General features: G+C 73.9%; 55 protein-coding genes and 1 pseudogene (1 of these 56 only partly in view). 24 read left to right on the top strand and 32 right to left on the bottom strand.

The features are described from left to right. Positions 1-616 carry the 3' end of a D-alanyl-D-alanine carboxypeptidase family protein gene (locus AOM07_RS10535; RefSeq protein WP_062313586.1) on the top strand. Its footprint begins 1,277 nt before the window's first position, so the window shows 616 of its 1,893 coding nt (coding positions 1,278-1,893); its start codon lies off the left edge, out of view; its stop codon occupies positions 614-616. A gap of 19 nt (positions 617-635) precedes the next feature. Here the strand turns inward: AOM07_RS10535 and AOM07_RS10530 are convergent, their stop codons facing one another. From AOM07_RS10530 to AOM07_RS10520, 3 genes are read right to left on the bottom strand one after another with little or no spacing between them, the layout of a single operon-like run. After that, positions 636-1,472 carry a transglutaminase family protein gene (locus AOM07_RS10530; protein ID WP_062313584.1) on the bottom strand — a complete coding sequence of 279 codons (837 nt, stop codon included), beginning with the start codon at positions 1,470-1,472 and terminating at the stop codon, positions 636-638. Further along, on the bottom strand, positions 1,469-2,392 hold the full coding sequence (locus AOM07_RS10525; RefSeq protein ID WP_062313582.1) for an alpha-E domain-containing protein: 924 nt from the start codon (positions 2,390-2,392) through the stop codon (positions 1,469-1,471). Before AOM07_RS10525 ends, AOM07_RS10530 begins: the two co-directional genes overlap by 4 nt. After that, on the bottom strand, positions 2,386-3,930 hold the full coding sequence (locus tag AOM07_RS10520; protein WP_228374443.1) for a circularly permuted type 2 ATP-grasp protein: 1,545 nt from the start codon (positions 3,928-3,930) through the stop codon (positions 2,386-2,388). The genes AOM07_RS10525 and AOM07_RS10520 overlap by 7 nt, the downstream gene beginning before the upstream one ends. A gap of 166 nt (positions 3,931-4,096) precedes the next feature. Between AOM07_RS10520 and AOM07_RS10515 the strand changes: the two genes are divergently transcribed. The 8 genes from AOM07_RS10515 to moaA all read left to right on the top strand — a co-directional run bounded on the left by AOM07_RS10515 (position 4,097) and on the right by moaA (position 9,667). Then, positions 4,097-4,663, top strand: a complete 567-nt coding sequence (locus AOM07_RS10515) for a PH domain-containing protein (RefSeq protein ID WP_062313578.1) — start codon at positions 4,097-4,099, stop codon at positions 4,661-4,663. Positions 4,664-4,768: 105 nt separating this feature from the next. Beyond that, entirely contained in the window at positions 4,769-5,170 is a 402-nt protein-coding gene (locus AOM07_RS10510; RefSeq protein WP_062299198.1) for a TOBE domain-containing protein, read from the top strand. Next, entirely contained in the window at positions 5,167-5,937 is a 771-nt protein-coding gene (gene modA, locus AOM07_RS10505; protein WP_062313576.1) for a molybdate ABC transporter substrate-binding protein, read from the top strand. The genes AOM07_RS10510 and modA overlap by 4 nt, the downstream gene beginning before the upstream one ends. Then, positions 5,934-6,713, top strand: coding sequence for an ABC transporter permease (locus tag AOM07_RS10500; RefSeq protein ID WP_062313573.1), 780 nt, complete (start codon positions 5,934-5,936; stop codon positions 6,711-6,713). Before modA ends, AOM07_RS10500 begins: the two co-directional genes overlap by 4 nt. Then, positions 6,710-7,726 carry a sulfate/molybdate ABC transporter ATP-binding protein gene (locus AOM07_RS10495; protein WP_062313571.1) on the top strand — a complete coding sequence of 339 codons (1,017 nt, stop codon included), beginning with the start codon at positions 6,710-6,712 and terminating at the stop codon, positions 7,724-7,726. Before AOM07_RS10500 ends, AOM07_RS10495 begins: the two co-directional genes overlap by 4 nt. Positions 7,727-7,770: 44 nt before the next feature. After that, positions 7,771-8,262, top strand: a complete 492-nt coding sequence (locus tag AOM07_RS10490; RefSeq protein ID WP_062313569.1) for a MogA/MoaB family molybdenum cofactor biosynthesis protein — start codon at positions 7,771-7,773, stop codon at positions 8,260-8,262. Then, positions 8,259-8,672 carry a molybdenum cofactor biosynthesis protein MoaE gene (locus AOM07_RS10485; protein WP_062313567.1) on the top strand — a complete coding sequence of 138 codons (414 nt, stop codon included), beginning with the start codon at positions 8,259-8,261 and terminating at the stop codon, positions 8,670-8,672. Before AOM07_RS10490 ends, AOM07_RS10485 begins: the two co-directional genes overlap by 4 nt. Continuing rightward, a complete protein-coding gene (gene moaA, locus AOM07_RS10480; RefSeq protein ID WP_062313565.1) occupies positions 8,657-9,667 on the top strand; it encodes a GTP 3',8-cyclase MoaA in 1,011 nt (336 codons plus the stop codon). Before AOM07_RS10485 ends, moaA begins: the two co-directional genes overlap by 16 nt. A gap of 84 nt (positions 9,668-9,751) precedes the next feature. On the opposite strand, the gene AOM07_RS10475 is transcribed toward moaA, so the two are convergent. Together AOM07_RS10475 and AOM07_RS10470 are read right to left on the bottom strand one after the other, a co-directional pair. Beyond that, positions 9,752-10,372 (bottom strand): GyrI-like domain-containing protein, encoded by a 621-nt coding sequence (locus AOM07_RS10475; protein ID WP_062313563.1) that lies wholly within the window; start codon positions 10,370-10,372, stop codon positions 9,752-9,754. A 70-nt stretch (positions 10,373-10,442) separates the two neighbouring features. Further along, positions 10,443-11,381 (bottom strand): NAD(P)H-binding protein, encoded by a 939-nt coding sequence (locus tag AOM07_RS10470; protein WP_062313819.1) that lies wholly within the window; start codon positions 11,379-11,381, stop codon positions 10,443-10,445. A gap of 240 nt (positions 11,382-11,621) precedes the next feature. Between AOM07_RS10470 and AOM07_RS10465 the strand changes: the two genes are divergently transcribed. Then, complete coding sequence (locus tag AOM07_RS10465; protein WP_062313561.1) at positions 11,622-13,034, top strand: HNH endonuclease signature motif containing protein; 1,413 nt, start codon at positions 11,622-11,624, stop codon at positions 13,032-13,034. 76 nt (positions 13,035-13,110) lie between these two features. Here AOM07_RS10465 and AOM07_RS15115 read toward each other — a convergent pair whose 3' ends face one another. From AOM07_RS15115 to AOM07_RS10400, 13 genes are all read right to left on the bottom strand, one after another. Next, positions 13,111-13,473: a MoaD/ThiS family protein gene (locus AOM07_RS15115; RefSeq protein ID WP_228374436.1), complete on the bottom strand. Its 363-nt coding sequence runs from the start codon at positions 13,471-13,473 to the stop codon at positions 13,111-13,113. Then, positions 13,470-13,943 carry a cyclic pyranopterin monophosphate synthase MoaC gene (gene moaC / locus AOM07_RS10455; protein WP_062313559.1) on the bottom strand — a complete coding sequence of 158 codons (474 nt, stop codon included), beginning with the start codon at positions 13,941-13,943 and terminating at the stop codon, positions 13,470-13,472. Before moaC ends, AOM07_RS15115 begins: the two co-directional genes overlap by 4 nt. After that, complete coding sequence (locus tag AOM07_RS10450; RefSeq protein ID WP_062313557.1) at positions 13,940-15,136, bottom strand: molybdopterin molybdotransferase MoeA; 1,197 nt, start codon at positions 15,134-15,136, stop codon at positions 13,940-13,942. The genes moaC and AOM07_RS10450 overlap by 4 nt, the downstream gene beginning before the upstream one ends. Beyond that, on the bottom strand, positions 15,129-15,839 hold the full coding sequence (locus tag AOM07_RS10445) for a HesA/MoeB/ThiF family protein (RefSeq protein WP_062313555.1): 711 nt from the start codon (positions 15,837-15,839) through the stop codon (positions 15,129-15,131). Before AOM07_RS10445 ends, AOM07_RS10450 begins: the two co-directional genes overlap by 8 nt. Beyond that, positions 15,829-16,515: a sirohydrochlorin chelatase gene (locus tag AOM07_RS10440; protein ID WP_062313553.1), complete on the bottom strand. Its 687-nt coding sequence runs from the start codon at positions 16,513-16,515 to the stop codon at positions 15,829-15,831. The genes AOM07_RS10445 and AOM07_RS10440 overlap by 11 nt, the downstream gene beginning before the upstream one ends. Before the next feature lie 60 nt (positions 16,516-16,575). Continuing rightward, positions 16,576-17,793: a uroporphyrinogen-III C-methyltransferase gene (gene cobA / locus AOM07_RS10435; protein ID WP_062313551.1), complete on the bottom strand. Its 1,218-nt coding sequence runs from the start codon at positions 17,791-17,793 to the stop codon at positions 16,576-16,578. A gap of 101 nt (positions 17,794-17,894) precedes the next feature. Beyond that, entirely contained in the window at positions 17,895-19,208 is a 1,314-nt protein-coding gene (gene hemL / locus AOM07_RS10430; RefSeq protein WP_062313549.1) for a glutamate-1-semialdehyde 2,1-aminomutase, read from the bottom strand. After that, complete coding sequence (gene hemB, locus AOM07_RS10425) at positions 19,209-20,183, bottom strand: porphobilinogen synthase (RefSeq protein ID WP_062313546.1); 975 nt, start codon at positions 20,181-20,183, stop codon at positions 19,209-19,211. Beyond that, on the bottom strand, positions 20,180-21,022 hold the full coding sequence (locus AOM07_RS10420; RefSeq protein ID WP_062313544.1) for a uroporphyrinogen-III synthase: 843 nt from the start codon (positions 21,020-21,022) through the stop codon (positions 20,180-20,182). The genes hemB and AOM07_RS10420 overlap by 4 nt, the downstream gene beginning before the upstream one ends. Next, positions 21,019-21,936 carry a hydroxymethylbilane synthase gene (gene hemC / locus AOM07_RS10415; protein WP_062313542.1) on the bottom strand — a complete coding sequence of 306 codons (918 nt, stop codon included), beginning with the start codon at positions 21,934-21,936 and terminating at the stop codon, positions 21,019-21,021. The genes AOM07_RS10420 and hemC overlap by 4 nt, the downstream gene beginning before the upstream one ends. Before the next feature lie 40 nt (positions 21,937-21,976). Next, positions 21,977-23,191, bottom strand: a complete 1,215-nt coding sequence (locus AOM07_RS10410; protein WP_062313540.1) for an MFS transporter — start codon at positions 23,189-23,191, stop codon at positions 21,977-21,979. Further along, a complete protein-coding gene (locus tag AOM07_RS10405; protein WP_062313538.1) occupies positions 23,191-23,862 on the bottom strand; it encodes a metal-dependent transcriptional regulator in 672 nt (223 codons plus the stop codon). Before AOM07_RS10405 ends, AOM07_RS10410 begins: the two co-directional genes overlap by 1 nt. 73 nt (positions 23,863-23,935) lie before the next feature. Continuing rightward, complete coding sequence (locus AOM07_RS10400) at positions 23,936-24,559, bottom strand: copper resistance CopC family protein (RefSeq protein ID WP_062313536.1); 624 nt, start codon at positions 24,557-24,559, stop codon at positions 23,936-23,938. 126 nt (positions 24,560-24,685) lie between these two features. Here AOM07_RS10400 and AOM07_RS10395 point away from each other — a divergent pair, with 126 nt between their 5' ends. Genes AOM07_RS10395 through AOM07_RS10385 form a run of 3 tightly spaced genes read left to right on the top strand, consistent with a single transcriptional unit; the run spans position 24,686 to position 27,758 of the window. Beyond that, positions 24,686-25,807: a glycosyltransferase family 4 protein gene (locus tag AOM07_RS10395; protein ID WP_062313534.1), complete on the top strand. Its 1,122-nt coding sequence runs from the start codon at positions 24,686-24,688 to the stop codon at positions 25,805-25,807. Then, positions 25,804-26,928, top strand: coding sequence for a glycosyltransferase (locus tag AOM07_RS10390; RefSeq protein ID WP_062313531.1), 1,125 nt, complete (start codon positions 25,804-25,806; stop codon positions 26,926-26,928). Before AOM07_RS10395 ends, AOM07_RS10390 begins: the two co-directional genes overlap by 4 nt. Further along, positions 26,925-27,758, top strand: coding sequence for a GDSL-type esterase/lipase family protein (locus AOM07_RS10385; RefSeq protein ID WP_062313529.1), 834 nt, complete (start codon positions 26,925-26,927; stop codon positions 27,756-27,758). The genes AOM07_RS10390 and AOM07_RS10385 overlap by 4 nt, the downstream gene beginning before the upstream one ends. Positions 27,759-27,816: 58 nt before the next feature. Here AOM07_RS10385 and AOM07_RS10380 read toward each other — a convergent pair whose 3' ends face one another. From AOM07_RS10380 to AOM07_RS10370, 3 genes are all read right to left on the bottom strand, one after another. Next, entirely contained in the window at positions 27,817-28,389 is a 573-nt protein-coding gene (locus tag AOM07_RS10380; protein ID WP_062313527.1) for a hypothetical protein, read from the bottom strand. A 187-nt stretch (positions 28,390-28,576) separates the two neighbouring features. Then, positions 28,577-29,158, bottom strand: a complete 582-nt coding sequence (locus tag AOM07_RS10375; protein WP_062313525.1) for a hypothetical protein — start codon at positions 29,156-29,158, stop codon at positions 28,577-28,579. Positions 29,159-29,277: 119 nt separating this feature from the next. After that, positions 29,278-29,859, bottom strand: coding sequence for a TetR family transcriptional regulator (locus AOM07_RS10370; RefSeq protein WP_062313523.1), 582 nt, complete (start codon positions 29,857-29,859; stop codon positions 29,278-29,280). Positions 29,860-30,068: 209 nt separating this feature from the next. On the opposite strand from AOM07_RS10370, the gene AOM07_RS10365 reads away from it, so the two are divergent. The 8 genes from AOM07_RS10365 to AOM07_RS10330 all read left to right on the top strand — a co-directional run bounded on the left by AOM07_RS10365 (position 30,069) and on the right by AOM07_RS10330 (position 37,714). Continuing rightward, positions 30,069-32,306 (top strand): exo-beta-d-1,3/1,6-glucosidase, encoded by a 2,238-nt coding sequence (locus AOM07_RS10365; protein ID WP_062313521.1) that lies wholly within the window; start codon positions 30,069-30,071, stop codon positions 32,304-32,306. A 4-nt stretch (positions 32,307-32,310) separates the two neighbouring features. Continuing rightward, a complete protein-coding gene (locus AOM07_RS10360) occupies positions 32,311-33,576 on the top strand; it encodes an MFS transporter (RefSeq protein ID WP_062313518.1) in 1,266 nt (421 codons plus the stop codon). A gap of 84 nt (positions 33,577-33,660) precedes the next feature. Next, positions 33,661-34,440, top strand: coding sequence for a fructosamine kinase family protein (locus AOM07_RS10355; protein WP_062313516.1), 780 nt, complete (start codon positions 33,661-33,663; stop codon positions 34,438-34,440). A gap of 168 nt (positions 34,441-34,608) precedes the next feature. Beyond that, entirely contained in the window at positions 34,609-35,796 is a 1,188-nt protein-coding gene (locus tag AOM07_RS10350; protein WP_062313514.1) for a CE1758 family FMN-dependent luciferase-like monooxygenase, read from the top strand. Positions 35,797-35,804: 8 nt separating this feature from the next. Continuing rightward, complete coding sequence (locus AOM07_RS10345; protein ID WP_062313511.1) at positions 35,805-36,305, top strand: MarR family winged helix-turn-helix transcriptional regulator; 501 nt, start codon at positions 35,805-35,807, stop codon at positions 36,303-36,305. Further along, a complete protein-coding gene (locus tag AOM07_RS10340) occupies positions 36,302-37,006 on the top strand; it encodes a CE1759 family FMN reductase (protein ID WP_062313510.1) in 705 nt (234 codons plus the stop codon). Before AOM07_RS10345 ends, AOM07_RS10340 begins: the two co-directional genes overlap by 4 nt. Further along, positions 37,003-37,293 (top strand): GNAT family N-acetyltransferase, encoded by a 291-nt coding sequence (locus AOM07_RS10335; RefSeq protein ID WP_062313507.1) that lies wholly within the window; start codon positions 37,003-37,005, stop codon positions 37,291-37,293. Before AOM07_RS10340 ends, AOM07_RS10335 begins: the two co-directional genes overlap by 4 nt. Before the next feature lie 43 nt (positions 37,294-37,336). Continuing rightward, positions 37,337-37,714 carry a SpoIIAA family protein gene (locus AOM07_RS10330; RefSeq protein ID WP_062313504.1) on the top strand — a complete coding sequence of 126 codons (378 nt, stop codon included), beginning with the start codon at positions 37,337-37,339 and terminating at the stop codon, positions 37,712-37,714. Between the two features lie 19 nt (positions 37,715-37,733). Here the strand turns inward: AOM07_RS10330 and AOM07_RS10325 are convergent, their stop codons facing one another. The 5 genes from AOM07_RS10325 to AOM07_RS10305 form a co-directional block, all read right to left on the bottom strand. Further along, the gene (locus AOM07_RS10325; protein ID WP_156171907.1) at positions 37,734-39,014 is read right to left on the bottom strand and encodes a glycoside hydrolase family 43 protein; all 1,281 of its coding nucleotides are present in this window, start codon (positions 39,012-39,014) and stop codon (positions 37,734-37,736) included. Continuing rightward, a complete protein-coding gene (locus AOM07_RS10320; RefSeq protein ID WP_062313502.1) occupies positions 39,011-40,894 on the bottom strand; it encodes a family 43 glycosylhydrolase in 1,884 nt (627 codons plus the stop codon). The genes AOM07_RS10325 and AOM07_RS10320 overlap by 4 nt, the downstream gene beginning before the upstream one ends. Positions 40,895-40,977: 83 nt before the next feature. Beyond that, complete coding sequence (locus tag AOM07_RS10315; protein WP_062313499.1) at positions 40,978-41,994, bottom strand: glycerate kinase; 1,017 nt, start codon at positions 41,992-41,994, stop codon at positions 40,978-40,980. 2 nt (positions 41,995-41,996) lie between these two features. Further along, positions 41,997-42,638, bottom strand: coding sequence for an NADPH-dependent F420 reductase (locus AOM07_RS10310; protein WP_062313496.1), 642 nt, complete (start codon positions 42,636-42,638; stop codon positions 41,997-41,999). A gap of 40 nt (positions 42,639-42,678) precedes the next feature. Continuing rightward, a complete protein-coding gene (locus tag AOM07_RS10305) occupies positions 42,679-43,614 on the bottom strand; it encodes a hypothetical protein (protein ID WP_156165301.1) in 936 nt (311 codons plus the stop codon). Positions 43,615-43,807: 193 nt separating this feature from the next. Here AOM07_RS10305 and AOM07_RS10300 point away from each other — a divergent pair, with 193 nt between their 5' ends. Next, a complete protein-coding gene (locus tag AOM07_RS10300; RefSeq protein WP_062313492.1) occupies positions 43,808-45,316 on the top strand; it encodes a DHA2 family efflux MFS transporter permease subunit in 1,509 nt (502 codons plus the stop codon). 162 nt (positions 45,317-45,478) lie between these two features. Here the strand turns inward: AOM07_RS10300 and AOM07_RS10295 are convergent, their stop codons facing one another. From AOM07_RS10295 to AOM07_RS10275, 5 genes are all read right to left on the bottom strand, one after another. Then, complete coding sequence (locus AOM07_RS10295; protein WP_062313489.1) at positions 45,479-45,967, bottom strand: NUDIX hydrolase; 489 nt, start codon at positions 45,965-45,967, stop codon at positions 45,479-45,481. A gap of 57 nt (positions 45,968-46,024) precedes the next feature. Beyond that, positions 46,025-46,513, bottom strand: coding sequence for an NUDIX hydrolase (locus AOM07_RS10290; protein WP_062313487.1), 489 nt, complete (start codon positions 46,511-46,513; stop codon positions 46,025-46,027). Between the two features lie 142 nt (positions 46,514-46,655). After that, positions 46,656-47,414, bottom strand: coding sequence for an SGNH/GDSL hydrolase family protein (locus AOM07_RS10285; RefSeq protein ID WP_062313815.1), 759 nt, complete (start codon positions 47,412-47,414; stop codon positions 46,656-46,658). Between the two features lie 90 nt (positions 47,415-47,504). Beyond that, positions 47,505-49,229, bottom strand: a complete 1,725-nt coding sequence (locus AOM07_RS10280) for an FAD-binding protein (protein ID WP_084830249.1) — start codon at positions 49,227-49,229, stop codon at positions 47,505-47,507. A 163-nt stretch (positions 49,230-49,392) separates the two neighbouring features. After that, positions 49,393-50,376, bottom strand: coding sequence for a zinc-dependent alcohol dehydrogenase family protein (locus AOM07_RS10275; protein ID WP_062313478.1), 984 nt, complete (start codon positions 50,374-50,376; stop codon positions 49,393-49,395). Positions 50,377-50,589: 213 nt separating this feature from the next. Here AOM07_RS10275 and AOM07_RS10270 point away from each other — a divergent pair, with 213 nt between their 5' ends. Together AOM07_RS10270 and AOM07_RS10265 are read left to right on the top strand one after the other, a co-directional pair. Next, positions 50,590-52,959: a LamG-like jellyroll fold domain-containing protein gene (locus tag AOM07_RS10270; RefSeq protein ID WP_062313476.1), complete on the top strand. Its 2,370-nt coding sequence runs from the start codon at positions 50,590-50,592 to the stop codon at positions 52,957-52,959. 244 nt (positions 52,960-53,203) lie between these two features. After that, entirely contained in the window at positions 53,204-54,664 is a 1,461-nt protein-coding gene (locus AOM07_RS10265) for a glycoside hydrolase family 43 protein (RefSeq protein ID WP_062313474.1), read from the top strand. Between the two features lie 70 nt (positions 54,665-54,734). On the opposite strand, the pseudogene AOM07_RS10260 reads toward AOM07_RS10265, so the two are convergent. Then, positions 54,735-55,530: pseudogene (locus AOM07_RS10260) on the bottom strand (IS30 family transposase); the annotation flags it as partial.

Below are 55,530 nucleotides of genomic sequence, written 5' to 3'. Positions count from 1 at the left end.
GACGCAGCGCGAGGACGGCGCCGAGCTCGACACCACCGGCGCCGTCACCGCCGACGGCTGGGTCGAGGTGCGGGTCGGCGACCGGCTGCTGTGGGCCTCGCCCGGCTACCTCGCGGTCGACGGCGAGGGCGCCGCGTCGGGCGGCGGGGGCGACACCTCCCAGGCCGCCCCGGGGGACGATGCGGCGGGCACGACCTCCCCGACCCTCGCCTCGTCCTACGAGAACGGGCAGATCCCGGACTCGGCCCTGTGCGCGCTGCCGTGGGGCGCCGGCCTCAAGCTCGCGTGCGACGCGGCGGACGACCTCGAGCGGCTCGACGCGACGTTCCACGACCTGTTCGGACTCCACATCCCGATCTCGAGCGCGTACCGCGACTATGCCGGCCAGCTCGCCGCGACCGCGCGCTACGGCGGCATGGCCGCGGTCCCGGGCACGTCGAACCACGGGTGGGGCGAGGCGATCGACCTGTCGGAGCCCGGGCTGCCCGGCGGCTACGACGGCGAGGCCTACGCGTGGCTCGTCTCCGCGGCGCCGGCCTACGGGTGGACGCTGCCGGGGTGGGCGCGGCCCGACGGCTCGAAGCCCGAGCCGTGGCACCTCGAGCACATCGGCTGAGGCGACCGCCGCATCGTCCCTACTCGACCTGGGTGATGTGCACCTGGACGTCGAGCTCCGTGGTGCTGCCCGCGACGACGCCGGTGAGCGGCGGCACGTCCGTGTACTCGCGGGCGCGGGCCACGATGACGTGGTGGTCGCCCACCTCGCGGTCGTTGGTCGGGTCGAAGCCGAACCAGTCGCCCGTCCACCACTCGACCCACGCGTGGGACTCCCCCGACACGGTCTCGCCGATCGCGGCGTCGCGCTTGGGGTGGAGGTAGCCGGACACGTAGCGGGCCGGGATGCCGACGGTGCGCAGCGCGCCGATGGCGAGGTGCGCGAAGTCCTGGCACACACCCGAGCGGGCGTCCCACGCGTCGCGGGCCGGCGTGTGGACGGACGTCGAGCCGGGCACGTAGTTGATCTGGTCGTGCAGGTGGTCGCAGATGGCGCGGGCCGTGTCATCGGGGCCGAGGCGCGACGCGGCGTCGCGCGCGAAGGCTGCGAGCTCCTCGGTGGGCTCGGTCGTGTCGCTCAGCCCGAGGTACTCGCTCAGCAGGTCCTGGAAGCGCGGGCCCGTGAGGGTCTCCCACGCGACGCGCTCCTCGCGCGCCGGCACGCTGGTGACCTCGACGAGGCTCGAGCCGACCACGGAGAGGCTCTCGTGCGGCTGGAGCACCTCGAAGACGACGACGTCGGCCTCCCAGTAGTCGCGGTACGACGAGCGCCACGTCACGGGCGAGATCTCGACCTTCGAGTCGAGCACGCGCTGGCGCGGCAGCCACGCCGGGATGAGGCGCGCCTCGTTGTACGAGGACACGATCGAGCCCTCGTACGCGAAGCTGGTCCGGTGCTCGATGCGGAGCGTGGTCATAGGGCCTCCTGGCTCCACAGCACGGTCGACGCCGGCAGGAAGTAGCGGTCGCGGATGAGGTCCGAGGCCGCGCCGCACGCGCTCTGCACCTCGCGCATCTGGCCGGGCAGGTCGTCGAGGACGTCGCGCACGTCGCGGTACTCGAGGTTGGTGCGCGCGCGGCCCAGGGCGAGGCGCGCGCGGTCCGACAGCGCGCGGCTGTTCGAGGCGCCCTCGATGAGCCCGAGCGTGTCCTCGGCCTTCTGCAGGTTGTAGGCGATCGAGCGCGGGAACAGGCGGTCCACCAGGAGGAACTCCGCCGCGCGCTCCTCGGTGACGAGGGCGCGGACGGTGCGCAGGTACGCCTCGTGCGCGGAGCACGAGCGCAGCAGCGTGGTCCAGTTGGGGCCCGTCGTGCCCTCGAAGTGACGCGTCATGAGCAGGCGCGCGATCATGTCCGCGCGCTCGAGCGAGCGCCCGAGCTCCATGAAGTGCCACGCATCGTCACGGGACGTCGTGGCGGAGTGCAGGCCCCACACGACAGCGGCACGCTCACGCACCCACACGAAGTACTCGTGCGGGCGTGCCGAGGCGGTCCACCGCGGCAGCTGGTTGCGCGTGGTGTTGAGCGACTCCCACACCTCCGTGCTGATGACCTCGCGGGCGCGGCGGGCGTTCTCGCGGGCCGCGCCGAGCGTCCACGCGATCGACGACGAGCGCTCCGCGTCGAAGGCGAGCGTCGCGAGCACGTCGCGGCGGCTCACCGGCGCCTCGAACTCGCAGTTCATCACCGACAGCAGCGAGCCGTTCGCGCTCGGCTCATCGACCCAAGGGTCCTCGAGCAGCACGTTGAGGTGCACGTCGAGGAGGCGGGCGGTGTTGTCCGCGCGCTCGACGTAGCGGCCGATCCAGAACAGGGACTCCGCGATGCGGCTCAGCATGTCGGCTCTCCCTGCTTCGGCTCACCCTGCTGCTGCTGTTGCTGCTGCTGCTGCTGTCCGTGCTCGATGTCGTCGGGGTGCGCCGCCTGCGGGACGGCGCCGATGCCCGAGAGCTCGACCCGCGACTCCGGTGGCGGGGTGACCCGGCCGCGCTGGCGCTCGCCGCCGAGCACCCACGTGTCCTTCGAACCGCCGCCCTGCGACGAGTTGACGATGAGCTGGCCGCGGGCCAGGGCGACGCGGGTGAGGCCGCCGGGGAGGACCCACACGTCGTCGCCGTCGTTGATCGCGAAGGGGCGCAGGTCGACGTGGCGCGGCTCGAGGCCGTCGTCGGTGAGCGTCGGGACGGTGCTGAGCTGGATGACCGGCTGGCCGATCCACCCGCGCGGGTCCTCGAGGATCTGCTTGCGGACCTTGTCGAGCTCCTCGCGCGAGGCCTTGGGGCCGATGAGGACGCCCTTGCCGCCCGCGCCGTCCACCGGCTTGACGACCAGCTCGGCGAGGCGGTCCATGACCTCCTCGCGGGCCTCGGTCTCCTCGAGCCGCCACGTGTCGACGTTGGGCAGGATCGGCTCCTCGCCCAGGTAGTAGCGGGTGAGGTCCGGCATGTACGTGTAGATGAGCTTGTCGTCCGCGACGCCGTTGCCGACCGCGTTGGCGATGGTGACGTTGCCCAGGCGGGCCGCGTGGACGATGCCGGGCGCGCCGAGCGCGGAGTCCGGACGGAACGCGACGGGGTCGAGGTAGTCGTCGTCGACGCGGCGGTAGATGACGTCGACACGGCGGCGGCCCGCGGTGGTGCGCATGTACACGCGCCCGTTGTGCGTCTCAAGGTCGCGACCCTCGACGAGCTCGACGCCCATGGTGCGGGCGAGCAGCGAGTGCTCGTAGTAGGCGCTGTTGAAGACGCCCGGGGTAAGGACCACGATCGTGGGGTCGTCGATGTCGCCCGGCGCGCAGCGGGTGAGCGCGGCGCGCAGGCGCTGCGAGTACTCGAGCACCGGGCGGACGCCCATCGCGCCGAACATGTCGGGGAACATCTGCGACATCGCGCGCCGGTTGGACAGCACGTAGCTGACGCCCGAGGGGACGCGGACGTTGTCCTCGAGCACGCGCCAGATTCCGTGCTGGTCGCGCACCAGGTCGATGCCAGACACGTGGACGCGCACGCCGTTCGCGGGGTCGATGCCCGCGGCTTCGCGGTAGAAGTACTGGGACGTCGCGATGAGGCGGCGCGGCACGATGCCGTCGTTGACGCAGTGCTGCGAGCCGTAGACGTCCGCGAGGAACGCCTCGAGGGTGCGCACGCGCTGGGCGACGCCCGGCGAGATGATGTCCCACTCCTCGGAGCCGACCACGCGGGGCACGATGTCGAGCGGGAACGGCCGCTCCTCGCCCGCATGGTCGAAGGTCACGCCCTGCGCGAGGTACGTGGACGCCAGGGCCTCGGCCCGCGAGTAGAGGTCCTCGCCGGACATGCGATCGATCTCGTGGTAGACGCGACGGTACGGGTCCCTCACGCGACCCTCGAGGTCCATGGCCTCGTCCCAGGCTTGAACCGGCTGGTATCCAGTCCACGGTGTCTGCTGGTCGGCGGTCATGCGCCCACGATAGCCACGTCATGTTTCGGAGCGGTCACGATCGCGTCTCCGGCGCGTCATGCTGGCCCTATCCGCGCGACGTCCGCGCTGCTACGTTCCCCGTATGGCCTACCCCCGCAACCTGCTCGCCCCCGACGAGGACGTCGTCGTCGACAGCCACCCCCACTGGAAGGCGCTCGTGGGGCCGGTGATCGTGTCGGTGCTCGCGATCGCGCTCGTCGCGTTCGTGCTGTGGTGGCTCGGGACGGTCGAGCTGGACGGCATCGCGGAGACGATCCTCGCGGTGACGGTCGGCGTGGTGGGGCTCGTGCTCATCGTGTGGCTCGCGATCGCGCCGTTCATCCGGTGGGCGACCACCCACTTCGTCATCACGGACCGTCGCGTGATCTACCGCACCGGCGTGCTCACCAAGAGCGGGATCGACATCCCGCTCGCGCGCGTCAACACCGTCCAGTTCCGCCACGGCCTCATCGACCGGATGTTCCGGACGGGCACGCTCATCATCGAGTCCGCGTCGGACGACCCGCTGTCGTTCGACGACATCCCCAACGTCGAGAAGGTCCACGCGGTGCTCTACCACGAGGTCTTCGAGGCGCTCGAGGGCGACGAGGACGAGCCGCCCCGCACAGGCCCGCCCGCGCCGCCGGCACCGCCCGCGCCCACGGCGTAGACCCCCGGGCGGCGCGGCGCTCCCCCACCGCCGCATCGTCCCGGCGCCCTCGAGGCTCCGCGCCCACCCTTGTCGCGCCGCATCTGCGGCGCTAGCGTCGCCACCATGCCGCACCTGCGTATCTCGGAGGCCGCCGCGCTTGTCGGCGTGAGCGACGACACCATCCGCCGCTGGATCGACGCCGAGGGGATCGCGACCGTGCGCGACGGCGCGGGCCGGATCCTCGTCGACGGCGTCGACGTCGCCGGCTACGCCGCGCGGGCGCAGGCGCCGGAGGACCCGACGGACGTGCGGCGGTCCGCGCGCAACCGCTTCACGGGGATCGTGACCCGGGTGGTCGCGGACGGCGTGATGGCGCAGGTGGACCTCCAGTGCGGACCGCACCGCGTGGTGTCGCTCATGAGCGCCGAGGCGGCGCGCGAGCTCGCGCTCGAGCCGGGCTCGGTCGCGACCGCGGTGGTCAAGGCCACCACCGTCATCGTCGAGACGCCGGCCGGGTCCCGGTGAGGTCGTCGGCCCGGGTGGTGGCGGCCGGCGTCGTCGCGCTCGCGCTCGGCGGTTGCGCCGCCTTCTCGCCGGACTCGGAGGGCGCCCCCTCGACGGCGGTCACGCACGTCCTGGACGTGTACGCGGCCGCGTCGCTGTCCGAGGTCATGGAGACCCTGGCGACGGGCTTCGAGGAGGTGCTGCCCTGGGTCGACGTGCGCGTCACGTACGGCGGAAGCAGCGACCTCGCCGCGCAGATCCTCGAGGGCGCCCCGGCGGCCGTCTTCGCCTCGGCGGACGAGGCGCAGATGGCCGCGGTCGCCGACGAGGTCGCGGGCGAGCCGGTCGTCTTCGCGACCAACACGCTCACCATCGCGGTGCCCGAGGGCAACCCCGCCGGCGTGACCGGGCTCGGGTCCCTCGCGGACGATGCGGTGGCCACGGTGGTCTGCGCGCCGCAGGTGCCGTGCGGGGCCGCGACCGCGACGCTCGCCGAGCTCCAGGGCGTGGACATCGCCGCGGTCTCCGAGGAGACCAGCGTCACCGGCGTGCTGGGCAAGGTCGCCGCCGGGCAGTCCGACGCCGGCGTCGTCTACGTCACCGACGTCGCGCGCGCCGCGGGCGTCGAGGCGGTCGCGATCGGCGGCGCCGACGCCGTGGTCAACCGCTACCCCATCGCCCGGCTCAAGAGGTCCGACTTCGCGGAGATCGCCGACGACTTCGTCGCCTACGTCGCCGGCGCCGAGGGCCGCGCGGTGCTGGCCGACGCGGGCTTCGGGGCGCCGTGACGGGCCCGCGCTGGCTCGTGCCGCTGGCCGTGGCGGGCGCGTTGCTCGTCGCCCTGCCGCTCGTGGGGCTGCTCGCGCGCGCGAGCTGGGGCGAGATGTGGTCGCTCATCACCGCGACCGCCTCGCTCGAGGCCCTCGCGCTGAGCCTGCGGACCTCGCTCGTCGCCACCGCACTGGTCCTCGTGTTGGGCGTGCCGCTCGGCTTCGCGCTGCACGCGCTTCAGGGACGCGTCCGCGCGGTCGCGCGCGCGGTGCTGCTCGCGCCGCTCGTGCTGCCGCCCGTGGTCGGTGGCCTCGCGCTGCTGTACGCATTCGGCCGCCGCGGGCTGCTCGGCGGGCCGCTCGAGGACGCGGGCGTGTCGATCGCGTACACGACCGTCGCCGTGGTGCTCGCGCAGGCCTTCGTCGCGATGCCGTTCATGGTCGTGTCGGTCGAGTCCGCGCTGGCGACGCACGGCTCGCGGCGCGAGGCGATCGCGGCGACCCTGGGCGCCTCGCGCACCCGCATCCTCGCGCGCGTCACCCTGCCCGCCCTCGGGCCCGCGCTCGCCACGGGCACCGTCCTCGCCTTCGCCCGCGCCCTCGGCGAGTTCGGCGCGACGCTGACGTTCGCCGGGTCGCTCGCCGGCGTCACGCGCACCACGCCGCTGGAGATCTACCTCGCGCGCGAGACCGACCCCGACGCCGCCGTGGCCCTGTCGATCGTGCTGCTCGTCGTCGCCGTGACGGTGGTCGCGGTCGCGTACCGCCCCGTCGCGGGGAGGGCGGTGCGATGAGGCTCGAGGCGCAGGTCACGGTCGAGGGGCGCGACGTCGACGCGACGCTCACGGTCGGCGCGGGTCGCACGCTCGCGCTGCTGGGCCCCAACGGGTCCGGGAAGTCCACGGCGCTCGAGGCGATCGCCGGCGTCGTGCGACCCACCCGTGCGCGCATCGTGCTCGACGGGCGTGAGCTTGTCGGGGCCGGGCGGCCGGTGCCGCCCCGCGAGCGCGGCATCGTGCTGCTCGCGCAGGACGATGCGCTGTTCCCCATGAGCGTGCTCGACAACGTCGCGTTCGGGCCGCGCGCGGCCGGGCGCCGGGACGAGCGCGAGGTCGCGGGCACGTGGCTCGCGCGGGTGGGCTGCGCCGATCTCGCGGCACGCCGGCCGGGCGAGCTGTCGGGCGGGCAGGCACGCCGCGTCGCCATCGCGCGGGCCCTCGCCGCCGAGCCCCGGGTCCTCCTGCTGGACGAGCCGTTCGCCGGCCTGGACGTGGAGGCCGCCTCGTCGATCAGGACGATGCTGCGGGCCCTCCTCGCGGACGTCACCGCGATCGTCACGACGCACGACGCGCTCGACGCGCACACGCTCGCCGACGACGTCGCCGTGATGGACCGCGGCCGCGTCGTGGAGGCGGGGGCGGCGGCCGAGGTGCTGACCCGGCCCCGCACCCCGTTCGCGGCGCGGATGGCCGCGCGCGTGCTGGTCGCCGGGACGATGCGCGGGGGTGCGCTCGAGCTGCGGGGCGGCGCCCGCGTGCCCGTGAGCGGGGGGCCGGGCGGCGGCGCCGCGGGGGCCGTCGCGCTGCCACCCTCGGCCGTCACGCTCGTGGTCGGCGACGCCCCGCGCGACCGGGCGCTGGCGTGGATCCCCGACGCCGTCACGGCGCTCGAGCCCCGCGGGGACGAGGTGCGGGTGGTCGGCTCCGCGGTCACCGCGGACGTCGACGCGACCGTCGCGGCGCGCCTCGACGCGGGTGCGGCCGTGTGGTTCGGCGTGCCGCGCGGACTGCCCGCCTACGCGCTGTGAGGCCGCAACACCCTGGCAATACGGTCGTTCGTACACTGGCCTGCATGGCCCCGGACCTGTCGGGCGTGCGCGTCCACGTCCTCACCGCGTCGAACCGATCCGCGCGCGGCGAGCGCGAGGACGCGTCGGGCCCCGTGCTCGCGGAGGCGATGGCGGCGCTGGGGGCGGAGGTCGGGACGCGCATCGTCCCCGACGGCGTCGACTCGGTGCGCGGCGCGATCCGTGCCGCGATCGCGGGCGGCGCCCGGGTGGTGCTCACCACGGGCGGCACCGGCGTGACCCCCCAGGACCTCACCCCCGAGGCGACGGCGCCCCTGCTTGCGCGGCCGCTGCCCGGGATCGCCGAGCGGCTGCGCGCGGTCGACGCCGAGGCCGTGCCCACCGCGGTGCTCTCGCGCGGCCTCGCCGGGGTCACCGAGGACGGCGCGATCGTCGTGAACGTCGCCGGCTCGCCGGGCGCCGCGCGGTCCGCCGCGACCGTACTGGCGGCGGTGCTGCCGCACGCGCTGTCCCAGCTGGACGGAGGGGATCATTGATCGCGCTCGCCTCGATCTCCGAGGAGACGTTGTCGCTCGACGCGCACGTCGCCGCCGTCGCGGGGCCGCGCGCGGGCGCGATCGCGACCTTCATCGGCACGGTGCGTGACCACGACCCGTCCGTCGAGGGCGAGGTCGTCGGACTCGACTACTCGGCGCACCCGTCCGCCGCGGAGGTGCTGGGCGCGCTCGCGGCGCGCCACGACGCGGCCGACCTCGTCATCGCCGTCACCCACCGCATCGGCTCGCTGTCGGTCGGCGAGGCGGCGATCGTCGCCGCGGTGTCCGCGCCGCATCGTCGCGAGGCGCTCGACACAGTATCCGCCCTGGTGGAGGCCGTGAAGGCCGAGCTGCCCGTGTGGAAGCGCGAGGTCCTCGCGGACGGCTCGCACGTATGGGTGGGGCTGTGACGGGCGGGCTCGTCGACCGGTTCGGGCGCGTCCACCGCGACCTGCGCATCTCGCTCACCGACCGTTGCTCGCTGCGCTGCACGTACTGCATGCCGGCGGACGGGGTGCCGTGGCTCGCGTCCGCGACGCTGCTGTCGACGGACGAGCTGGTGAGGCTCGCGCGCGTCGCCGTGGGCCTGGGCGTGCGGTCGGTGCGGCTCACCGGCGGCGAGCCGCTGCTGCGCCCCGACGTGGTCGACGTGGTGCGCGCCCTCGCGGGGCTGCGCACGCCGGACGCGCCGCTCGAGCTGTCGCTCACCACGAACGCGCTGCGCCTGCCCGAGCTCGCCGCGCCGCTGCGCGAGGCGGGGCTCGCGCGCGTCAACATCTCGCTCGACACGCTCCGCGCGGACCGGTTCGTCGAGCTCACCCGGCGGGACCGGCTCGCGGACACGCTCGCGGGCATCGAGGCCGCGAAGGCGGCCGGGCTGGCACCGGTCAAGCTCAACGCGCTCGTGATGCGGGGGGTCAACGACGACGAGATCGCGGACCTCGTGGAGTTTGCGATCGACCGCGGCCTCGAGATGCGGTTCATCGAGCACATGCCGCTCGACGCGGGCCACACCTGGCGTCGGGAATCCATGGTCACCGGCGAGGAGATCCTGGGGGCCGTGTCGGAGCGCTTCGCGCTCGAGCCGCTCGGTCACGACGGCTCTGCGCCCGCCACGCTCTTCCGCATCGTCGGGACCGCGGCCACCGTCGGGGTCATCGCGTCCGTCACGGGCGCGTTCTGCGAGCGCTGCGACCGCGTGCGGCTCACCGCCGACGGCCAGTTCCGCAACTGCCTCTTCGCGCACGAGGAGTCCGACCTCCGCACCCTCATGAGGGACGGGGCGGACGATGCGCGGCTCGCCGACGCGATGCGGGCGTGCGTCGCGTCGAAGCGGCGCGGCCACGGGATCGACGACCCGACGTTCGTCCAGCCCGCGCGCCCGATGAGCGCGATCGGGGGCTGACGCCCCCCTGTCCGGACGACGGGCCGCTGCGATGCCGGCTCTACGCCGGCTCTGCGCCCGCCTTACACCCGCCCCACGTCTGCTCTACGCCGGCGCGACCGGCTGCCGGAGGATCGTGCGGAGCCTCTCGGGCGGCACCTTGCGGAAGTCGCTGAGGTAGATCTCGTGGTGGCGGCCGGTCATGCGGAGGCCGTGCGCCGGGATGAACTCGTCGTGGATGCGTGCGAGGACCGGACCCTCGTCGTCGAACGACCCGACGTGGAGCGTCTGGACGCATCGTCCCTCCGCGAGGGTCTCGAGCCGGACGTCGGCGAGCCGCGCCGGGGCGTCCTTCGCCCCGGCGGCCTCCCGCGCCCGCTCGACCAGCGCATCGTCCACCCAGTCGGGCGTCATGATCATGAGGGTCCACGCCCACGCGGACTTGTCGCGGCGCGTGGTGAAGGAGGCGGGGTCGTCGGCGGTCCAGAGCCCCTCGAGGGGCATGACGACGTAGTCGCGGCCGAGCTCGCGCTTGGAGGCGAACTTGGTCTTGTACGCGACCGGGTAGAGGGCCTCGACGGCGGCCGCAAAGTCGGGGCTGGTGTTGGGGTCGCCGCGACCGTCGACCATGAGGTACCGCGTGGGCGGGACGTCGACGAGGCGGATCTCGCCCTTCTTGGCGGCGTACGCGTCGAGGGTCCTCTTCAGGTCGACCTTGTCGGGCATGGCGGCACCTCCCGAGGCCGAGTCTGGCACGGCCTGGGGAGGTGCTGCGGGTGCGTAGTCGGGCGGGCGGCTACGCGTCGACCGAGTGGCGGGCTCCGACCTGGTACTCGTCGGCGCGCGCGAACATCTCCGCGACGGTGAGCGGCGTGCGGCCGGTGACGATCTGGAAGTCGCGCGAGCAGGTGGCCATCTTGCCCAGGCGGATCGCCTCGCCGAAGGTGACCATGCCCTCGGAGGAGAAGGGCGCCTCGGAGTCCTCGAGGAAGTCGCCGTCGGTGGTGCGCGGCACGCCCATGGCGTCGAAGACCTCGTACTGCTCGTCGTCGGTCAGCGCGCGCCAGCCGAGCGAGTTGCCGGTCGCGGCGTTACCGGCCTGGCAGAACTGCTCCATCGTCATCGCCTCGGCGCCGTTGATGTTGAGCACCTGGTGGTGGAGGTACGGGTTGGCGAGCACGTGGGCGGCGGCGCGGGCGCAGTCCTGGCGGGAGATGAAGGCCATGACGCCGTCGCCGGCGTTGTTGGCCATCGCGCCCATGGGGATGGAGCCGAAGTAGGCGGTGATCATCGCCTCGGCGTACTGCGAGTTGCGCAGGAAGACGTAGTCGAGGTCGGTCGACTGGATGTAGGACTCGGTCCAGGCGTGGTCGATCTTCTCGATGCTCGGGTTCTCGGGGTCCGTCGCGTTGACGAGCGACGTGTAGACCACCTGGCGGACGTCGGCGGCGATGCACGCGTCCACGGCGTTCTTGTGGGCGGCGCGGCGCTTGGGGCCGACGAACGGCATCGAGATGATGAGCACCTTGTCGGCGCCGGCGAAGGCCTCCGCGAGGCCGGCCGGGTCGTTGAAGTTGGTGACGGCGGTCGCGATGCCGGCGGCCTCGTACTCCGCGAGGGCGTCGGGCGTGGGCGCGGTGACCTTGATCCGGTCAGCGGGGACCAGCTCCCGGAGGACGGCGGCCGCGTAGCCCCCGAAGTTCCCGTCGACGCCGCAGACAACCAGCTTTCCCATGGTGATGACCTCCATCAGTCGTGTCGCGTCGATGTTGTCAGGTGTCAATCTGTGGGGACTGGTCCGATGGTCCCGGCGGTGGGGCGCCGCCTGGATGTCTCGAGCCGGTCGCCCGGGTGGGCCTGCCGCGGGGCCCTTGGGGTGGGGTGATGTCCCCGGTCTTGTGGGGGCGCTCATTTGTCCACATAGCAGGGATGATGCTGCGAGGGCGTTGTCTGACCCTGGTGGTGGACTTGTCGCATGGAGTTCTCGGTGCTGGACGTTGCGAAGGGCTTGGTGCCGCTCAAGCCCTTCGAGCAGCGTGACCTGCGCACCCTGTCGGAGGACGAGCTCGCGACCGCGTTGGAGGTCGCGGGCAGGCTGGCACGCCTCGCGGACGTGCCGGGCGTGATGCTCGCCGCGGAGGTCCAGCGGCGCTCGAAGGACAAGCCCGGTGGCGGGATGGCGCGCCGGCGGGGGCATCGGAACGCGACCGGGATGGTCGCCAAGCAGCGTGGCGGGTCGGCCGGTCAGGCGCACGATGCGATCGCCACCGGCGGGCTCTTCGGCGGCGGCGGTGACGGTGACGGTGGCGGCGGGGACGATGCGGGCGACGGGGCCGGTTCCGGTGGGCAGGGTGGCGCGGGCGCGGGCGCGGGCGCGGGCGCGGGCGGCGCGGGCGGTCAGGCGCCCCGGTTCCCGCATGTGGCGGCCGCGGTCAAGGCGGGCGACCTGTCGGCGGCGCAGGCGGCGCTGCTGATCGACACCCTCGAGGCCATGGACGGTGCCGGTGAGGAGGTCGAGCGGGCGCTGGTGGCCAAGGCGCTGAAGCTGTCGCTGGCGGATCTGCGCAAGGCGTGCCTGGCGCTGCGGGCCCGGTGGGACCACAACCGGTGGCAGGAGCGCGAGAAGCGCCAGCGCGGCGAACGCTACCTGGCGCTGACCGAGAACGCCGACGGGATGGTGCGGATCTCGGGGCTGTTGGACCCGGCGTCGGCAGCACCGATCAAGACGTGGGTCGACGCCCAGGTCAAGGCCGCCTTCCGTCAGCGACGCGAGGAGGGCCTGGGAGCGGCCCCGGCGGGTGAGGCCGGACGGATCCGCGTCGACGCGCTCGTGGACCTCGCCCGCCACGGGATGCGCTGCGACCAGCCCGGCTCCGGTGTGTCCACGGAGGTGGTGATCCGGATCGACCTCGACGCACTGCGTACCGGGGTGGGGTTGGGTTCCTGCGACGCCATCGGCACGCCGCTGTCGGCCGGTCAGACGCGACGCCTGGCGGTCGACATGAAGGTGCTGCCCATCGTCCTCGGTGGCGGCTCCCAGGTGCTCGACGTGGGCTACGCCCGCCGCTTCTTCACCCCCGCCCAACGTCACGCGTTGGCCGAACGCGACGGCGGCTGCGCGTTCTGCCACGCCCCCGTGGCGTGGTGCGACGCGCACCACATCGCCTGGTGGAAGGTGGACTCCGGCCCCACGGACCTGTCCAACGGAGTGCTTCTTTGCACCAGATGCCACCACAGGATCCACGACGACGGCTGGCAGGTGCGCGCCACCGCGACCGAGGTGTGGTTCATCCCGCCCGCATCGGTCGACCCTCAGCGGCGACCCCGCCAAGGCGGCAAGGCCGCCCTCCACATCGACCTCACCGGCGCCTCCGGCCCGCCAAGATGACCCCGCCCCCACGGCGCCCACCCGGACCCCCGGAGGCGCCGCACCGGCACGCCTGCACGCAGGTCAGGAGGAGGGGTCAGCCCCCCGCGAAGGGCGGCAGCACGTCCACCAGGTCCCCGGGCGCGAGCGCCACACCGTCCTCGAGCCGCTCCCCCGCCCGCAGCAGCGCGCATCGCGCGATCACGACGGGGGCCTCGTCCCCCAACGCACCCAGCGCCTCCCGCAGCGCGCCCGCCGTCGGCGGAGACGCGAGCTCGAGCTCCTGGGCCCCCACGGCCTCGGCCGCGGCGGCGAAGAGGCGCACCCGCATCGTGCCGACGCCGTCGCCCGCGCTCACGCCGGCGCCCGCGCTCGCACCAGCGGCCCCGGCGACGCCGTCGCCCGCGCTCACGCCCGCGCCCGAGCCGTCGCCCGCGCTCGCACCCGCGGCGCCGCTCACGCCTCGCGCCTCCACGACCCCGACTTCCCGCCCTCCTTGGCGACCAGACGGACGTCCCGGATCGAGGTTCCCTTGTCGAGGGCCTTGACCATGTCGACGACGTTGAGCGCCGCCACCGAGACGGCGGTGAGGGCCTCCATCTCGACCCCGGTGCGGTCGGCGGTCGACACCTCGGCGGTGATCCGCACGCCGTCGTCCTCGACCTCGACCTCGACGACCGCCCCGTGCACCCCGATGACGTGGGCGAGCGGCAGGAGCTCGGGCGTGCGCTTGGCGGCCGCGATGCCCGCGATCCGCGCGAGCGCGAGCGCGTCCCCCTTGGGCACGGTGCCGTCGCGCAGGGCGGCGACCACGTGGGGCGCGCACGCGACGAAGCCCTCGGCCGCGGCCTTCCGGACCGTCGGCTGCTTGTGCGTCACGTCGACCATGCGGACCTGGCCGCGCGCGTCGAGGTGGGTGAAGTCGCTCATGCCGTGAACCTCCTGACGGCGACGATATCGCCGACCGCGACCTCGTCCGCCTCCGCCCGCACCCGCGCGAGCCCGTCCGCGGCCGCGAGGCTGGCCGCAAGGTGGGAGCCGGAGCCGCCTGCCGTGGCGGGCCGCACCCCGTCCGCCGCGATCACCACGGGCATCACCTGCTCGCGACCCGGGGGGCAGTGCCATGCCTCGCGCGCGCGTCGCGGCTCCCACGCGGGCTCGGGGACGCCGCGCATCGACCGCACCGCCGGGCCGACGAAGACCTCGACGCACACCGCGACCGCGACCGGGTTGCCGGGCAGGCACACGACGGGGATGCCGCCCACGCGACCCAGCCCCTGGGGCTTGCCCGGCTGGATCGCGACGTCGAGGAAGGTCACGCCTGCGGGTGCGAGCCCCGCCTTGACCGGGTCGTGGGCCCCGACGCTCGCGCCGCCCGTCGTGACGACCAGGTCCGCGCCGGCCTCCACCGCGCGCACCACCGCCGCCACCACGTCCTCCGGACGGTCGCCCACGCTGCCGAGGTCCACCGGGTCCGCGCCGAGCGCGCGCAGCGCCGCGCCGAGGTACGCGGCGTTGGAGTCGAAGATCTGACCCGGCGCCAGGCTTCCGCCGGGCGCCACGAGCTCGTCGCCCGTGACCAGGTACGCGACGCGCGGCGCCCGCGTCACCATGAGCCGGTCCACGCCGGACGATGCGGCGGCGGCCAGGTGCCGCGGCCCGAGCATCGTGCCGGCCCGGACCACGAGGTCGCCGGGCCGCGCGTCCTCGCCCTGGCGACGGACGAACTGCCCCGCCGGCGCCGGCGCGTCCACGAGCACGGTGCCCGCCGTCGCCGCCACGCGCTCCTGAGGGACGACCGTGTCGGCGCCGGCAGGCATCGGCGCACCCGTCATGATCCGAGCCGCCTGACCCGGACCCACCGTGCCCGACCACGGGTGACCCGCGGCCGACTCCCCCGCCACGGCGAGCCCGACCGGCGCGGACTCGGTCGCGACGGCGACGTCCGCCGCGCGGACGGCGTAGCCGTCCATCGAGGAGTTGTCGAACGGCGGCAGCGCGACGGTCGCGCGCACGTCCATCGCCGCGACCTCGCCGAGCGCCTCCGCGAGCGCCACGACGCGCGGCTCGGGCGGCGCCACCAGGGCGAGCACCTGCGCGAGGTGCTCGGCCGCGCTACGCACGCGCGCCCCGACCCACGGGGACGCTGCGCCAGCCGCCCTCGCGCGCGTCCACCACCTGCAGGGTGCCGCGCAGCCCCGGCCCGACGCCGGTGAGCAGCACGACCGCCTGCGCCGCCATCGCCGCGCCCACCTGCCCGCACAGCGGGCCGAGCACGCCGGCGCCCTCGCACGAGGCGAGCTCGGGCGGGGGCTCCTCCGGGAAGAGGTCGCGCAGCGTGATGCCGTCGGAGAACACCGTGACCTGGCCGAACCAGCCCTGGACCGCGCCCCACACGAGCGGGATCCCGAGCGCCGCGCACGCGTCGGCGACGGCGTGACGGGACGGCCAGGTGTCCGTGCAGTCGAGCACGAGGTCGTGGCCGTCGAGCATCGCGGACGCGTCGGCGGCGCCCAAGCGCGCCTCGACCGCGGCCACCCGCGTCCCGGGCGCGACCCGCGCGAGCGCCTCGCGCGCGGCCCCCACCTTGGCGCGGCCCACGTCCGCCGGGCCGAAGAGCACCTGGCGGTGGAGGTTGGTCACGGACACGTGGTCCGCATCGACCAGCGTGAGCCCGCCCACGCCGGCGGCGGCGAGGTAGAGGGCCGCGGGACAGCCCAGCCCTCCTACCCCGACGATCGCGACGCGCGCGTCGCCGAGGGCGTCCTGGCCGGCCGCACCGAGACCAGGGAGCGCCCGATGCCGGACGAACGCGTCAGCTTCCACCCGCGTCACGGTACCTGTCGAGCACGATCTCCACGAGCCTGGGATGCGGCGCCAGCGGCTCGGTCACGTGGTCGGCCCCCGACTCGGTCAGCCGCTTCTGGAAGAAGCCGGGTGCCAGGAGGAACGATGCGACGGCCACCTCGAAGTCCTCGCCGTTGGCGCGGGCGTCGGCCACCGCATCGTCCACCGTGGGGTGGATCCCCGCGGCGTAGCCGATGCGGACGGGCCCGCTCCAGCGAGCGCGCAGCATCTCGGCGGCCGCCTCGGTGTCCGCCTGGCTGCGCGGGTCGGACGAGCCCGCGGCGGCGAGGATGAGCGTGGCGGTGTCGGGGATGTGGGCCTCGCGGATGCGGTCCATGACGATGTCGATGAGGCGCGGGTCGGGTCCGAGCGCCGGCGCCGCGACCACGTCCGCGCGATCCTTCACCGCCTCGCCGATGTCGTGGTAGACGTGATAGCCGCCCGCGAGCAGCAGCGGGACCACGACCGCCGAGCAGCTCTCCTCGGCCGCCACCTCGGCCACCACGTCCGCGACGAAGGGTCCGTGCACGTCGACGTAGGCCTCGCGCACCTCCTTGCCCGGCAACGCGGTGCGGATGTCCTCGACGAGCCGATGGATCGTCTCCTGCCCCTGCTCGTCGCGCGTGCCGTGCGCGCACCCGATAAGGATCGTCATGCCGCGCCCCCTGCGAACGACCGTCCCGCCGATGCCACCTGGACCTCCTCGTCACCCCTGCTAACTGGGCGTCGCGGCAAGCGCGGAGGCCAAGAGGTCCGGCCGTGCGACGTCTCCGACGACGATAACGGCGGGAGGTTTCACCCCTGTTTCTGCGGCGATAACAGTGATGTCAGCGAGGGTGCCGTGCGTCACACGCTCGTCGGCGGTGGTGCCGCTCTCGACGATCGCGACCGGAGTGTCCGGCGAGGCGCCCCCGTCGAGACCCGCGCGCGCGATGTCCGGCAGCGCCGCGACGCCCATGAGGACGACCACGGTCGTGCCGTGCGTCATGGCCGCGACCGCGGTCGGATCCGCTCCGGCGTGGCCGCTCGTGACGAGCACCGCCGTGGAGAGCCCACGCTGCGTCACGGGGATGCCCACGCGGGCCGGGACCGACAGCGCCGAGGTCACGCCGGGCACGACCTCGACGGGCACGCCCGCCTCGAGGCACGCGTGCACCTCCTCGCCGCCGCGGCCGAGCACGAACGGGTCGCCGCCCTTGAGGCGCACGACGGTGCGCCCTTCGAGGGCGTGCGCGACCACGATGCGGTTGATCTCGGCCTGCGGGACCGGGTGGGTGTCCGGCGACTTGCCGACGTTGACCACCTCGACGCCGTAGCCGACGGTGACGAGGAGCTCCGCCGTGCCCAGCCGGTCGGTCACGACGACGTCGGCCTCGGACAGCGCCTGGCGGCCCCTTACCGTGATGAGGCCGGGGTCGCCGGGCCCGGCGCCCACGAGGATGACCCGCCCGGTGCCCTGGCGCCGGCGGCGGAGGTCCACCTCGCCGGCGTCGATGTGCGCGGCGACGGCGTCGCGGACCGCGCGGATGCGCCGCGGGTCGGGGCTGTCGGTCGACACGACGCCCACGACGAGGTCGCCGTGGCGCGAGACCGCCGCCTGCCTCGCGGTCCCCTGGCGCGCATCGGAGCAGTCGATGCAGAAGACGCGACGGTCCGCGGCCCAGGCCGCGATGCGGTCGTTGAGCTCGCGGTCGTCGGTCGCGGCGAGCACGAACCACGCGTCGTCGAGGTCCTCGGGCGCGATGCCGCGCGCGTGCCACACGAGGTCGCCGTGCTGCGCGTGGCGACGCAGGTCGTCGGTCGCCTCGGGCGCGACGACGGCGATGTCCGCGCCCTCCGCGAGGAAGCGGCGGATGCGGCGGGTCGCCGTGGTGCCGCCGCCCGCGACGAGCACGCGCCGGCCCCGGAGGTCGAGCCCGAAGAGAGCCGTCACGCGTCACCTGCCCGGTCGGTCGTCATCGCGCCATTGTGGCGGTCCGACGGGGTCCCGCCAAGTCGCGTACCCCACCCGGTATCTGGGGTGACGGGTCCGGATCAGACGCGCGCGGCGACCTCCGCGTCCGCCCAGTGCGCGACCGTCGCGACGATGTGCTCGACGTCCGTCACGGTGTGCGCCGCGGACACGAACCAGGCCTCGTACGCGCTCGGCGGCAGCGCGACGCCCTCGCGGCGCACCGCGTGGAACAGCCGCGCGAAGGCCGCCGTGTCCTGCCGGGACACCTCGTCGAAGGTGACCGGCGCCTCGTCCAGGCCCAGGAAGATCGAGAACAGCGTGCCCGCCCGTCCGACGGCGTGCGTGACGCCGCGCTCCGTCAGCGCGCCCGAGACGCCGTCCACGAGGGACGATGCGGTGGCGGCGACGCGCGCGTGCACGTCCTCGGTGAGCAGGCGCATCGTCGCGAGGCCGGCCGCCACGGCGACGGGGTTCCCCGACAGCGTGCCCGCCTGGTAGACGGGGCCGAGCGGCGCGAGCTGCTCCATGAGGTCGCGGCGGCCGCCCAGCGCGGCGACCGGCAGGCCGCCGCCGATGACCTTGCCGAAGGTCACCAGATCCGGGGTCCACGGGTCGAGGCCCGCGGCGAGGTCGTGGTCGCGCTCGATGCCCCAGTAGCCCGAGGGCCCGGCGCGGAAGCCGGTGAGCACCTCGTCGAGGATCATCACCGCACCCTCGTTGCGGCACAGCGTCGAGATGAGGCGGTTGAAGCCGGCGGGCGGATGGATGACGCCCATGTTGGCGGGCGCCGCCTCGACGATGACGCCGGCGATCTCGGCGCCGTGCTCGGCGAAGGCGTCGGTGAGCGCGGCCTCGTCGCCGTACGGCAGCACCAGGGTGTCCTGCGCGGCGCCGGGGGTCACGCCCGCGGAGTCGGGGACGCCCGCGGTCGCGAGGCCCGAGCCCGCGGCGACCAGCAGCGCGTCCGAGTGGCCGTGGTAGCAGCCGGCGAACTTCACGATGACCGTCCGGCCGGTCGCGGCGCGCGCGAGGCGGATCGCGGTCATGGTGGCCTCGGTGCCGGTCGACACGAGGCGCACCCGCTCGGCGGGCGCGTAGCGGTCGCGGATCATCTCCGCGAGCTCGACCTCGGCCTCGGTGGTCGCGCCGAAGGACAGGCCGCGCGTGGCGGCGGCCTGCACGGCGGCGACGACCTCGGGTCGCGCGTGGCCCAGGATCGCGGGGCCCCAGGACGCGACGAGGTCGATCATCTCGCGGCCGTCCGCGTCGACGATGCGCGATCCGCTCGCCGAGGCGATCGGCACCGGCTCTCCCCCGACCCCGTTCCACGCGCGCACGGGCGAGTTCACGCCGCCGGGCAGGATCGCGCGGGCGCGCTCCGAGTACGAGGTCATTCAGTTCTCCTTGAGCCAGGCGGCGAGGTCGAGCGCCGCGTAGGTGACGACGATGTCGGCGCCGGCACGGCGCATCGACGTGAGGGCCTCGAGGTGCGAGGCGCGGCGGTCCAGCCAGCCGTTCGCGGCGGCCGCCTCGATCTGGGCGTACTCGCCCGACACGTGATAGGCCGCGACCGGCACGCGCGACTGCGCGGCGACCTCGGCGACGACGTCCAGGTACGGCAGCGCGGGCTTCACCATGACCATGTCAGCGCCCTCGAGCTCGTCGAGCTCGGCCTCGTGGAGGCCCTCGCGGCCGTTGGCCGGGTCGAGCTGGTAGGTGCGGCGGTCGCCCTGGAGCTGGCTGTCGACGGCCTCGCGGAAGGGCCCGTAGAAAGCCGAGGCGTACTTGGCGGCGTACGCGAGCAGCGCCGTGTCGGTGAAGCCCTCGGCCTCGAGGGCCTCGCGCACGACGGCAACCTGGTGGTCCATCATGCCGCTGAGGCCCAGCACGTGGGCGCCGGCGCGGGCCTGGGCGAGAGCCATCGCGGCGTAGATCTCGTTGGTCGCGTCGTTGTCGACCCGGCCCGCGCCGTCGAGCACGCCACAGTGGCCGTGGTCGGTGAACTCGTCGAGGCACAGGTCCGCCATGATCACGAGGCGATCGCCGGCGGCCTCGGCCGCGAGCCCGATCGCGCGGTTGAGGATCCCGTCCGGATCGACCGCGCCCGAGCCCCGCGCGTCGCGCACGGACGGGATCGCGAAGAGCATGAGGCCGCCGATCCCGGCCGCGATGGCGTCCTGGACCAGGCCCGGCACCGCGTCGAGCGGGTGCTGCGAGACACCCGGCAGCGACGTGATGGGGCGCTCCTCCGCGAGGTCCTCGTGGATGAAGACCGGCAGCACCAGCTCGGCGGGGTGCGGACGCACCTCGCGGACGAGGCGGCGCATCGCGGGCGTAGTGCGCAGGCGGCGCGGGCGGTACGAGGTCATGCGTGGTCTCCCTCGGCGGTGGTCGCTGGTGCGGCGGTGGTCCCCGGTGCGTCCGTGCCCGGAGCGGCAGGGGCGTCGAGCGCCGCGTCGAGCGCGGCCCGGATCCCACCGTACGACGGCGTCTGCGCGACGGCGTCCACGCGCAGCCCGGCGGCGCGCGCCCCGGCCTCGGTGGTGCGCCCGATGGCGACGATGCGGGTGCCGGGGGCGACGGTCGGGCACGCGGCGGCGAAGCGCTCGGCGACGGAGCCCGAGGTGAGCAGCACCGCGTCGAGGCCGCCGTCGGCGACGGCGGCGACAGTCGCATCGTCCGGGCCCGGGCCGTCGACCGTGCGGTAGGCCTCGACCGCGTCGACGCTCCAGCCCTTGCGCTCGAGCCCGCGCACGAGCACGGGCGACGCGAGGTTGCCGAGCGGCACGAGGACGCGGCCGGACCCGTCGCCCGGACCGTCAGGGAAGTCCGCGACGATGCCGCGGGCGTCGTGCCGCGCGGTGGGCACGAGGTCGACGGCGACACCGACGTCGGCGCACACGCCCCGCGTGGCCTCCCCGACCGTGGCGACCCGGGACGCGGGCTGCGGCTCGCCGAGGTTGCGGCCGTGCGCGCGTGCGACCCGGTCCATCGCAAGGACCGCGTTGCGGCTCGTCACCGCGAGCCAGGCGTAGGCGCCGTCGAGCCACGCGAGCGTGGCGGCCTCGAGCGCGGAGGAGTCCTCGGGACCGGCGATGGCGATGAACGCGACCGGGGTGACGAGAGCGCCCTCGGCGGCCAGCTCGTCGGCGAAGGCGGTGCGCTCGGCCGTGACCGGCACGAGCAGCCGGCGCCCGGCGAGGCTCACGCGCGGCCCATGAGGCGCTCGGCGCCCCGGCCCAGGAGCGAGAAGCCGCTCGAGCGGCCGATCGCTGCGGCCTCGGCGAGCACGCCGGTGTTGCGCTCGTTGAGCGCGAGGGTGCCGTCGTTGCCGATCACCCGGGTGTGGAGCGTGAGGCGGTCGCCGGTCACCACCGCGTGCGCGGCGACGGGCGCGGCGCACCCGGCGTCGAGGACGCGCAACGCCTCGCGCTCGGCGGTGACGGCGGCGCGGGTGGGCGCATGGTCGAGCGTCGCGAGCAGCGCGCGCAGGTCCTCGGGGGCGTCCTCGCGGATCTCGATCGCGAGCGCGCCCTGGCCAGGCGCGGGCACCATGTCCTCGACGGAGATCGGCTCGGTCGCGTCGGCGCCGCGGCCCAGGCGGTTGAGCCCCGCGGTGGCGAGGACGACGCCGTCGAGCCCGTCGCCGATGCGCGACAGCCGGGTGTCGACGTTGCCGCGCAGCGGCTGCACGTCGAGGTCGGGGCGCATCGCGAGCAGCTGCGCGGCGCGGCGCGGCGAGCCGGTGCCGATGGCCGCGCCCTCGGGCAGCTCCGCCAGCGTGCGGCCGTCGGTGCAGAGCACGTCGCGCGGGTCCTCGCGCTCGGGGATCGCGACCACCTCGAGGCCCGGATAGGGCTGGGTGGGGACGTCCTTGAGCGAGTGGACGATGAAGTCGCACTCCCCCGCGAGCAGCGCCTCGCGCAGCGCGGTGACGAAGACGCCGGTCTGCGACAGGCCCACGAGCGAGCCGCGGTCGATGTCGCCCTTGGTCGTCACCTTGACCAGCTCGACCGCCGCCTCGGAGCCGCCGGTCGAGGCCGCGGCGACCACCGCGTCGGCGAACTGACCCGACTGTGCCGTCGCGAGCGCGGATCCACGGGTGCCGAGGCGAAGATTCATGGCGTCAAGGGTAGTCGCCGCACCGGACAGCCGGGACCGGTCACCGGCGGTAGCCCGGCCCGACGAACACGAGCACCACCGCGACCAGCGCCAGCACGAGCGCGACCCACGCCGGCGCGACGTAGCCGAGGCCCGCGCCGATGACGATCGCGCCGAGCCCCGTGCCGACCACGGTCGCGGCGTTGAGCGCGGAGTGCGAGATCGCGGCGCCGAGCGACGGCGACGTGTGCGTCGCGTCCATGAGGTGGGCCTGCGCGCCCTGCGAGAACGTCTGGATGAACACCCCGAGCAGCACGAGCGCCACGACGACCGGCCAGCCGCTGCTCCCCACGAGGCCGAGCAGCAGCAGCGTCGCCGAGACGCCGATGAGCCCCACGCGCGAGGTGAGCAGCACCGAGCGGTCCGTGAGCTTCCCGCCGACGTAGGCGCCGCCCGTCATGCCCAGGCCGAACAGCGCGAGCACCACCGTGACCGTCCGAGGCGCGAATCCGTTGGTGTCCTCGAGGAGCGGCACCATGTACGACTGCACCGCGCCGAGCCCCGCGAAGCCGACCGTCACCGTGAGGATCGCGGTCCACAGCACGCGCCCGCGCAGCGCCGCGAGCTCGGTGCGGAACCCCGCGCCGTGCGTGCCGGGCACCGACGGGACGAAGGCCCACATGAGCGCGAAGCCGGCAAGCCCCACGGCCGCCACCAGCCAGAACGCGAGTCGCCACCCGGTCTGGACCGAGATCCACTGCATCGCGGGCACGCCGACGACGACGGCGGCCGTGAGCCCATACATGATGGTCGCGATGACCTTGCCGCGCTTCTCGACGCCCAGCGCGAGCACGCCCACGTACGCGGCGGAGCCCAGCAGCGCCCCGTGGGGCAGCCCCGCGAGGAGCCGGGCGAGGAACAGGGTCTCGACCGTGGGCGCGAGCGCGGTGAGCCCCGACGTCACGACGAACACCGCCGACATCGTGAGCAGCAGCCGCCGGCGGTTCCACGACGCGAGCCCCACCATGATGAGCGGGGCGCCGACGACCACGCCGAGCGCGTACGCGACGATCGTCCAGCCGATCATGTCGACCGTGGTGTCCAGGTCGCGCACCTGGTCCTGGATGACGCCGGACGCGCCGCCCTGGGACAGGCTGATCGCGAATCCGGCCACCACGAAGCCCGCGAGGACGAGGGCGGGGTGCGCGGCGTGCGCGGTGCGCGGCAGGAGCCAGCGCGGGGTACCGGCCTCGGAGGCCGGGGGCAGAGCGGTCATCAGGTGCCTTGCGTGACGAGCCACACCGCGGTCGCGGTGGCGGGCGGGACGACGATGTCGGCCGCCTCCGCGGTCTCCACGCGGATCCCGCCGGAGCCGTCGGGGCCCAGCACCCGTATCGAGGCGTCCACGGTCAATCCTAGGGTCGCGAGGTCGCGCAGCACGCCGGGATCGGCGTCGGACAGCCGCGCGACGGTCCATGCGCCGGGATAGGCCTCGGCGAGGTTGGTCCCGTCGACCATGACGATGCGGCCGCTCGCGCTCGGGATCGGGTCGCCGTGGGGGTCCCGGGTGGGGTGGCCGAGCGCGGTGTCGATCGCGTCGATCATCCGGGACGAGCACGCGTGCTCGAGGACCTCGGCCTCGTCGTGCACCTCGTCCCAGCCGTAGCCGAGCTGCGTCACGAGGAACGTCTCGATGAGGCGGTGGCGGCGCACCATCTCGAGCGCGCGCCTCTCCCCCTCCGGCGTGAGCGTGATGGCGCCGTACGGGCGGTGGTCGATCAGGCCGGCGGCCACGAGCTTGCGCACGTTCTCCGACACGGTGGGCGCGGACACACCGAGCCGCTCGGCCAGGCGCTTGGTGGTCACGGGCGCGTCGGACCACTCCGTCGCGCTCCACACGACCTTCACATAGTCCTGCGCGGTGGGCGTCAGCTCCGCCTCGGTCATCGGTTCCTCCCCCGGGCGCCCGCTCGAGCCGCGCCGTGTCTCCAGGGAAACGGTAGCGAGAGGCGCGGGTGCGCTAGCTCGTGGGTCCGCCCGACGGCCCGCCATCGTCGCCGCGGCCCCGCAGGGCGATGGTCAGGGCGAGCGCCCCGGCGGCCACCGCGCCGATGATGACGTACACCGCCGGGTTGGGGCCGACCTCCTCGTAGACCGTGACGTGCGGCGTCGGGTTCGTCGTGGGCAGCGCCACCGCCGACGCGGACGGGGACGCGGAGGCCGATGCGGAGGCGCTCGGCGAGGCGGAGGCGGCCGGCGACGGCTCGCCCGGCGGGGCGTACGTGAAGGTCACGTCGCCCTCGATCGGGTGCCCGTCCCCGGCGACCACGCGGTAGCGCAGGATGTTCTCCCCGGCGCCCAGCGCATCGTCCGGCACCGCCGCCGTGATCGTCTCGGTCACCGGCTCCTGCACCTCGAGCGCGGTGCGGGTGCCGTCCGGCGCCTCGATCGCGAGCTCGTTGCCGATGTCGAGCAGCTGCTCGGTGAACTCGAGCGACACCTCGGCGAGCTCCGTCACGGTCTCCCCCTCGGCGGGCGTCGACGACACGAGCGCGGTGTGCGCCGACGCGGGGGCGCCGACCGCCACGAGCGCGCCGGCGAGGGCCGCGAGGACGGCCAGGATCCGGGGGACGATGCGGGGCATGCGGCCAGTTTCCCACGCGGCACGCGCGCCCCCGTGCGCAGGCTTCACCGGATGGTCACCCGATGGTCACGCGACATCAAGCCCCAGGCAACCACCGGTTCTCCCGCGGCTCCAAGACTGGCAGTCGTGAAGGTCGCGCTGGTCGCAGAGTCGTTCCTGCCGCACACGAACGGCGTCACCCACTCGCTGCTGCGAGTCCTCGACCACCTCGCCGCCCGCGGCGACGAGGCGGTCGTCATCGCCCCCGAGGCTCCGGGCGCACCGGAGTCCGTCGCGGGCGCTCCCATCATCCACGTGCCGGCCGTCGGCTGGCCCGGCTACAAGGACGTGCGCGTCGCGCTGTCGACGGTGCGCGGCGTCGCCCGCATCCTCGACGAGGTCCGGCCCGACGTGGTCCACCTCGCGTCGCCGTTCATGCTCGGCTGGGCGGCCGTCCGCGCCGCCGCCGACCTGGGCCTGCCGACCGTCGCGATCTACCAGACGGACGTGCCGTCGTATGCGGCCTCGTACCGGGCGCCGTGGGGCGAGCCGCTGCTGTGGGCGCGGGTGCGCAACATCCACCGTGCCGCCGATCTCACGCTCGCGCCGTCGACGGCCGCGATGCAGCAGCTCGAGGACCTCGGCGTCGACCGGCTGCGGCTGTGGCCGCGCGGCGTCGACACCGTGCGCTTCAACCCCGCGCATCGGGACGATGCGCTGCGGACCGGGTGGGCGCCGCGCGGCGAGGTGGTGGTCGGGTACGTCGGACGCCTCGCGCCCGAGAAGCGCGTGGGCGATCTCGAGCGGCTCGCCGCGATCCCCGGCGTGCGGCTCGTCGTCATCGGCGAGGGCCCCGAGGGTCCGCGTCTGCGCCGCGTCCTGCCCGACGCGGAGTTCGCCGGCTTCCTCGGCGGCGGAGAGCTGGCCCGCGCGGTCGCGAGCCTCGACGTCATGGTCCACCCGGGCGAGCTCGAGACGTTCGGCCAGTCGATCCAGGAGGCCCTCGCGTCGGGCGTCCCGGTGGTCGCCCCGCGCCGCGGCGGACCCATCGACCTCATCGACCACGGCTCCAACGGCTTCCTCTACGCCCCCGGGCGCCTCGACCACATGGAGTCCGCGGTGGCCGCGCTCGTCGAGAACGCGGACATGCGGCTGCTCCAGGGCGCGCACGCGCGCGTCTCGGTCGAGGGACGCACGTGGCCGCGCGTGTGCGGGGCGCTCACGGCGCACTACGAACGCGCCATCACGGAGAGGGCGGTGACGTCATGAGGATCGCGCAGGTCGCCAACTTCTACGGTCCCCGCTCGGGCGGGCTGCGGACCGCGCTCCACGCGCTCGGACGCGGCTACGTCGACGGCGGCGACGACGTGCTGCTCATCGTCCCCGGCGACGAGGACCGCGAGCACGACGCCCCACACGGCCACGTCCTCACGCTCCACAGCCCGCTCCTCCCGGGCACCGGCGGCTACCGCGCCATCACCCGCCTCGCCGCCGTCACCGACGCCCTCGAGCGCTTCCGGCCCGACGTCCTCGAGGTCTCCGACCGCACCACGCTCGCGAGCCTGGGCCCGTGGGCGCGCGAGCGCGGCATCGTCGCGGCCTTCGTCGCCCACGAGCGCGTCGACGGCGTCCTCGCGTCGGCGCTGCGCGGCGCCGCGCCGGGCACGGTCGAGCGCCTCGCCCGCGCCCACGCCGAGCGGATCGCCGCGCGCTTCGAGACCATCGTCGCCACCACCGCCTACGCGGGCGCCGAGCTGGCCGCGGTGGGCGCGCACGTCGAGACCGTGCCGCTCGGCGTCGACCTCGACCGCTTCCACCCCCGCTTCGCGAGCGCGGCCACGCGTCGCCGGCACGCGCCCGACGACGTGCCGCTGCTCGTGCTCGCCTCGCGCCTGTCGCGCGAGAAGCGCCCCGACCTCGCGATCGACGCGGTGCGGGTGCTCGCCCGGCGCGGGCGTTCCGTGCGCCTGGTCGTGGCGGGCTCGGGTCCCCTCGCGCGGCCGCTGCGCCGCGCCGGGGCGGGGCTGCCGGTCGAGCTCGTCGGCTTCGTGTCCGACCGGGCCGAGTTCGCTTCGCTGCTCGCGAGCGCGGACGCCGTGGTCGCGCCCGGGCCGATCGAGACCTTCGGGCTCGCGGCGCTCGAGGCGCTCGCCTCCGGCACGCCCGCGGTCGTCAACTCCGCGTCCGCGCTGCCCGAGGTCGTCGGCACGGCGGGCATCGCCGCGGAGGGCACGCCCGAGGCCTTCGCGGACGCGATCGAGACGATGCTCGCCCGCGACGGACGCGCGAGACGCGTCGAGGCGCGCGCGAGAGCGGTGATGTTCCCGTGGGCGTCCTCGGTCGCCCGGATGCGGGCGGTCCACGCCCGGTCGCTGGCGGGCGTGCGATGACCGGCCCGCGGGTGGTGGCGCTCGGCGACTCGATCACGCTCGGCGTGGGCGACGGGGTCCAGCACTCGCGCGGCGACGTCGGCTGGGCCGCGCACGCCGCCCGGGCGCTCGGCGCATCGTCCTTCGAGAACCTCGCCGCGAACGGGGTGCGGGCGCGCGACATGCTCGCGCAGCAGGTCGCCGCGGCGAGCGCGATGCACCCCGACATCGTCCTGCTCACCGTCGGCGGGAACGACGTGCTGCGCGGCGACTTCTCGCCCGCGGAGGTCGAGCGGGCCCTCGGCGACGCGATCGACACGCTCGCGCGGCCCGGCCGCACGCTCGTCACGGTGTCGCTCGACCGCATCGGGCTGTTCGACCTGGCCCCCGGCCGCGTCGCGGACGCGATGGCGCGGCGCATCGGCCTGGCCAACGCCGCGATCGCCCGCGCCGTCGCCCGCTCCGACGTCGCGGTCATCGACGGCGCGACGCTGCTCGCCTCGCTCGGGCGGCGCGCGTGGCACATCGACCGCATCCATCCCTCGCCTCAGGGGCACCGGGCGCTCGCCGGCGCCGCGGTCGCGCTGCTCGCACCGGCATGGCCCCAGCGGGAGGTCGTCCCCGAACCGCCCGCTCCACCGAGCCGCATCGCGGTGGCGGCGTGGCTCGCGGTCAACGGCGTGCCCTGGGCGCTCAAGCGCAGCCGCGACCTCATCCCGCAGGTGACGATGGTGGTCGCGCGCGAGCTCCGCGAGGAGCGCCGGCTCGCGCGGGAGGCCACGGCGGGGGCCGCGGGAGCTGCTGTCACCCGCCCCGGCACCGACGGCCGCGCCCGCGCCGCGGACGCCTAAGTGGCGGCACGCGAGAGGGGCGAGGCCCCGCGGCCCCGCCCCTCGTATGCGCGTCGGCTCAGACGAGCCAGCTGTTCTCACCGACGGCGCGTCGCCACCATCGTCCGAGGCCGATGGACTGGTGCTCGAGCTCGACGTACACGATGCCCAGGACGGCCAGGGCGTAGATGATGTGCTCGTCGAGGACGGGGTTGGTCGCCGGCCACATCTGCGTCATGTACATCATGATCAGCATGAGGGCCGCGGCCCACGCGCCGATCTTGGTGCCGATGCCCAGCATGAGCGCCAGCCCCACGCCGAGCAGGCCGAGCATGAACGGCCAGTCGGTCCAGCGCTGACCGCCGAGGTCCACGAAGAAGTCGTGGAACGGGCTGTTCACGTTGCCGCCGTAGACCAGGTAGCCCTCGGTGATCGCGCCGCCGTTGATCCAGGCGCTGTCACACATGCTGTCGATGGTGAAGCTGCCGTCCTCGGCGGTGGTGCGACAGGTCGAGTACCCGAGGCCCAGGAACTTGTCCAGGAAGGCCCAGAGGAAGTAGAAGCCGAGCGCGATGCGCGTCACGCTCAGCATGACCCAGCCGAAGCCGCTGCGCGTCGACTGGCTGGTGGTGGTCGGTTCGGTGGTGCTCATCGTTGCCTCCCGGGGATGCGATGCGGTGCGATGACGGGACCGGTGGGCCCCGCGGACGCCCTCGTCCGCACCTCCACGCTACTCCCGCGCGCGCATCGTCGCTGGAAGCGAACGAAAACGACACGTTCCGGACATACGGAAACGGGGCCCCGCGCGTGCGCGGGGCCCCGTGAGAACTGCCGGGCGGCTAGACCAGCCAGGCGTTCTTCTTGACGATCTCGAGCGACCGCCACCACTTCCCGAGGCCGATCGGCTGACGGGCCAGCTCGACCCACACGATGCCGAAGATCGCGAGGATGTAGACGATGTGGTCGTCCAGGATCGGGTTGGTGCTGGGGAGCATCTGCGTCATGTACATGAAGAGCAGCATGAGGCTGCCCGCCCAGGCGGCGATCTTGGTGCCGATGCCCAGCATGAGCGCGGCGCCCACGCCCAGCAGGCCGAGCATGAACGGCCAGTCCGTCCAGCGGTCGGCGCCGAGGTTCACGAAGAAGTCGTGGAACGGGCTGTTCACGTTGCCGCCGTACACGAGGTAGCCCTCGGTCACGTGGCCGCCGTTGACCCACGCCTTGTCGCACAGCGCGTCGATGGTGAAGGTGCCGTCCTCCGCCACGGTGCGGCACGTCGAGAATCCGAGCCCCAGGAGCTTGTCCAGGAAGGCCCACAGGAACACGAAGCCGAGCGCGATGCGCGTGACGCTCAGCATCGCGAAGCCGAACTTGCTGCCGGTTGCGGTCGCGCTGCCCGCGACCTCTGAGTTGACTGCCATTGCTCTACTCCTTTGTAGCCGGGCCTCGTGAGCCCGTGGCACCGGGGATAGCGCCTACGTCGAACCTAGGAGCGCGGCATCGCCCCTGGCAGGGACCGAGGTCCCGATTCGGTGACGGGTCAAGCGATCTGCGCCGCGACGTGCGCGGCGAGGGCGTCCGCCATGTCGATCGAGGGGTCGAGCAGCCACTGGACCTGGAGCCCGTCCATGAGCGCCACGAGCTGGCGCGCGGCCGTCTCCGGCACGATCCCGGGACGCAGCTCCCCGGCGCGCGCGAGCTCCGTGTAGGCGCGCTCGACCGAGCCGCGGAGGCGCGCGTAGCGCTCGACGAAGTACGCGTGGGCGGGATGGCCGGCCTCCGTCGCCTCGGCGGAGAGGGTCGCGTAGAGCTCGACGACGCCCCGGCGGTCGGCGTTGCGCCGCGCGGTGCCGACGAGCTCGTCGAGCAGCGCGCGCCCGCGCAGCTCGTCGAAGCCGGCCGCCCGCCCCTCGGCGTCGTCGCGGCGGTCGAGGACCGCCATGAGCAGGTCGGCCTTCGTGGGGAAGTGGTAGAGCAGCGCCGGATGCGTGAGGCCGCACCGCGTGGCGATGTCGCGCACCGACGTGCCGCGGTAGCCGGACTCCGCGAAGGCCGCGAGCGCGGTGTCGAGGATGAGCGCGCGTGTGCCGGCGCCGCGCTCCGACAGCCCACGATCGGCCACTGCCCCCTCCCTTCGCTCGACGACCCGGGGTCCGGGCGTCCCGACATCCGCAGCGCCGGCGTTCCGGCGCATCGGCGCATCGGCGCATCGGCTCGCCGACGTTCCCACGCCCGGCCCGTCGACCCGGCTTGCAACGTTTCGACTCTCTTTTTACCATGTGGTAGAAACGCTCGCCAGAGCCCGCCCGTCGCCGTGTGGAAGGACCCGACGTGACCGACCTCTACCTGGACCCCGCGCAGCCCACCGAGGCCCGCGTCGCCGACCTCCTCGCGCGCATGACGCTGCCCGAGAAGGTTGGGCAGATGATGCAGATGCACACCTACGACGGCGTCCCTCACCTCATCGAGGAGCTCCACGTCGGCTCGATCCTGCACGCCTCCCCCGAGCGCCTCGCCGAGGCGCACGCGCTGGTCGAGCAGACGCGCCTGCGCATCCCGCTGCTCATCGGCGAGGACTGCATCCACGGTCACTCGTTCTTCGAGGGCGCGGAGATCTACCCGACCCAGCTGGGCATGGCGGCCACGTTCAACCCCGACCTGCTCGAGCGCGTCGCGCGCGCCACCGCGGTCGAGGTCGCCGCGACCGGCATCCACTGGACCTTCTCCCCCGTCCTGTGCATTGCGCGCGATCTGCGCTGGGGCCGCGTGTCCGAGACCTTCGGCGAGGACCCGTACCTGCTCGGCGAGCTGGGCACCGCGATGGTGCGCGGCTACCAGGGCGACGGGCTGGGCGACCGCACGGCCATCCTCGCGACCGCCAAGCACTTCGCGGGCTACTCCGAGACCCAGGGCGGCCGCGACGCCTCCGAGGCCGACATCTCGCGCCGCAAGCTGCGCTCCTGGTACCTGCCGCCGTTCGAGCGGATGGCGCGCGCCGGCTGCGGCACCTTCATGCTCGGCTACCAGTCCACCGACGGCATCCCCATCACCATCAACGAGTGGCTGCTCAACGACGTCCTCCGCGGCGAGTGGGGCTATACGGGCACGCTCATCACCGACTGGGACAACGTGGGCAACCTCGTGCGCGAGCAGCGCCTGTTCCCCGACTACGCGCAGGCCTCCGCGGCGGCGGTCAACGCCGGCAACGACATGATCATGACCACGCCCGCCTTCTTCGAGGGCGCGCAGGCGGCCGTCGCGCAGGGCCTCCTCGAGGAGTCCCGCATCGACGAGGCCGTCACCCGCATCCTCACGCTCAAGTTCGACCTCGGCCTGTTCGAGGACCCGCGCCTGCCCGACGTCGCGCTGCAGCGCGAGGTGATCGCCCAGCCCGCGCATCGTGCCCTCAACCTCGAGGTCGCCCGCCGGTCGCTGGTCCTGCTCGAGAACGACGGCACCCTGCCGCTGGCCGCCGACCGCCCGCTGCGCCTCGCGGTGGTGGGACCCAACGCGGACGATGCGCACACCCAGCTGGGCGACTGGGCCGGCGCCTCCGGCCAGGCCGACTGGCTCATGGAGGGCCACCCGCGTGAGATGACGACGACCGTGCTCGACGGCCTGCGCGCGCTCGCGCCCGCGGGCTCCGAGGTGGTGCACGCGCGCGGCGCCGAGATCATCACGACCGGCCCCGACCCCAAGGGCGCGTACTTCCCCGACGGCCAGCCGCGTCCCCACATCGCGTTCCCGGTCGAGCCCGACACGGCCATGATCGAGGAGGCCGTCGAGGCCGCGCGCGGCGCCGATGCGGTGGTCGCGGTGCTCGGCGACCGCATCGAGCTCGTGGGCGAGGGCAAGTCGACCGCGACGCTCGAGCTGCTCGGCGGGCAGGTCGCGCTGCTCGACGCGCTCGTCGGGACCGGCACCCCCGTGGTCCTCGTGGTGCTCGCCTCCAAGCCGCACGTGCTGCCGCCGTCGGCGGATCGCGCCGCGGCCGTCGTGTGGGCCGCGAACCCCGGCATGGCGGGCGGCCGCGCGCTGGCGGAGCTGCTGCTCGGCGCGATCGAGCCGAGCGGCCGCCTGCCGATCTCGTGGCCGCGCCACGTGGGCCAGCAGCCGACCTTCTACAACCAGATCGACGCGCAGCACGGCTACCGCTACGCGGACCTCACGCAGGAGCCGCACTGGGTCTTCGGCGACGGCCTGTCGTACTCGAGCGTCGACTACGCGGACCTGCGCCTCGCCTCGGCGTCGCTCGGGCTCGACGACGCCATCGAGGCGACCGTCACCGTGACGAACACCGGCGCGCGCCCCGTGCTCGAGACCGTCCAGGCGTACGTCCGCGACGTCAACACGTCCGCGACGTGGGCCGATCGCGAGCTCAAGGCCGTCACGCAGGTGGAGGTCGCGCCCGGCGCCGCCGTCGACGCGACCGTGCGCATCCCGGTGACCGAGTGCTCGATCGTGAACGCGCGCGGCGAGCGCGTGGTCGAACCCGGCGCGTTCCAGGTCCTCGTGGGCCCGAGCTCGCGCCTCGCCGACCTCCTGGTCGCCGACCTCTCGGTAGCGTGAGGCCATGACGTCCGCACGCGTCCCGAACGCGGTCCCCACGAGGCTGCGACGGGCGCGTCTCGGCGTCGCGCTGCTGTTCTTCACCAACGCGCTCGCGTACGCGAACCTCGTCCCGCGCCTGCCGGAGGTCCGCGTCGACCTGGGCCTCAGCTACACGCAGTTCGGCGTCGCCATCGCGATGATGCCGGTCGGCGCGCTGGTGCTCGGGCTGACGGCGGGGGCGCTCATCCGCCGCTTCCACTCCGCGAACGTCGGCACGTGGGGGATGGTGCTGCTCGCGCTGTCGGTCGTGCTCGCGGGCCTCGCCCCCACCGGCGTGCTGTTCGCGGCCGCGCTGTTCCTCGCGGGCGCGCTCGACTCGATCGCCGACGTCGCGCAGAACTCGCACGGCCTCCGCGTGCAGCGCGAGTACGGGCGGTCGATCCTCAACGGCATGCACGGGATCTGGAGCATCGGCGCGGTGGCGGGCGGCCTCATGGGCGGCGCCGCGGCCGGGCTGGGCCTCGACCTGGGCGTGCACCTCGCGGTGGTCGCCGTGATCGTCGCGACGGTCAACATCGTCGGGCACCGCTGGCTGCTGCCGGGCGCCGACCCGCGCGCGGACGTCGAGGCCGGGGGCCACGATGCGCACGGTTCGCCCGCCGACGCGCCCGCCTCGGCCGGCGCCTCGGCACCACGCCGCCGGCGAGGCCCGCTCGGCGCCGCCAGCGGCGGCACGTGGCTCGTGCTTCTCGCACTCGGCGCGATCGCCATGTCCGGCACGTGGGTCGAGGACGCGGGCGCCACCTGGGCCGCCAGCTACCTGCGCGACGAGCTCGGCACGGGCGCGACGCTCGCGGCGCTCGGCTTCGTGTCCCTCCAGGGCATGCAGTTCATCGGCCGCATCGCGGGCGACGCGATGGTCGACCGCTGGGGCCAGCGCGCGGTCGCGCGTGCCGGAGCCGTCATCGGCCTCGTCGGCATGGGGTCCGCGCTCGCCTTCCCCACGGTGTGGGGAACGATCCTCGGCTTCGGCGCGGCCGGCTTCGGCGTCGCGACGCTCATCCCGAGCGCGATGGCCGTCGCGGACGACCTGCCCGGCTTCAAGCACGGCGCCGCGCTCACGTACCTCGGCTGGCTGCTGCGCGCGAGCTTCCTCGTGTCGCCGCCGCTCGTGGGGTTCATCGCGGACTCGGTGTCGATCCGGGCGGGGCTCATGCTCATGCCGGTGTCCGCGGTGGTGGTGCTGCTCCTCGCGGGGGTCCTCGCGCCGCGCGTCCGCGCCCGCTGACACGTCCCGCCGCGCCGCCGTCCCGCCGGGACACCCAGTACTCCTCGTAGCGGTCCGCCGCGCCCCACGGGACACTGAGGACTCATGGACGCGCCCACGGACCACGTCAAGGCGAACCCCCACGCCCCCGCCGGCTTCTTCGAGGCCGAGGCGGCGGGACTCCGCTGGCTCGCGGCCGCCGGCGGCGCACGGATCGCGCGCGTCAGGGAGGCAGGCGCCGGGCGCATCGTCCTCGAGCGGATCGAGCATGCCGCGCCCACCCGCGAGGCCGCCCGGGCCTTCGGCAGGGACCTCGCGCGCACCCACGCCGCGGGCGCTCCCGCGTTCGGCGCGCGGCCGGCCGGCTGGTACGGCCCACTGTTCATCGGCAGCCGCGGCATGCCCGCGCTCGTCCGCGACAGCTGGGGTGCCTTCTACGCCGAGGCGCGCGTACGGCCCTTCCTCGCCCCCGCGCTCGCCGCCGGGTTCCTCCGCGCCGACGAGGCGGCGCTGGTCGAGCGCGCCTGCACCGTGATCGAGGGCGGCGCCTTCGACGACGACGCGCCGCCCGCGCGGATCCACGGCGACCTCTGGGGCGGCAACGTGCTCTTCTCCCCCGGCGGTGTCGTCCTCATCGACCCGGCGGCCCACGGCGGCCATCCCGAGACCGACCTCGCGATGCTCGCGCTGTTCGGGCTGCCGCACCTGGACGATGCGCTGGCGGCCTACGACGAGGCGGCGCCGCTGCGCCCCGGCTGGCGGGCACGCGTGCCGCTCCACCAGCTCCACCCGCTCGCGGTCCACGCCGCCGGCCACGGGCGCGGCTACGGCGTCGCGCTCGCCGATGCCGCGTCGGAGGTGCTGCGCCTCGCCGAGGAGTACTGAGCGTCCCGCAGGAGCGCTCGGCACGGCTGCGGGAGTACCGAGCGTCCCGGCCGGAGAGGGAATAGATCCGCCGGCCTGGCGTTAGTTACATGCGAACGCATATAATCGGCGGCAGGGGCTGGGACGCACGTCCCGACCATCGCAGCCACGGCCCCGGAGGAGCACCCCATGCAGTTCGGCATCATGTCCGTCTCGGACATCACCCGCGATCCCGTCAGCGGCTACACGCCGTCCGAGGCGGAGCGCATCGACGCGATCGTGAAGATCGCGGTCCACGCGGAGGAGGTCGGCCTCGACGTCTTCGCCGTCGGCGAGCACCACAACCCGCCGTTCTTCTCGTCGTCGCCCACCACCCTGCTGAGCCACATCGGCGCCCTCACCGAGCGCCTCGTGCTCACCACCTCGACGACGCTCATCACCACGAACGACCCGGTGCGCCTCGCCGAGGAGTACGCGATGCTCCAGCACCTCACCAAGGGCCGCATGGACCTCATGCTCGGCCGCGGCAACACCGCGCCCGTGTACCCGTGGTTCGGCCAGGACATCCGCCAGGGCCTGCCGCTCGCGCTCGAGAACTACAACCTGCTCCACCGCCTGTGGCGCGAGGACGTGGTCGACTTCGAGGGCCAGTTCCGCACCGCGCTCCAGGGCTTCACCTCGACGCCGCGCCCGCTCGACGACGTCCCGCCGTTCGTGTGGCACGGCTCGATCCGCACCCCCGAGATCGCCGAGCAGGCCGCGTTCTACGGCAACGGCTACTTCGCCAACAACATCTTCTGGCCCAAGGAGCACTACAAGCGCCTCATCCGCTTCTACCGCCAGCGCTTCGAGCACTACGGCCACGGCACGCAGAAGCAGGCGGTCGTCGGCCTCGGCGGCCAGGCCTTCATCGCCAAGAACAGCCAGGACGCGCACGACCAGTTCCGCCCGTACTTCAACGAGGCCCCGGTCTACGGCCACGGCCCCACGATGGAGGACTTCGAGGAGATGACGCCGTTGTCGGTCGGCAGCCCGCAGGAGGTCATCGACAAGACCCTCACCTTCCGCGAGGCCTTCGGCGACTACCAGCGCCAGCTGTTCCTCATCGACCACGCAGGCCTGCCGCTGAAGATGGTCCTCGAGCAGCTCGACCTGCTGGGCGAGCACGTCGTGCCCGTCCTGCGCGAGGAGCTCGACAAGGTCCGCGACCCCGAGGCGCCCTCGAACCCGCCGTCGCACGCCGACCTCGTCCAGGCGAAGTACGGCGACGCCGAGCCGCGCCAGCCGCGCCCCAACGCCAACCGCGGCGACAACGTCACGGGCGGCTCCCCCTACCAGGACTCGGAGTCGACGGTCGGCTCCTACCCCACCCTCTAGGAGGGACGATGACCACCGCACCGGTCGCGGGCACGGCGCCCCGCGCATCGTCCCGGGGCCGGACACGGCTCGCGAACGATGCGTGGGAGGCCGCGCTGGGCGCGCACACGGCGCTCATGCGACGCTTCACCGAGGACGACGTGTGGGACGGGCTGTCGATGCGCGACTACGACGTGCTCTACACGCTGTCGAAGTGCGACGCGCCGCAGCGGCTCAGCGACCTGGGCCGGCACGTGATGCTCAGCCAGCCGGGGCTGTCCCGCCTGGTCGACCGCCTCGTCGAGCGCGGCCTGGTGGGACGATGCGCCGACCCGACCGACGCGCGGGCCGCCCACCTCTCGCTCACCGACGAGGGCCGCGCGCTCCAGCGCCGCGTGGGCCGCGCTCACGGCGCGTCGGTCGCCGCCGCCCTCACCGCCCGCCTGAGCGACGAGGAGCTCGCGCTCCTCGAGTCGCTCTCCCGCAAGCTCTCCCTTCCCGACGACGACCTCCCCGAGGAGACCCCATGACCGACTTCCGCCTCGTGGTCGTGAGCGCCGGCGTGTCCGACCCCTCGTCGACCCGCCTGCTCGCCGACCGCGCCACCCAGCGCGTCACCGCCCTCGCCCGCGAGCGCGGCCATGCCGTCACCGTCACCACGATCGACCTGCGCGAGCTGCTCCAGGAGCTGCCCGCCGCGCTGTCGAGCCAGCTGCTCGGCCCGCGCTTCACGCGTGCGGTCGACGCGCTGGTCGCGGCCGACGCGGTCGTCGCCGCTGCTCCCGTGTACAAGGCGGGCGCGTCCGGCCTGTTCACGAGCTTCTTCCAGGTGCTCGACAACGACCTCCTCATCGGCAAGCCGGTGATCCTCGCCGCCACCGCCGGGACCGCCCGCCACGCGCTCGTGGTCGACGAGGAGATGCGCGCGCTCTTCGCGTACCTCCGCGCGCTGCCCGTGCCCACCAGCCTGTTCGCCTCGACCGAGGACTGGACCGACACCGCGCTCGGCACCCGCGTCGACCGCGCCGCGCGCGAGCTCGTCCTGCTCATGGAGTCCGGCTTCGCGCGGGCCGTGCGGGACGATGCGTGGGGCGCCTACCAGCACACCTACGGCTCCGGCGGCGGCACCGAGCTGGACATCGACCTCAGCTCGGACATGATGAGGCTCGCCACCGGCGGCTCGCTGCGCGACCCCGACGACGACCCGTTCGACCCGCGGCGCGCCTCATGACCACCGAGGTGACGCGGTCCGAGGAGCGCGGCCGCTACGAGCTCACGGTCGACGGCGCGCTCGCCGGGGTCGTGGAGTTCCGGCTGCGCTCGGGGCGCATCGTCTTCACGCACGCCGAGGTCGGCGACGCGTTCGAGGGCCGGGGCCTGGGTTCCGCGCTCGCCGAGGGGGCGCTGACCGACGCCGCGGCGCGCGGCGAGACCATCGTGCCCGCATGCCCGTTCATCGCGCGCTACCTGCGCCGTCACGACGTCCCCGGCGCGGAGGTGGACTGGCCCAAGGAGTGATCCTCCGCTCGCGCGCCGTCACCCCGCGCGCCAGGATGGAGGCATGCCCATCGAGCAGATCCACGACCTTCCGGCCGGCACGCTCGGGTTCCGTGGCACGGGGCTCGTGAGCGCCGACGACTACCGCGCGGCCCTCGAGCCCGCGATCGACGCCGCCGTCGAGGCGGGCGGTCCCGTCAACCTCGTCTACGTCCTCGGCGACGACTTCGAGCGCTACTCGCTCGGAGCGATGTGGGAGGACGCGCGGCTCGAGGGCGTCCCGCACCGGGCGTGGGGCCGCTTCGCGCTCGTCACGGGGCACGAGGTGCTCGCCGAGGCGGTGCACCTCATGTCGTTCCTCTTCCCGGGCGAGCTGCGCATCTTCCCCGGGCACCACGAAGCCGACGCGATCGCGTGGGCCAGCGGCGCGTCCGAGGGTTGAGCGTCGACGCGCGTCGCCGCTAGGCCGCGCGCACCGTCGCGGTCACCGTGATGGCGGTCGCGCTGAACGGCTCCTTGCCGGGCGCGTCCCACGCGGTCGAGCCACCCTCCCCCGCCCACGCGTCGAGGTTCGCGCCGAGCGTCCCGCGCAGGGTGCCGACGACGACGCCGTCGGCGTCCGGGGCCGCCCAGTCCACGGGGAACGATGCGGTGCCCCCGCCGTGCAGGTGCGCCTCGACCGCCGCGGGCAGCGCCGCCACGGACGCCACCTCACCGAGTTCGGGCGCCACCGCGGCCCGGGCGTCCGCGGCCCGCAGCGCATCGTGCTGCGCCCGGGTGAGCCCGAGGACGCCGCCGTGCTTGGTCGAGGCGCGCAGCGAGAAGCGCGGGCTGTCGAGCGGCGCCCACGGCGTCTCGGCGTCGAGGTCGGTCGACACCATGGGCCGGTAGCCGACCGACGGGATGACGTCGACGTAGAGGTACCAGCGGTCCTCGCCGTGCGCCTTGAACATGGTGGGGCCCTCGACGCCGTGGCCGGCGGCGTAGCCCTCGCCGATGCGCGTCTGCACCTCGCGCCACGCGGCGTCCGGCTCCCACCAGCGCTCCGCGTCCGTGACCTCCATGAAGAGGCCGCGCTGCGTGGCGCCGTTGTCCTTGGTGACGCGGTAGGTGCGGCCGCCGTGCTGGATCATCGTGGTGTCGATGGTGTGGTCGCCGTGGTCGAGCAGCACGCCGCCGAACTCGAAGGTGCCCTGCGTGAAGTCCGTCGTCGAGCCCCACAGGATCACCTGGTGGTCGCCGACGGTCGAGGTCCAGTAGACGACGAACGCGCCGCGACCCTCCCCGTGGAAATCCGGGACGAAGGTGGTCTCGGCGGCCCACATCATGCCCATCGCGGGCACGCCCGCGGCGGGCGCGCCGGACGCGTCGAGGGCCACGTCGAGCTGGCGCAGCGGCGACCACGTGACGAGGTCGCGCGACTCCCACACGTTCATGCGCGTCGAGTAGCCCTGCGACCACCGCGCCCAGCCCGCATCGTCCCCGCCGAAGACCCGCAGGTCCGTCGCGAGGATGTAGTACGTGCCGGTCTGCGGGTTGTGCGTGAGGTGCGGGTCGCGCACGCCGGTGGTGCCGAGGTGCGAGGCGAGGATCGGCTCGCCGCCGTTGAGCGGGACCCAGCGCTCGGGGTCGTCGCCCTCGGACAGGTCGAGGTAGATCTTCTCGGCGTAGCCCTCGGGGTCCTCGAGGAAGTGGACCATGAGGTAGCCGTACGGGCGGTCGCCCCCGGCGCCGGCGGTCATCGGACCGTGACCGTCACGGCGACGTCGCGCAGCTCGGGCAGGAGCTCCTCCTCGGTCTCCATGTCGAGCACCGGCATGCCGTCCGAGGCGAAGTGGACGCGGCGCACGAACATGTCGCGGCCGGTCAGCCCCTTGTGGTCGGTGCGGGCGTGGAAGACGTAGAGGAGGTTGCCGTCCTCGTCCTCGGACCACATGCCGTGGCCGGTGCCCAGCTGCATCTCGCCGTTGAACGGGCCCGACTTCTGGATCGGGTGGTTGAGCCGGGTCCAGGCGGCCGGGTCGGTGAGGTCGACGCCCTCGCCCGCGGTCGCGGTCACGAGGCCCGTCGTGTAGCTGTCGCCCACGGTCGAGCCCGAGTAGAGCAGGAGCAGGCGGCCGTCGCGCACGAGCACGTTGGGCCCCTCGGCGATGAAGTTGTCCCACGCGTACTCGGGGGCGACGATGCGCACGGGCTCGCCGGTGAGGCGCGTCGGGTCCGCGGGGTCCATCGTCGCGATGAACACCGAGCCCAGCATCTGCCAGGCGTAGTAGTGCGTGCCGGAGTCCTCGAAGTACGTCATGTCGAGCGAGATGCCCTGGATCTTGTTGAGCTCCGAGCCGTCCGCACAGAGCACGTGGCGGGTCGCGGTCCAGCTCTCGGGCACGGTCGGGTCGAGGTGGTTCCCCGCCTCGTCCTTGCGCAGCTGCACGATGCTCGCGCGGCCCGACCACATGTCGGTCGGGTCGCCGTACGAGGGCATGAAGAGGATCGACAGCGTGCCGTCGATCAGGTGGATCTCGGGCGCCCAGAAGCAGCCGGTCATCGGGTTGCCGTCGGCGTCGAGCGAGCCGTGGACCAGCAGGTCGACCTCGGTGACGCGACCGGCCTCGAGCGCCTCGTCGGAGAGGTCCTCGATGCGGTCGGCCATGCGGATCGGCATGCCGACGGGCTCCCCCGCGTTGTTGACCGGGTCCATGTGGAGGTCCTTGGTCGCGATCATGAGGAACTTCTCGACGCCGTTGAAGTCGAACCGGTACACCGACGGGTCGGCGCGCTCGTCCGAGAACGGCGTCGGGTAGACGGCCTGGCGCACGAGGCCGGCGACGGTGTGCTCGCCGGGCGCGGACGTGTCGATCGCGGCGAGCGCCTCCGCGTCCCACGCGATCGCGAGCGAGCCCGTGGAGCCGTCGCTGTAGTCGAGCTCGAGGCGCGCCGGCAGGTCGGCGACGGTCGGGGCCGAGCCCACCGCGACCTCGACGTCCGGCAGCGGGCGCGCGCCCGTGTTGACGATGGGACCGAAGCGCACCTCGAGGCCGCGCGCGATGTCGGCGGGGATGCTGATCGGGGCGCCGTGCTCCAGACCGGGCACGGGGCCCGGCTCGGCGGGGCTCGCGAGGCCGCCGTCGGCGGGGTCGGTGACCGCGGCGTGGAAGGCCTCCCCGGCGTCGTTGGTCCACTGGAGCAGGTACGTGTCGCTCGCGGCGTCGTAGACCGCGGCGGGACGATGCACGCCGTCGGTCACGCCGAGGTCGAGCAGGCCGAGCTCGTCGTACGTGAGCAGGTCCGGCGACGTCGCGACGAGGACGCTCGACCGCTCGGTGCCGTCGGGCGCGCCGCCGCGGGCGACGCGCGTGGCGACGACGCCGTAGCCGCCGTCGCGGAGGGCGAAGAGGTGGGGGTCGACGAGCGAGCGCAGGATCTCCTCGCTCGTGCCGGCCGGCGCGGGCGTCTCGGACACGCGCGCGAAGAAGATCCCGTAGTCGTCGAACAGGGGCGCGAAGCCGTCGGGGCCCTCGAGCGCGAGGTGCATGCTCAGCGCGACGTCCTCGTTGTTGGCCTCCGCGGCCGTGGTGGGAGTGCGGTGGTAGGCGCGGACGCGGCGCTCCATCGGGTCGGTCACGGACGCTCTCCTTCGAGTCGGGCGGTGGTGGGGCTCGCGCGCGCGGCGCGCGCTGCTCGGGGCCTCAGTGGAATTTACATCGTTTACCTGCGGCGCACAAAAGCGCTGGGACCGTGGTCCTCCCAGGCGCGTGCGGCGGCGCGTCCCGCCTCCTCGAGCCAGCGGTCGGGCTCCCGCATGGCGGCCTCGCGCGAGCCCGCGAGCGTGGTCAGCGACGCGGACCACACGCCCGGATCCGCGGCGACCTCCCCCGCGATCACCGCGACCCGCGGGAACGCGTCGAGCGCATGCCCGGTCGCCTTGCCCATGAGCGACTGCGCGTCGAAGCGCCCCTCCCCCGTGACGACGAGGTCCGCGTCCCGTCCGGCCTCCTCGAGACCCGTGAGGCGGGCCATCTCGGGGGCGCCCTCGACGAGCGTCGCGCCCCACGCGAGCAGCGCGTAGCCCACGCCGCCGGCGGCGCCGGTCCCCGGCACGTCCGGGTCCGCGCCGAGGCGCGCGACCACCTCCTCGAGCCGTCTCTCGAGCGCGACCACGTCGAGCGGCGAGGCGCCCTTCTGCGGAGCGAACACGACCGCCGCGCCGCCGGGTCCGAGCAGCGGGGCGCGCACGTCGCACAGCACGGTGGCGCCGCCCGGCGGGGGCCTGCGGTCGCCGAGCGCCTCGAGCACGGGCAGCCCGCCGTCCGTCGACGCGGATCCGCCGAGCGCGACCACCAGCCGGGTGGCGCCGGCGTCGAGGGCGTGCGCCATCACCTCGCCCAGGCCGCGCGAGGTCGCGCGGAGCGCGTCGGGCCCGGGCATGAGGTGCATCCCCGCCACGATGGCGAGCTCGCACAGCGCGGTCCCGTCGCCCAGGTCGAGCCACGCGCCCGCCACCGGAGCGCCCGCGGGCCCCGTGACGGGGCCCCGGCTGCGCAGCGCCGCCTCGGGTCTCGCGTGCCGCACCCCGGCGAGCGTCCCCTCGCCGCCGTCGGCCTGCGGGATCTCGGCCACCGCATCGTCCGGCCGCACGGAGCGCCAGCCCCGCGCGATCGCGGCCGCCGCGCGCTCGGCGGGCCACGTGCCCTTGAGCGCGTCGGGCGCGACGACCACCCGCATCGTCACGCCTCGCCGCGGGCCCGCGCGACCACCCGGCCGCGCTGCGACCGCGGGAACCGGTCGAGCATGGTGCGGATCTCCTCGGCGGTCGCGTCGGAGCCGAAGATCTCCGCGGGCGGCTCGAACATCACGCCCGCCGCGAGCGGGCCCGCGTCGACCGGATCGAAGCCGATCGCGTCGACGAGCGCGGCCACCGCGGCCTTGTCGTCCGCATCGTCCGCCGCGACCGCGATGCCGCGTCGGTCCGGGTCGCCCGGGGGCCGGCCGAGGTTCTCCAGCTCCCACACGCTCGCATGGTTGAGCGCCTTGACCACGCGCGCGCCCTCGAGGAAGGCCGCGACCGTCTCGGACGTCGAGGTCGTGGGGTCCTCGAGGTCCGGCCGGGCGCCGTCGATCTCCCACCAGTGGTTCATGACGTCGACGACGAGCCGTCCTCGCAGGAGCTCCTCCGGGAGCGTGCGGAAGCGGCCCAGCGGGATCGCGAGGATCACCACGTCGGCCGCGCACGCCGCCGCCGGATCGTCCCCGGACGATGCGACGGTCGCCTCGATGCCGGCGTCGCGGCACAGGCGCGCGAGGGCCGCGCCGAAGCGTCCGGCGCCGAGGATGCCGACGGCGCGCGGCGCCTCTGCGGCAGCCTTCATGCGCGCATCGTCCACGCGCACGAGGCTACCCACCGTCGGGTCAGGGGCGCTCGACCTGGACCACCGCGTAGATGCCGTCCTGCGGCACGAGCGCGAGCGCGTCCTCGCACGGGATCCCGGCGGCCGCCAGCAGGTCGGCGACGCCGGCGAGGTCGAGGGTCGGACCCGTCGGCCAGCCGAGCGCGGCGCAGCCCGCGCACGGCGGACGGTCGTCCAACATGACCGAGAAGACGAGCGTCCCGCCCGGCCTGACCAGGGCGTATGCGTCCGCGAGCGCCGCCGGGGCCTCGTCCGGCGTCACCGTCGACAGCAGCGCGAGCGCCTCGACGAGGTGCTGGCTCGCCGGCTCGACGACGGCCGCGGGCGACGCCGGCTGGTCCTCGATGCTCACGAACCGGTGGTCGCCGGGGTCGACGCCGTGCGCGAGCGCGACGCGGCGGCTCGCGTCGAGCGCGTCGGTGCAGGTGTCGACGAACGTGGCGGCGACGGTGGCGCCGACGTCGCGCGCACCGGCGATCGCCGCGACCACCGGGAACGCCGGACCGCAGGACAGGCTCGCCCAGCGCAGCGTGCCCGCGACGTCCACGGCCGAGCGCAGCGCGATCCACTGGAGCACGCGGCCGCGCACCCGCAGGGCGCGGGCGTCCGTCGCGGCGGTGAGGTAGCGACGCGCGTGCTCGTCGAGCTCCGGGCCGGTGAACATGTCGTCGCCGTCGGGGCGCGACAGGCGCGCCTCGGACGGCAGGTAGATGTTGGGAAGGGCGGCAGGCGTGCCCAGCCGCGCGGCCCACTCCGCGAACGAACCGGGAGAGACCGGCGAGGGATGCTCGTCAGGCCCTAGCGGCATCGCGCCGTCGGACTCGTCCGCGACGTCCAGCCGCACCATCCTCAGCCCCGACGGATCCAGCGCGGCTCCTACTGCCCGCACGTCGCGCGCGATGAAGCGACGAGCGGCCCCCTCAGCCGTGTGCACCATCAGAACCTCCGCATCCCCCGCCGGTCGACGGTCCCCCCAGGACACCTTCCGGCGGGGTGCACCGCCGGCTCAGCATGACGATGTTAGGCACGCCGGGCGAGATCAGGCAATGACTGAGTTATCCACGGTAGTGAGGGCACCCTCACAAGTGGGGGCTGACGCGCCGTCGGACCCGCGCGCCACAATGGACCCCATGTCCGACGACCTGGCCACCACTTCCCGGGCCCGCGCCGCACAGGCGACCAGCCCGGCCCCCACCCCTCCGATCGACGAGGCGACCGCTCGCCGCAACTCCGTCGTGATCTGGGTGCTCATCGTCTCGGCCTTCGTCGTCATCCTCAACGAGACCATCATGGGCGTCGCGCTGCCGCACCTCATGACGGACCTCGGGATCACCGCGGTCGCCGCGCAGTGGCTCACCACCGCCTTCCTGCTCACGATGTCGATCGTCATCCCGGTGACGGGCTTCCTGCTGCAGCGGTACCGGACGCGGCCGGTGTTCCTCACCGCGATGGCGCTGTTCACCGCGGGCACGCTCATCGCGGCGCTCGCGCCCGGCTTCGAGGTGCTGCTGCTCGCGCGCGTGGTGCAGGCGGGCGGCACGGCGATCATGCTGCCGCTGCTCATGACGACGGTGATGCAGCTCGAGCCGCCCGCGACCCGCGGTCGGCGGATGGGGTCGATCTCGGTCGTGATCGCGGTCGCGCCCGCGATCGGGCCGACCATCTCCGGGCTCATCCTGTCGGCCTTCTCGTGGCGCTTCATGTTCGTCTTCGTGCTGCCCATCGCGGCGGCCGTGCTGGCGCTCGGCTGGCGCCTCGTGCGAGACGTGAGCGAGACGCGCGACGCGCCGATCGACGCGCTGTCCGTGGTGCTGTCCGCGCTCGGGTTCGGCGGCATCGTCCTGGGCCTGAGCCAGATCGGCGAGGCACGCGGCGGCGGCCTGCCCCTGTCGACGATGCTCGCGATCGCCGTGGGCGCGGTGGCGCTGGGGCTGTTCGTGTGGCGGCAGCTGGTGCTGCAGCGCATCGACGACGCGCTGCTCGACCTGCGTACGTTCCGCGCCCGCACGTTCGCGGTGTCGATCGTCATGTTCGTCGTCATGATGATGTCGCTGTTCGGCATGATCATCCTGCTGCCGATCTTCATGCAGGAGGTGCTCGGGCTGTCGGTGCTGCAGAGCGGGCTGCTGCTCCTGCCCGGCGGGCTGCTCATGGGACTGTGCGCGCGTCCGGTGGGGCGCGCGGTCGACCGCTTCGGCCCGCGCCCCCTGCTCATCCCGGGCTCCGCGCTGGTCGCCGCCACGCTGTGGGCGCTGTCCGCGATCCTCGACCCGGGCACGCCGTGGTGGGCGCTGCTCGCGTGCCACGTGGCGATGAGCGCGGGGCTCGCGCTGATGTTCACGCCGCTGTTCGCGGCGAGCCTCGGGGCGCTCCCGCGGAACCTCTACTCGCACGGCTCGGCCACGGTGTCGACCGTCCAGCAGGTGGCGGCGGCGGCCGGCACGGCGCTGTTCGTGTCGACCATGGCCGCGGTCGCCGCCGGCGAGGTGGCGAAGGGTGCGGGCGAGGCGGAGTCGATCGCCACCGGCATCTCCGCCGCGTACCTCATCTCGGCCTCGCTCGCCACGATCCTCGTGGTCGCCGCGTTCTTCATCGAGCGGCCCATCGACTCGCCCGAGCCGGGGCACGCCGCACACTGAGGCCGGGTGGGGCGCCGCGCGGTCGGCCGGCGGTTCCGGCGGCGCGCGACCCAGCCGCTCGCGACCCAGCCGTTCGTGACCACCAGTCACCCATGAGGCGCAGCGACCTGCCGGAACCGACCACCACCCACCAAATCCGGTGGGCGGCGGGCGGGAGGACGCCTAGGACTCGAAGCGGGTGACCTCGCCGCCGTCGAGGACGGCAGCCACGCGCGCCGACATCTCGGCGCTGAGGCGAGGCAGGGCGTCCTCGTCGAACCAGCGGACCTCGAGGTTCTCGCCGTCGGCCGGGTAGGGCTCGCCGCTCACCCACCGGAAGCGGAAGGTGAGGTCGAGGAACTGGACGTGGTCGCCGTTGGGGTAGACCGCGGGGTCCTGGACGTGCACCCACGCGAGGGTCTCGGGCTCGGCAACGATGCCCGCCTCCTCGAGGAGCTCGCGCGCGGCGGCGACCGCGGGCTGCTCCCCCGGGTCGATGATGCCGCCGATGGTCGCCCACGTGAGGAAGTCCGCGCGGTGCGCGAGGAGCACCTCACGCACGCCCGCCCTGTCGGGCGACGGCCGCACCACGACCGCCGTCGCGCTCATGAGCCACAGCGGGGCGTGCCCGACCTTCGCCCGCAGCGCGTGGATGAAGTCCGGCGTCGCCATGCTTCACGCTAACCGGTGCGCGCGGCGCCCACCAGGGCCGATGCGCCCGTCGACCGCCTAGGACGACCAGCGGCAGACGTCCCCGGGTGCGAGACCCGCGGCGACGCGGTTCGCCATCTCCTCGGACATCGGCGGGAGCGCGTCCTCCTCGAACCAGGCGGCCTCGAGGTTCTCGCCGTCCGCCGGGAACGGCTCGCCGCTGACGTAGCGGAAGCGGAAGGTGAGGTCGAGGTACTGCGAGCGGTCGCCGTTCTCGTACCGCATCTCCGGGAGCGCGTGCACCCAGACGAGCGCCTCGGGCTCGGCCACGACGTCCGCCTCCTCGAGGCACTCGCGCGCGCCGGCCACCGCCGGCTCCTCGCCGGGATCGACGATGCCGGTCACCGGCGTCCATGCGCCGTTGTCCGCGCGGCGCACCAGGAGCACCTGGCGGGCGCCGGGCCGCTCGGTCGACGCGCGCAGCACCACGGCCGTCACGCCGGGGAGCCACAGGAGGTCGGTGCCGATCTTGGACCGCAGGTCGAGGATGAACTCGGGCGTCGCCATGGCGCCACGCTACCGTGCGCCGGACGGTGCCCCGCCTCACCTGGAGGGCTGCCCGGACCGCTCGTGGGCGGGGCGCCGGGCGGCCCCAGGCGAGGTCCGGATCCGACCTCCAGGCGGCCCGCAGAAGCGCCGGCGCGCGGCCTCAGGCCGCGGGCGCCTCGATGGTCGTCCAGGTCGCGTGCTTGGGCACGCGGCCGTCGCCCGACGAGCGCCCGGTGAGGCGCCGCCCGATCCACGGGAGCACGTACCGGCCCACGTAGGCCGCCTCGGCGAGCACGCCGGGCCGCCCCGGGTCGCCCTCGGGGGCGACCGGCAGGTCCGTCTCGACGCCCATCGCGGCGAGCACGCGCGCGGCGACCCGGGAGTGGCCGAGCGGGTTGAGGTGGAGCCGGTCGGCATCCCAGTAGGCCGCGCGGCGCATCTCGGGGTCGCGGTAGTTGTCGACGAAGGTCATGTGGTCGTACGCGGCGTCGAGCCGGTCGACGATGTCCATGAGCTGGTCGGCACGCTCGGCGAAGTTGCGTCCGCGCGGCAGCCGCTCGGTCGGGTCGGGCCCGGACAGGAGCACGAGTCGCACCCCCGCCTCGGCCGTGAGGTCGACGACGCGCCGCGTGAGCTCCTCGATGCGCACCGCGTCCCAGCCCGGCCGCATCATGTCGTTGCCGGAGCCGTTGAACGTGAGGACGTCGGGCAGCGGGTCGAGCGCGAGCGCGGCGTCGAGCTGCTCGGTCGCGATCGGCTCGACGAGCCGGCCGCGGATCGCGAGATTCGCGTACTCGACCGAGCCGTGCGCCTGCGCGAGGCCGATCGCCACGAGGTCGGCCCAGCCGCGCATCGTCCCGTCGGGCTGCGGGTCGCCGACCCCCTCCGTGAAGCTGTCACCGATCGCTGCGTATCTCACGTCCACCGACCCTAGACCCTCGCGCGGACGGCTCCCCGCGCGGGCACGGGCCGGGGGCCGCGACGACTTGCGCGGCCCCCGACCCCGGTCTCACGCGCCCGGAGCGGGCTCGGCGGGCTCGCCGACCGCGCGATCGACGGCGCCCTCGACGGCGACCTCGGCCGCCCGCGCGGCGACGTGCCGGCCCGCGAGGTACCCGAACACGAGCGCCGGGCCCAGCGTCGACCCTGCGCCCGGATACGTGCGGCCCACGACGGACGCCGACGTGTTGCCCGCCGCGTAGAGGCCGGCGATCACGCCGCCGTCGGTGTCGAGGACGCGCGCGTGCTCGTCGGTGAGCAGCCCGCCCTTGGTGCCGAGGTCCCCGAGCACGACCTTGAGCGCCACGAACGGCCCGTGCGCGATCTCGCCGAGGTTGGGGTTGGGCCCGTGGGTCGGGTCGCCGTAGTACGTGTCGTACGCGTCGTGGCCGCGGCCGAAGTCCTCGTCGACGCCGTTCCGAGCGAAGGAGTTGAAGCGCTGGATGGTGCGCTTGAACGTCGCCTTGTCGACGCCCATCTTCTCGGCGAGCTCCTCGAGCGTGTCGGCCTTGACCGCGACGCCCTCCTCGTAGAACGTCTTCGCCCCCTGGAGGAAGGCGTTGTTGAGGTAGCGGCGGCGGTGCCGCGCGTCGAGCACCATCCAGCTGTGGTTGGTGCGCTCGAGGCCGCGCTCGAGCATGGCGTGCCCGAAGTCGACGTAGCTGGTGGACTCGTTGGCGTAGCGGCTGCCCTCCTGGTCCACGATGATCGAGAACGGCATCGACCGCTCCGACACGATGAACGTGGGCCCGCCCTTGCTCGTGGGCGCGACCGAGGGGCCCCACCACGCGTCGTCCATGAGGGCGACGTCCGCGCCGTGGCGCATCGCGACGTCGATCGCGCCGCCGAGGTTGGCCGGGTTGCCGGACGACGCCTCGGAGTCGAGCCCCTGGTAGCGCTCGCGCCACTCGGCGTTGTGGTCGAAGCCGCCGGCGCCGAGGTGGACGCCCGCGCGCACCCGGATGCGCCGCTCGCCGCGCGGCCCGCCGACGACGGCCCCGACGCACACGCCGTCCTCGACGACTAGGTCGAGCAGGGGCGAGTCGAGCCGCACCTCGGTGCGCTGCTGGACCTTCGCGATGTACATGAGGCGCGCCGCGAGCGACATGCCCAGCCCGGTGAGGCGCTTGCCGGTCACCAGCCCGCCGAGGGCGCGCAGCACCAGGCGCGCGCCGCCCACGAAGCCGGTCGGCGTCGACCAGGCGCGGGCGAGCAGGTACGTGTCGCCGGCGAACAGGGGAAGGCCGGGCGGGAGCGTCTCGCGGGCATGGCCGTACCAGTCGCCCAGCTGCTTGACGTCGAACGGCGCGGGCTCGACGGTGCGGCCGCCGGCGATGCCGCCGGGCAGATCCGGGTAGTAGTCCGGGTAGGCCTTGGCCGTCTTCCACTCGAGCCCGTGGTCCTCGAGCCACCCGTGCACCACGGGCGCCGTCCGCACGAAGGCCCGGCGCCTCTCGAGGGACGATGCGGGCCCCACCTCCTCGGGCGTACCGACGCACGCGTCGAGGTACGTGAGCACCTTCTTCTCGGAGTCGTCGACGCCGATCTCCGCCATGCCCGGATGCGTCGGCAGCCAGCACCCGCCTCCGCTCAACGCGGTCGAGCCGCCCCAGCTGTCGGATCCCTCGACCACGAGCACCTCGAGGCCCTCGTCCGCCGCCGCGATCGCCGCGGCCATCGCCGCCGCACCGGTGCCGGCGACCAGGAGGTCGACCTCCTCGTCCCACTCCGCCATGTCGCTCCCCTTCGGGTCATGACCGGACATCCTTGTCCGGTTTGTGCGACCGACTCTACCGGACAGTCATGTCCGGTTGAAGGGGTGTGAGGCGACCGGGAGAGGGCGCCGGCACGGGCACCGGGGACGCTCCAGCGAGGCGCGCCGCGCACCCCCGCCAGGCTCAGCCCATGCGCACGACGAGCGAGCCCCGGGCGCGGCCCGCGCGGAGGTCGAGCAGCGCATCGTCCACGCCGTCGAAGCCGTACGTGGTGACGGCCGGCGCGAGCCGGAGGTTGCGGGCGAGGGCGAGGAACTCGGCGCCGTCCGCCCTGGTGTTCGCGGTGACGGAGCGGAGGTCGCGCTCGTGGAACAGGGAGCGGTCGTAGTCGAGCTCGGGGATCGGCGACATGTGGATCCCGGCGCTCACGACCGTGCCGCCGCGCATCGTCGCGTCGAGCGCCTGGGTGAGGATCGCGCCCACGGGCGCGAAGACGATGGCCGAGTCGAGCGGCTCGGGCGGCACGGCGTCCTCTCCCCCGACGAAGTCGACCTCGAGCTCCCGCGCGAGCGCCCGGTTGCGCTCCCCGCGCGTGATCGCGACCACCGTCGCGCCCGCGGCCTTGGCGAGCTGCGCGGTGATCGACGCGCTCGAGCCGAAGCCGTAGATCCCGAGCACCCCGCCGGGCGGCAGGTTGGCGCGCCGCAGGGCGCGGTAGCCGATGATCCCGGCGCACAGCAGCGGTGCCAGCCCGAGCGCCTCCTCGTCGTGCGGCAGCGGGTAGGCGTAGGCCTCGGGCACCGTGAGGAGCTCGGCGTAGCCGCCGTCGTGGTCCCAGCCGGTGAAGGTCGCCTCGGGGCACAGGTTCTCGCGGCCGGAGCGGCACCACCGGCATGTCCCGCATGTGCGGTGCAGCCACGCGACCCCGACGCGGTCGCCCTCGTCGATCGAGCGCACCGCCTCGCCGGCGCCGACGACCGTGCCGACCACCTGGTGGCCGGGGATGACGGCGGGACGATGCACGGGCAGGTCGCCGTCGACGACGTGCAGGTCGGTGCGGCACACGCCGCACGCCTCGACGCGCACGAGGAGCTCGTCCGCGGCGGGAACCGGGTCGGGCACGGACTCGTGCCGCAGCGCGCCGTCGCGGACCTTCCAGGCGTCCATCGGCACCTCCCCCACCAGTGAAGCACCGCGCGCGCGACGCCGCCCGGCCGGGGCCGCACACCGGTCGCGACCGCCCCCCCGCACCAGGCGCGACGCCGCGGAACGCTCCCCGCCGTGCGGATTGCACGCCCATGTACATCGTTGTAGAGTCGCGGCGGCGGGGTCATCGACGACCTCGCAGCAGTCTCTGTCCAACGATGAACAGGAGATGATGTGGCCCTCAGCCGCAGCACACGCCTCACCTTCGGGGCGATAGCCGCCACCGCCGCGCTCACGGGCGCGGCCGCCGCGACACCCGCGTGGGGGGACCAGCCCGCCACGCCGCCGACACCCGCCTTCGCCGACGTCACGGTCCACGACCCGTCGATCGTGACCTCGGGCGACGAGGTGTGGATCTTCGGCTCGCACGGGGCCTCGGCCTACACGACCGACCTCATGAGCTGGACCCAGCACTCGATCGACCTGAGCCAGGACGCGGACAACCCGCTGTTCGAGGACATCTACGCGGAGCTCGCGGAGACCTTCGAGTGGGCGCAGACGAGCACCCTGTGGGCCTCGGACGTCATCCAGCTGGCCGACGGCAGGTACTACCTGTACTACAACGCGTGCAAGGGCGACTCGCCCCGCTCGGCGCTCGGCGTCGCGGTCGCCGAGGACGTCGACGGCCCGTACGAGGACCTCGGGATCCTCCTCAAGTCCGGGATGTGGGACGAGGAGTCGGAGAACCCCGGCGAGATCTACGACGCCACCGTCCACCCCAACGCGGTCGACCCGGACGCGTTCTACGACGAGGACGGCGACCTCTGGATGGTCTACGGCTCGTACTCCGGCGGCATCTTCATCCTCGAGATGGACGCGGAGACCGGCCTCCCGCTCGAGGGCCAGGGCTACGGCACCCACCTCGTCGGCGGCAACCACGCCCGCATCGAGGCGCCCACCATCCGCTACGACGAGGAGACCGGCTACTACTACCTGTTCCTCTCGTACGGCGGCCTGGGCGCGGACGGCGGCTACGAGGTCCGCGTCGCCCGCTCGGAGAGCCCCGACGGCCCGTACGTCGATGCGAACGGCGTCGACATGGCGACGGTGAGGGGCGCGGAGGGCACGATCTTCGACGACGACTCGATCGAGCCGTACGGCGTCAAGATCATGGACGGCTACCTCTTCACCCGCGAGGTCGGAGACCCCGGCACCGGCGAGGGCACCGGCTACGTGTCCCCCGGCCACACCTCCTGGTACGACGACCCCGACACCGGCGACTCGTACATCGTGCTGCACTCGCGCTTCCCCGGGACCGGCGAGATGCACAACGTCCGCGTCAACAAGATGTACATGAACGCCGACGGCTGGCCCGTCGTGTCGCCGTTCCGCTACGCCGGCGAGACCGACCGCAAGGTCAAGCGCGACGAGGTCGTCGGCACGTGGCAGGTGGTGAACCTGGGCACCGAGATCAGCGCCGCACCCGACCTGCCCGTCGACGTCACCCTGACCACGAACGGCAAGCTCACGGGCGGCCTCGAGGGCACGTGGAAGCTCACGGGCCACGACCGGGCCGAGCTCATCACGCCCGACGCCACCTACACCGGCGTCTTCGCGCCCGTCTGGGACGACCAGCGCGAGGTGTGGACCGTGGGCCTCACCGTGCAGTCGTCGGAGGGCATCTCGCTGTGGGGCCGCCAGGTCGAGACCCTGTCCGGCCAGGCCGCGGTCGACGCCGTGATGGCGGACCTGGACCTGGGCGACACCTCCGCGGTCGTCGCCGACCTCGACCTGCCCACCACCGGCACCGGCGGCACCACGATCGCGTGGGTCTCCTCCGACCCGGAGCACGTGTCCGCCACCGGCGACGTCACCCGGCCCGGCGCCGGCGAGGACGATGCGACGGTCACCCTGACCGCCACCGTCGCCAACGGCTCCGCGGTCCAGGCCGTGCCGTTCACGGTGGTCGTCAAGGCACGGCCCGCGCCGCAGCTGGTAGGCGCGTGGTCCTTCGAGGACACGCTCGCCGATAACGCGGGCGCGCTCGCGGTGCCCACGGTGACCGGCGACCGCATCGACAACACCGGCGGCTCGGTATCCTACGTCGACGGCGTCTCCGGCTCCGCGCTCCACCTCGACGGCGCCTCGGGCGTGCGTCTTCAGGACGGCCTCCTCCAGGGCGACACGTACACGGTGTCGATGTGGCTGCGCCCGGAGGCCTTCACGTTCCACACGACGGCGTTCTTCGCGGCCAGCTCGGGATCGCAGTTCCTCAGCCTGGTGCCGAAGGGCTGGAACGAGCAGACGCTGCTGTGGTCCAACGACAACGGCGCCTGGTACGACGGCGTCACCGGCAGGCTCATCCCCGCCGGCGAGTGGACGCACCTCGCGTTCACGGTCGACGCGGGCGAGGTGACGCTCTACGTCGACGGCACGGACGTGGGCGCGAACCCGGCCTTCACCGACGTGCTCACGAGCCCGTCGGCCGTCTTCGCGCTCGGCGTCAACTGGTGGGACACCCCGTACCAGGGCGACATCGACGAGCTCGCGATGTGGACCTCCGCGCTGACCCCCGAGGAGGTCGCGGCCCTCGCCACGGCCTGACCTCCTCCCACCCCCAGGAGCGGGGGCGCCTCCCCCGGCGCCCCCGCTCCGTCGCGTCTGCCCGCAGACGGCTCCGTCCAGGGACGAGGCGCGGGTCGAGGCGCGGGGCACGCGGGCCGCGCGCGCCGCCTCCCCGACTCGGTCGACCGCCGGTTTGACCCGCTGATTTACAACGTTGTACTGTCGCGTCCACGTCGGCGCCCGCGCCGCCTGCTCTGTCCAACGACGCACCGGAGTACCACCCATGAACCGCACCCGTGCCGCCGCGGCGGCCACCCTCGCGACCGCCACCCTCGCGCTCAGCGCGTGCAGCGCATCGTCCGGCGGCCTGCCCGACCTTCCCGCGCCCTCCTTCGACGAGGTGACGGTCCACGACCCGTCGGTCGTGACCGCGGGCGACGACATCTGGGTCTTCGGCTCCCACGCCGCCTCGGCCCACACCGCCGACCTCATGAGCTGGACGCAGAACAGCATGAGCGTGGCGGACGCCGACGCCGCCGGCCTGTTCGACGACATCCGCACCGAGCTCGCCGAGACCTTCGCGTGGGCCCAGTCCGACACCCTGTGGGCGGCCGACGTCGTCGAGCTCCCCGACGGCCGCTACGCGATGTACTACAACGCGTGCGAGGGCAGCTCCGCGCGCTCGGCGCTCGGGATCGCGATCGCCGACGAGGTCGACGGCCCCTACGTGAACCTGCAGATCCTGCTCAAGTCCGGGATGTGGGACGAGGAGTCGGAGAACCCCGGCGAGGTCTACGACGCGACCGTCCACCCGAACGCGGTCGACCCGGACGCCTTCTACGACGAGGACGGCGACCTCTGGATGGTCTACGGCTCGTACTCGGGCGGCATCTTCATCCTCGAGATGGACGAGGAGACAGGCCTCCCGCTCGAGGGCCAGGGCTACGGCACGCACCTCGTCGGCGGAAACCACTCGCGCATCGAGGCGCCGAACATCCGCTTCGACGAGGAGACCGGCTACTACTACCTGTTCCTGTCGTTCGGCGGGCTGGACGCGTCGGGCGGCTACGAGGTCCGCGTCGCGCGCGCCGAGGACCCCGCGGGCCCGTACCTCGACGCGGAGGGCAACGACATGTCCGCGGTCGCGGGCGCCCCCGGCACGGTGTTCGACGACGCCTCGATCGAGCCGTACGGCGTCAAGGTGATCGGCGGCTACGAGTGGGCCGACGGCCCCGGCATCGGCGGCGACCAGGGCTACGTCTCCCCCGGCCACAACACCTGGTACGACGACCCGGAGACCGGCGAGTCCTTCCTCGTCTTCCACTCGCGCTTCGCGAGCACCGAGGAGATCCACGAGGTCCGGGTGCACCAGATGTACATGAACGCCGACGGCTGGCCCGTCCTGTCCCCCGCACGCTACGCCGGCGAGAGCCTCACCGAGGTCTCCGCGGAGGACGCGGCGGGCACCTACCAGGTGGTCCTGTTCGACAAGGTGATCTCGCCGCTCGCGCCGACCTCGGTCGAGGCGACGCTCGCGGAGGACGGCACCGTGTCGGGCGGCCTCGAGGGCACGTGGGAGCTCGGGGACGATGCGGCGGTCACCGTGACCACGGCCGACGCCGCCTTCTCGGGCGTGATCGCGCCTGTGTGGAACCCCACCGCCGAGGCCTGGACGTGGGGCCTCACGGTCTCGTCCGCGCAGGGCGTGCCGCTGTGGGGCCGGCAGGACGTCACCGGCGCCTAGGACCGGACGATGCGGCGAGGGCCGGGCGGGTGGGCGGATTCTTGGGGTCCTCGCAACACCTGGTGTTTGGCTAGGTGGTCAGTAGTAGATCACGCAGACGCTCGGCTGGAGTTTTCCAGCCGAGCGTTTTGCGTGGGCGGCCGTTGAGTTCCTGGGCGACATGCTCGAGGTCCACGGCGCTGTGAACGGCCAGGTTGGTGCCCTTGGGGAAGTACTGGCGCAGCAGCCCGTTGGTGTTCTCGTTCGATCCGCGCTGCCAGGGCGAGTGGGGGTCGCAGAAGTACACGGGCACGCCGGTCGCGACGGTGAACTGCTTGTGGCCGGACATCTCGGCTCCCTGGTCCCAGGTCAGCGACCCGCGCAGATGCTCCGGCAGGGTGCCGATCAGGGGCACGAGGACGTCGCGGACCTCCTCAGCCGTGTGACCGGCGGGCAGGTGGCCCAGCATCACGTAGCGGGTCGATCGTTCCACCAGGGTGACGATCGCGGAGGCGTTGTTCGCGCCGACGATGAGGTCGCCCTCCCAGTGGCCGGGCACGGCACGGTCCTCGACCTCGGCGGGACGCTCACTGATCATGATCATGTCGTCCACGAAGCGCTTGGTGCGCTGGGCGGGGTCACGGTGGGGCTTGCGCCGGGTGCGTCCCGTGCGCAGTGCGGCGGCGACCTCACGTTTCAGCCCACCCCGGGCCTGGCACGTAGATCGCCTGGTAGATCGTCTCGTGGCTCACGCGCATGCTCTCGTCGCTGGGATACTCGTCGATCAGAGCGTGACAGATCTGCTCCGGCGACCACTTCAGGCGCAGCTTCTCCACCACGAAGTCCCGCAACGGGCCAGGATGCGCGAGCTTTTCGACTTCCTTTTT

Source organism: Demequina rhizosphaerae (assembly GCF_000971255.1).
GTDB lineage: Bacteria > Actinomycetota > Actinomycetes > Actinomycetales > Demequinaceae > Demequina > Demequina rhizosphaerae.
The sequence above is the reverse complement of the archived record's forward strand: the minus strand, read 5'-3'. Positions and strand labels throughout refer to the sequence as shown.

Excerpts from the sequence above, each read along its gene's own strand:
- AOM07_RS10530 (WP_062313584.1), bottom strand. The coding sequence starts at position 1,472 with ATGACCACGCTCCGCATCGAGCACCGGACCAGCTTCGCGTACGAGGGC.
- AOM07_RS10525 (WP_062313582.1), bottom strand. The coding sequence starts at position 2,392 with ATGCTGAGCCGCATCGCGGAGTCCCTGTTCTGGATCGGCCGCTACGTC.
- AOM07_RS10520 (WP_228374443.1), bottom strand. The coding sequence starts at position 3,930 with ATGGACCTCGAGGGTCGCGTGAGGGACCCGTACCGTCGCGTCTACCAC.
- AOM07_RS10515 (WP_062313578.1), top strand. The coding sequence starts at position 4,097 with ATGGCCTACCCCCGCAACCTGCTCGCCCCCGACGAGGACGTCGTCGTC.
- AOM07_RS10510 (WP_062299198.1), top strand. The coding sequence starts at position 4,769 with ATGCCGCACCTGCGTATCTCGGAGGCCGCCGCGCTTGTCGGCGTGAGC.
- AOM07_RS10495 (WP_062313571.1), top strand. The coding sequence starts at position 6,710 with ATGAGGCTCGAGGCGCAGGTCACGGTCGAGGGGCGCGACGTCGACGCG.
- AOM07_RS10490 (WP_062313569.1), top strand. The coding sequence starts at position 7,771 with ATGGCCCCGGACCTGTCGGGCGTGCGCGTCCACGTCCTCACCGCGTCG.
- moaA (WP_062313565.1), top strand. The coding sequence starts at position 8,657 with ATGGGTGGGGCTGTGACGGGCGGGCTCGTCGACCGGTTCGGGCGCGTC.
- AOM07_RS10475 (WP_062313563.1), bottom strand. The coding sequence starts at position 10,372 with ATGCCCGACAAGGTCGACCTGAAGAGGACCCTCGACGCGTACGCCGCC.
- AOM07_RS10470 (WP_062313819.1), bottom strand. The coding sequence starts at position 11,381 with ATGGGAAAGCTGGTTGTCTGCGGCGTCGACGGGAACTTCGGGGGCTAC.
- AOM07_RS10465 (WP_062313561.1), top strand. The coding sequence starts at position 11,622 with ATGGAGTTCTCGGTGCTGGACGTTGCGAAGGGCTTGGTGCCGCTCAAG.
- moaC (WP_062313559.1), bottom strand. The coding sequence starts at position 13,943 with ATGAGCGACTTCACCCACCTCGACGCGCGCGGCCAGGTCCGCATGGTC.
- AOM07_RS10440 (WP_062313553.1), bottom strand. The coding sequence starts at position 16,515 with ATGACGATCCTTATCGGGTGCGCGCACGGCACGCGCGACGAGCAGGGG.
- hemL (WP_062313549.1), bottom strand. The coding sequence starts at position 19,208 with ATGACCTCGTACTCGGAGCGCGCCCGCGCGATCCTGCCCGGCGGCGTG.
- hemB (WP_062313546.1), bottom strand. The coding sequence starts at position 20,183 with ATGACCTCGTACCGCCCGCGCCGCCTGCGCACTACGCCCGCGATGCGC.
- hemC (WP_062313542.1), bottom strand. The coding sequence starts at position 21,936 with ATGAATCTTCGCCTCGGCACCCGTGGATCCGCGCTCGCGACGGCACAG.
- AOM07_RS10410 (WP_062313540.1), bottom strand. The coding sequence starts at position 23,191 with ATGACCGCTCTGCCCCCGGCCTCCGAGGCCGGTACCCCGCGCTGGCTC.
- AOM07_RS10405 (WP_062313538.1), bottom strand. The coding sequence starts at position 23,862 with ATGACCGAGGCGGAGCTGACGCCCACCGCGCAGGACTATGTGAAGGTC.
- AOM07_RS10400 (WP_062313536.1), bottom strand. The coding sequence starts at position 24,559 with ATGCCCCGCATCGTCCCCCGGATCCTGGCCGTCCTCGCGGCCCTCGCC.
- AOM07_RS10390 (WP_062313531.1), top strand. The coding sequence starts at position 25,804 with ATGAGGATCGCGCAGGTCGCCAACTTCTACGGTCCCCGCTCGGGCGGG.
- AOM07_RS10385 (WP_062313529.1), top strand. The coding sequence starts at position 26,925 with ATGACCGGCCCGCGGGTGGTGGCGCTCGGCGACTCGATCACGCTCGGC.
- AOM07_RS10380 (WP_062313527.1), bottom strand. The coding sequence starts at position 28,389 with ATGAGCACCACCGAACCGACCACCACCAGCCAGTCGACGCGCAGCGGC.
- AOM07_RS10375 (WP_062313525.1), bottom strand. The coding sequence starts at position 29,158 with ATGGCAGTCAACTCAGAGGTCGCGGGCAGCGCGACCGCAACCGGCAGC.
- AOM07_RS10360 (WP_062313518.1), top strand. The coding sequence starts at position 32,311 with ATGACGTCCGCACGCGTCCCGAACGCGGTCCCCACGAGGCTGCGACGG.
- AOM07_RS10355 (WP_062313516.1), top strand. The coding sequence starts at position 33,661 with ATGGACGCGCCCACGGACCACGTCAAGGCGAACCCCCACGCCCCCGCC.
- AOM07_RS10350 (WP_062313514.1), top strand. The coding sequence starts at position 34,609 with ATGCAGTTCGGCATCATGTCCGTCTCGGACATCACCCGCGATCCCGTC.
- AOM07_RS10345 (WP_062313511.1), top strand. The coding sequence starts at position 35,805 with ATGACCACCGCACCGGTCGCGGGCACGGCGCCCCGCGCATCGTCCCGG.
- AOM07_RS10340 (WP_062313510.1), top strand. The coding sequence starts at position 36,302 with ATGACCGACTTCCGCCTCGTGGTCGTGAGCGCCGGCGTGTCCGACCCC.
- AOM07_RS10335 (WP_062313507.1), top strand. The coding sequence starts at position 37,003 with ATGACCACCGAGGTGACGCGGTCCGAGGAGCGCGGCCGCTACGAGCTC.
- AOM07_RS10330 (WP_062313504.1), top strand. The coding sequence starts at position 37,337 with ATGCCCATCGAGCAGATCCACGACCTTCCGGCCGGCACGCTCGGGTTC.
- AOM07_RS10325 (WP_156171907.1), bottom strand. The coding sequence starts at position 39,014 with ATGACCGCCGGCGCCGGGGGCGACCGCCCGTACGGCTACCTCATGGTC.
- AOM07_RS10315 (WP_062313499.1), bottom strand. The coding sequence starts at position 41,994 with ATGCGGGTGGTCGTCGCGCCCGACGCGCTCAAGGGCACGTGGCCCGCC.
- AOM07_RS10310 (WP_062313496.1), bottom strand. The coding sequence starts at position 42,638 with ATGAAGGCTGCCGCAGAGGCGCCGCGCGCCGTCGGCATCCTCGGCGCC.
- AOM07_RS10305 (WP_156165301.1), bottom strand. The coding sequence starts at position 43,614 with ATGGTGCACACGGCTGAGGGGGCCGCTCGTCGCTTCATCGCGCGCGAC.
- AOM07_RS10300 (WP_062313492.1), top strand. The coding sequence starts at position 43,808 with ATGTCCGACGACCTGGCCACCACTTCCCGGGCCCGCGCCGCACAGGCG.
- AOM07_RS10295 (WP_062313489.1), bottom strand. The coding sequence starts at position 45,967 with ATGGCGACGCCGGACTTCATCCACGCGCTGCGGGCGAAGGTCGGGCAC.
- AOM07_RS10290 (WP_062313487.1), bottom strand. The coding sequence starts at position 46,513 with ATGGCGACGCCCGAGTTCATCCTCGACCTGCGGTCCAAGATCGGCACC.
- AOM07_RS10280 (WP_084830249.1), bottom strand. The coding sequence starts at position 49,229 with ATGGCGGAGTGGGACGAGGAGGTCGACCTCCTGGTCGCCGGCACCGGT.
- AOM07_RS10275 (WP_062313478.1), bottom strand. The coding sequence starts at position 50,376 with ATGGACGCCTGGAAGGTCCGCGACGGCGCGCTGCGGCACGAGTCCGTG.
- AOM07_RS10265 (WP_062313474.1), top strand. The coding sequence starts at position 53,204 with ATGAACCGCACCCGTGCCGCCGCGGCGGCCACCCTCGCGACCGCCACC.